Origin of the sequence: Streptomyces sp. NPDC007905 (genome assembly GCF_042959345.1) — a bacterium.
In the GTDB taxonomy this organism is placed as follows: Bacteria; Actinomycetota; Actinomycetes; order Streptomycetales; family Streptomycetaceae; genus Streptomyces.
The window spans coordinates 1-57,671 of the sequence record NZ_JBIBKS010000037.1 but is presented as its reverse complement, the minus strand read 5'-3'; the positions used below and the strand labels follow the sequence as shown (position 1 = coordinate 57,671).

Here is a 57,671-nt window from a genome sequence, read left to right as displayed (position 1 = left end):
CCAGGCCCGTGTCGATGTCTTCGCCACGGCGTTCGATGAGGCCGTCTGTGTAGAGCACGAGCGTGTCGCCAGGGGTGTAGAGCAGGCCGGCCGGTGGGCGGGGGACGTGCTGGGGGCGGGTGGCCAGCGGCGGGTCGGTGGCCTGGTCCACGTCCACCGGCAAGGACGCGGTCGACACCCGCAGCCGCCTGATCATCTACAGCAACGCAGGCCCCCCCCACCTGCTGGTGCGGTGGACAGCCTCGGACGGATTCGCTTCGCTGGCGAAGGACCAGCCCGGAGCCTCTGGCGCCAGCATGCAGGCGATAATGCAGGCTGCGGTTCCGGGCCTGCTTCTCCAGCTGGGACATACCGCCAGGGAACCGACGGACGGCGGTGACCTGCTGGTTTTGGCCAATCTTCTCCTGGATGGACTACCGCGACCTGATTCAGACCGCGCACCAGCGGCTCGGCGGCCCGATCGTGCTCTTGTCCAACCCCCCTTCCAGGACCGCGAACAGGCCTGGCACGCTTCCTGAGCCGCGAGAACATCCGAGTGGGCGAGGTCAGCCAGCCCGACCGTGCCCTGCGCCGCAAGCGGGGCAAGACCGACGCCGTCGACGCGGGGGCCGCCGTCCGCGCGGTGCTGTCCGGGCGGGCGGACGTCACTCCCAAGACCGGTAAGGGCCCGGCGGCCGACATGCGCGTGCTACGGCTGGCAAAGGAGTCGGCCGTCAGGGGCCGCACGCACGCGAAGAACCAGCTCAAGGCCGTACTCCTCGGTATCGATCCCGAGCTGCGCGAGGCACTGTCCAGCCTCGGCAACACAGTCCTGGTCGCCACGTGCGCCGACCTTCTCGCCGCCGATGACGCAGCCTTCTTCACGTTCCGGCTGCTGGCCCGGCGCATCCAGCAGCTGACCGCGGAGGTGAAGGAGCTCGCCCGAAGAGCCTCGAACTGCTCGAGCCCTCAGCAGACGGCCCGGGAGCCGGCTGCCCGAGTCCGACCCGGCGGCCGCGCTCGCCTTCAACGCGCTGCTCGCCCGCGCGTACGAGGTCGGCACCGGGGCTCGCGCGGGGACCGCATCATCATGGACCGCCCGGAGGACCTGGTGGTCGCCACGTGGGTGGAGCCGACCGCCTACGGCACGCGCTACGAAACGCTTACCGCTGACGGCCAGGTCCACATCGACAACGCGCCGCCGCTCGGCGAGCCGTACTTCGAGGGCGAGGACGACCCAGTCAGAGATGCCTGCCACGGGCAGGGTGCTAGTGGCCGGGATCGCCGAGTAGCCGCGGGTGCCTCACTCACACGGTGAGCCGGCTGCGGCGGTGCGCGCGTTCGCTGTTCGCCGGTACGGGGTCGGCGTCATGCTGGTCCACCGCCGTACCGCTCGGGTGAGCGCTGCCGGGGTGGCGAAGCGCGTACTGCATGCTGAAGGAGGCGAAGCTCGGGCAGCCTAAGCTGGTCGGGTCGGGCAAGGATGCCGACCCGCTGATCGAGCTCACCGAGTCCGCGTTGGAGCGCTACGGCCTGCCGATACGCCTCACGGCCGAGGAACCGGCGGCCGTCGGAGGGCCACAAGGTCGTCAAGCATCTGGTGTGCGCGGAGTGAAAGCTGACCAAGCGCGGGGTCGGGCCGTGGGCGCGAATCTACCGCCCCGCGCAGGGCTCGGACGGCAAGTGCGTGCAGCTGTGCATTCCCGTCGTGGGACGTGCTCGATGCCCGGCACTCGACTGGCCAGACAGCTTCCTCCGGCCGAACTCGCGGCGCCGCCGGGCACGTTCGCGTCCCAGGTGGTGACGCCGCGCGGGTCGACCGCCGTGACGGGTCCGGAGCTGATGACCGCCTTGCATCCGCCGACCCGCGCCTCGGAGCCGTGATGAGACGGCAGGCGGCACAGCGAGCACAACCACGGCAGCCTGGACAAGGATCCGGTCGATCCGGCGCCCTGGGAGGCCCCGGACGGGCCCCGCTCCTCGCCAATCTGCCTCGCTTCCATGTCCGGGGGCCGGCCGAGAAGCTGTTTGAGGAGGTGTACGACTGGGCGCGTCCTGACCGACGAGACGGCGTCGGTGCCGGCCGGTCCGAACCCACACCCCCGTGGTGTGTCCGCACCGGGGTCACCCGGAACTCTTCTCGGCACGGTGCCGGGGCTTCGGTGGTCTGGTTGTGCAGGTGGTGTCTGCTGGTTGCCTGCCACCGGGGGTCTGCAGCCCCCCGGCAGTGTGAGCCGTCGGTCAGCTCAGCCGTGCGTCGGCGTAGACGGCCCATCGCGTCGCGCTGGTAGACGGCCAGTCCGACGGCGATCCGGGCGAAGTTCGTACGCAACTGGGGGTCGTCGACGTAGGTCTGGCCCAGTCCCTTGTACGCAGCCGCGCACGGGGTCCAGAACCGGCACACACCCTGGTAGTGGGCGTCCACCTCGGCCTTCACCGCAGGCTCGGCAACCGGTGGGCCGGCAACCATGAACTCCGCCATGCGGATCATCTGCGCCGTCACCTCACGCTGCCACTGCTCCATACCCTCGGCGGTCATCCCCGCTATGGCTCGCTGGGACTGCTCCCACTGCTCCGGCCACCGTTCGCGCGCCTCCGCCTTGTGGCGGCCCCTGAGCCGACTCCTTCGTCCTGGACGAGGTCGGCGTCATCAGCATCGGACCTTTTGAAGGCCAGACGGCCCGAGGTCGTTCGGAGTAAGCAGGTCGCCGGCCTCCCGGCGGCTGGGGCGGTCCGGTTAGGTGCGACGACTGCGGTGCACGGCCTCGGGCGCACCCGCGGACTGGGCGCCCTCCTCTCCGAGGGTGATGGTCTCGGCGTCGGTGAGCTGGACAATGTACAGGTGGCCGGTCTCGCACTGCAGTGAGGTGTCCGAGCGGTCGGTGGGGTGACTGGTGACCGCTTCGAAGGTGGCTGTCGTGCCGCGCACGGCCCGTAGTACGAGGGCCTCCGTGCAGCCGACCTCCCGGCCGGTGCCGACCTCGGTGATGTTGCTGACCTGCTTACCGGCCAGTTCGCCTACGGCGGCGGTGTGCAGGGTGAGGGTCACCTTGAAGGAGTTGGTGCGCGGATGCAGTTGGCCGTCGGCGTGGGGGGTGCCCGGGCCCGTGCCGGTCCACACGCCGGCCCACTTGGCGGAGAGGGAAGGAGCGGAGGCGCTGGGGAGAGGCCGGGAGGACGGGGTGCCGTCGCCGCGGGCGGCCGTGTCGAACGGGTGCAGCAGCAGGATGCCGGTCGCGACGGCGGCGACGGTGAGGGCACAAGCGGCGGCCATCCAGCGAACGCGGCGGCGCGCGCGGATGTACGCGGGGTGGTGGGCGCCGTACGACGGCGAGGGGGACGGTCCGGTGGAGGAGTCCGGGGGCCCGGGCGGGTACGACCCCGCGATGGCGGCGGGGGGATACGGCGCGGCCGTGTAAGGGGCCGGACCGCCGACGGAGGGCGGGACCACCGCCTCGGCGGTCGCTGGCACGCCCGGTGTCCCGGGCCCGGGCGCCGTCCGGGCCGTCGAGGCCGGGTGGTCCGGCGGCACTGCGCACCGGTGGGCGACCTCCGCCTCCCGTGCCAAGAGGTCGGCGCCGAGTCCGGGCGGAAGAGCCCGCTCCCAGGCACCGGCCCCCGGCGCAGTCCCGGCTCCGTACGCCCCCGCCCGGGGATCGCCGACGTCCCCCTCTCCCCGCAGCGATGCTGCCAGCTCTGCGCTTCGTGGCCGGTCCTGCGGATTCTTCGCCAGACAGCGGGCGACGAGTTGTGCCAGGCCGGCCGGTACGCCGTCGAGGCGGGCGTCCTCGTGGACGATGCGGTAGAGGAGCAAGGGCGCCGAGGGTTGCTCGCCCGGTAGTTCGAACGGGCCGGTGCCGGTCGCGGCGAAGACGAGGACCGCTCCCAGGGAGAAGACGTCACCCGCTTCGGTGACGGTCCCCTGCACGGCCTGTTCGGGGGCCAGATAACCGGGAGAGCCGATGACTCCCCCGGTACCCGTGTGGCGGGAGTCGTCGGCGGCACGGGCGATACCGAAGTCGATGAGCATGGGCCGGGCACGGCCGAGGAGGACGTTGGACGGTTTGACGTCCCGATGGGTGAGGCCGCAGGCGTGCACAGCGGCCAGCGCGGCAGCAAGTTCGCCGGCCAGGACACGCAGGGTGGCAGGCGGCAGCGGACCGTGGGCGGTGACCCACTGGACGAGGTCGGGTGCGCCGACGTACTCGGTGGCCATCCACTGCGGGCGGTGGCCGGGCGGGCTGAAGTCCACCACCGAGACGGTCCACGGAGACCGGACCCGGTCGCTGGTGCGGATCTCCCTGGAGAAGCGCGTCTCGAAGTCCGGGGTGGCGGTAAGGTCAGGGCGAACCGTCTTGAGCGCCAGCGGGCGGCCCGCCGGTGTGCGCGACAGGTAGACCTGGCCCATGCCGCCCGCGCCGAGCCGCGCCAGCAGCGGGTAGCCGCCGATCGCGGCCGGATCCGTGGACTCCAACGGCTGCACGTACGCCTCCCCCTGGTCACCGCACCCCGTAACCGCAGCAGAATACGGGCTTCTTGACCGTCGGTACTCGGCGGGAGATGCCGCACGGGGTGACCGCGACTCGATGCCGGTCAGCGGCAGCGTCCGTGTCCACGTACGAAGGGGCGGGAGCGGGGGCCGTCTCAGGACCGGGCTTCAGCACCTCCAGCTCGCCGGTCCGGGTGTCATAGCTGCGCAGGGTGGTGAGCCAGACCGACAGGGGCGGCGCCGGCAGCAGCTCGAGGACCCGCCGGTCGGCGAAGGCACCAGCCCGCCGGGTACGGCCCAGGGTGACGTGCGGGCTCCAACACCCAGGCGTGTGGAAGGGGCTGAGGGTCCCGGGCGGGCTGTCCGAGACCACCGCCTCCCATACCCTGCGGTGCAAGCCGGCCAGCGCGGAGTCGAGGTCCAGCCCCCAAGCCAGCACCGAGGTGGGCCGCTCGAAGCGGACCACGCCGGTGAACCGCACCCGCACGGGCAGGGCGGCGGCCACCTCGGCGAGCTCCCAGCGGATCGAGGCGGTCAGCTCCCCGGAGGTGGCCAGGGTGGGGTGCGGGCTGTTGGTCGGTGAGCTGGCTTCGGTGCCAAGCCGTAACTCCCTGGCCGCTCCCCCCACACAGCCGCCGTTCGGCACCCGGTGCCCCGCCACCCGCTGACCACCCATGGCCGACGGGGAACCGGGCGTGACACCCGGCTGGTCCGTGCCGGTCAGCACCAGGGACCTACCTGGAGGCAACGGTGCCTGCCGGGGCGCGGCGTGCGGAATCCGCGTGCTGTCGCGCGGGGCATAGCGGAATTCGGTGGTGGCGCCGACGTAAGGATCCTCCGCGCGTTGTCGAGGCGATCGTTCTTCTCGCCGTATCTGCTCCCGATCCCCCGCCACATCACGGTCGGCGTGCGGCGGCGCGCCGTCAATCCGGAGGACCTCGCGCAAGCGTTCTCCTTCGAGGACGCACCGATCAAGCTCAGTCTCCATGAGCAGCCGAAGCTGGGCGCGATCGTCGAGTCGCTCTTCTTCCGTTCCCCGTCCGACGTCACGCGGGATTCCGGGCTCACGTTCGCGCTCGCGTTGTTTCTCGGCGACGACCTGACCGCCCAGAACGCGCTGACGATTGGCCTGGGTGAGAACTACACGCTGCGCGCGGGATACCGGCGCGATTACAGTCCGGTGACCGGTCTGCCGAAGCCGCCGCTTCCCGGCACGATCGATGCGTGGCTGCACCACGAGATCGCGGTGGTCGAGATCGACATCATGGCCGTCACCGCCGGTTACGCGATCGGCAAGGCAGTGCGCGGCGCGACGTTCGGCGACTGCTTCGAGTTAACCGCCGACATCTTCATCTACGTTCCCCCGTTCGGCGACGAGACGGCGTTTTTCAAGTTTCGGTCACTCAACGGCGAGCGCGTCGCGTTCGGGCTCGAGGGCATCGGCTACAAGCAGGGCGCGCTGTCGCTCACCGGGTTCAGCGCGCCGGACGGCGTGGTCATATTCTTCGGGCCTGTCGGGGTGATCATCGAGGAGTTCGGCGTGGTCGCGGAAAGTGGCACTTCTTACGTCAGTTTCTCCGGCGGTGTCAAGGTCGAGCCCCCCGCAGGCTTCAAAGGCGGCGTGACCTTCCGCCGCCTACGCTTCCGGCTGCGTGGCGGTGACGCCAGTGCCCCGCCGTTCAAGCTCGACGGCTTCTTCATCTTCTTCAAAAACGCGGCCGTCGAGATCGAGGCCGGCGGTTACTACCGCGAGGAGCAGGAGGGCCAGACCCGCATTCGTGAGTTCGGCCTCACCGGAACGGTCGGCTTCGACCTGGAGGCCACCAGCTACCTTTTCGGCCTCGATCTTGTCGTCGGCGAGGTCGCCTCGCCGACGGAGACGTTCGGCTACCTGATGGCGCAGGTCTTCTTCAAAGGCTCGGTGCCGTGTTCACTGTTCGAGCTGCACGGTGCGCGGGTCCTGTTCGGCCGCAACATGCAGCCCAAGCTCGAGGCCGCCGACCGCGATGCGCAGCAGCTGCGCTATTTCAATTGGTACAACGCATCGAACCCGCTGACAGTCCCTGGCGACCGTCGGCTTGCGGCATGGCGCTCACAGCGTGGCACGGTCGCCGTCGGGGTCGGGGTCAACGCCACGATCTCGGGGCTTTCGAAAGCCCTCGAGCTCGGCCTGTTCGTCCTCGTGCTGGTGGGCGAGGACGAGCGAGGATTCCTTATCGGCGACGAGGTGTTCGCGCTCGGCAGCACAGAGCCCCTCGGCTATCTGGCGCTCGAATGGGATGGCAAGAGCGAGCATTTCAGCGTGATCATCGGCATCGACCTTACCGCCGAGAACTTCGTCAAGAACCCGCCCGAGTTCCTCAAGACGCTCGTCAAGCTCACCGGAACGCTGTTCATCTGCAACGACCCGGGGACAGTGGCGATCGGCAGGCTCGCGGACCAGCGGACATGGCTCGGACTGCGCTTCGACGTCGGGATCGCGGGCTCGCGGATGTTCCTGCTAGTGGCCGCGTGCTTCGAGTACGTCGACCGGCCGGAGGGCCCCAAGGGGTTCGGTCTCGTCCTCCGCGCCGAGGGCGCCGCCAACTACCCGGGTGCGCGTCTTGAGTTCCACGCCGCGTTCGGCGTGCTCTACGCAACCTTCACCACCGGCTCGTCCGACTATGCCGCACTGATCTTCATCGAACTCGGGCTACGGATTGTGCTGTTCGGTTTGCGCCTTGGAATCGAAGTGCGCGCCGAATGGCGTGCCGTGGGCTCCAGCCCCCGGCGTAGCGAGATCAAGCTTGAGATTCGCTTGGAGACACCCTGGTTCTTCCCCGACTTCACCTTCACGTTCGAGCATGTCTTCGGGCGGTTGGCGCCGGCCGAGCTCAGCTCCTCGGCGTCACCGCTGCGCAGCGCAGGCGCCCTGGCCGGTGGGGCACAGAAGACACACGAGGTGCACGTCGCCCGAGCAGACGCCGCATGGGACGGGCTCAAGCCGACGCGACCGCTTTCGATCGTGGAGTTGCGCGCCGCGAGCCCGGCGGAAGCCGCCCGGCTACAAGCCTTCGCCGCTGACGCCACCGCCCAGCCCATCGCGACCGACGCCACGATCAACGTCGACTGGGCGGTGCCGATCACCGATAAGCTCGCGTTGAACACCCTGGTTGCCTCCGCTGCCGACCAGCAGGCTGGCGATCTGCAATTGCGCTACGAGCTCGTCGGCATGTCAGTGCGGCGACGACCGCGCTTCGGGGCATCGCGGCCCTGGGCACTGCTAGAACAGCGAACGGAACTCACGGCCGACTTCACCGACTCGGCCGGCGTCGCACTCACCGGCGCGTTCGGTCCGCAGGTACTGGCGAAGTTCTGGGACGTCGACATACGCGTGGACGGAGCGGTCGCGGCGAAGCGGCTGCTGATCAACGCGTCGACGCCGTTCGACTTCCGCACCCGTGATCCCGCCGGCGACGAGACGCTCGTCTCCCAGCACCCGACGTGGCCTTGCTGCCCGGCGGGACCGATGACCCACCAGCCGCCGCCCCCGTACCGGCCTCACCTACTCACGTTCAACCAGCATCGCGCAGGTACCGTCGTGCGGCGCGTGACCTTCAGCGAGAGCACCAGCACGGCGATCTTCCCAGCCGCCGCGCGTGTCCGCCGACAGCGGCTGGACGCATACCAGCCGACGGACTTGAGGGTCGCGGTGATCACGGCTGAGGAGCCCGGCGTGCTCGTGCGTGCGGTCCTGAACGAGGACGCCGCCTCGGCCGAGGTCACACTCGCGGTCCCGCTGGTCGGCTACACCATCCGTGTGCAGGCCCAGGATGCGGCCGGACACGAGGTCGCCACGGCGCCGGTGACGACCCAGGGCATGATGGACAGCGTCATGCTGCACGGGACCGGCCCGATCCGCTGCATCGAGGTGATCGCGGTCGGGGTGGTGCACACGACGGGCGACTCGACCGACATCCCGGCGCCGCAGAACATCGCCATCGAGTTGTGGTCGATGGCCTACGTTGCGCTCGACGACTACCTCTCCGCGCAGCTCGCCGCCCAGGCCTGTGCACCCGGACCCATGGCACAGGCCCTTTACGAGGGTCGCGGCAAGCTCTCGTTCTTGCCCAACCACGAGTACGAGCTCGCCTTCAAGACGCGCGTGACCATCACGCATCCAACCGCCGGGGCGGAGTCGGCCGACGTCGACGAGTACGTCCTGTTCCGCAGCAAGGGCCTGCCCGGCCTCAACGCCGTCGGGCGCGTCGGCGAGGAGCTCGAACCCTACGTCCGTGCTACCTACACCGGCGGACACGGGCGGCTCTACCGGGAGGAGCCCATCGCGATCGCGTTCCGCGAGGACTTCCACGTGGCCGTCCCGATCACCCTGCGGCCGCCCGGAACATCGGCCGAGCACACGCAGCTGCTGCGCATGCAGCTCCTCGCGCGCCCCGACAACGCGCCGACGACGGGCACGCTGGCGACGAGTTCCGGCGAGGACTGGATCGTCACGCACCGGCCACAGCAACCCGCCTCGCCGCAAGCCGAGCCGTGGGACGTCCGGGTCACGAGCAGCAGCACGCTGACCACGCTAGCGAAGACCGACGACGCTGCACGTGTCCGTCTGGGCACGATCGTCGCCCGCGAGAAGTCAAGGTGCCCGCTCAACGACCCGCGCACCGTGATCGGCCCGGTCCTCCTCGCGCCTCCGCAAGGCGACAACGATCTCTGGCCGGAGGTCGGAGCCCTCACCGCGACCGTCGTCCGTCGCGACGCCGGTTTCGTCGAACGACAAGGCTTCATCTCCGCTGACCTCGGCGCCTTCCAGTTCACCCTCGACGAGGGCACAGGCGGCGCGGACGACTGGTCACTCGACGGACCATGCCTCCACGCGAGCTCGAACGGACGCCGCTACGCCCTTTTCGGTGAGGCCGACTGGGATCATCTGAACGTGAGGATCGGCGTCGAACTGTCCGGCGCGATGGCTGGCGTGGGCTTCGGCCTTCCGTCCGGGGCTTCGCCCAGCCGCGGCCTCTTCGCGGTCGTGGAGGCGACGCCGGGCGGGCGCCGGCTGGTCATCTACCGGCGCCGTTCGGGCACCCAGCTTGAGCTGCTCCAGGCGGCCGACCTCCCCCCACATGAAGCGGACACTTCACTCACGCTCACGGTGGTCAGCTTCGACGACCGGCTCCGCGCGACCGCGGGCGGCGTCACAGTCGAGGCCGACCGCGAGGAGCTGCGCGAGGGGCAGCTGTGCCTGTTCGCAGGCGGTGAAGCGCGCTTCTCCAGCCTGGCCGTAACGGGGCTGGAGCTGTACCGCTTCTCGGTCCCTGTGAGTGCGTTCGCCTCGTTCACCGACCACATCCACAGCTTCGGCGGGCGCGTCGCTACGGTCGTTCCCGACGCGCTCGGGCCCGGCACGTCGACGAGCACCGTCACCGCGTTGTGGGCTTCCACCGGCGCACGGGTCCAGGCCGTCATGCACCCCTCCGCTGCCGCCGCAGACCGCCAGGTCCTGTTCGAGCGATGGGCGCGCGAGCTCGGCCTGCCCTTCCAAGACGAGCTAACGGAACTCGCCGTCAGCGAGCTCGCCGACGCTGGACGGGGGCACGCCCTGGTCCTTGAGTCGCCTGAGCCGCTCGACCTCGTCGAAGAGGTCTCCGTCACGCTGGCGAAACGCGTCGTGGCCTCGATCGCTCCCGAAACAGCCAGCGAGATCGTACGCCAGCCGGCCGGGTTCAGCCCCTTGGCCACCCGGCACCCACGCGTGATCGGCCTGGTCACCGAGGTTGTCCATGAGGACGACGCGCTGCGTGCGGAGTTCGATCCGCAGCGGGTATCCAGGCTCCCTGCCAGCATCGACGCCATTACGTTCGTCGAGGCAACTGCCGATGCGCACGGCCGCCATTTCAGGATCTACGCCGCGCCGATCGACGAGTCGGCCCGCGCGAGCGCATCCTTGGTCGCACCGCTCGTCGACGTACTCGACTCCGAGCACGGGGGCGAAGCACTGCTTCCCGAAGGTGCCAAGCCGCTCGAACCAGGCGACGTGGTGGCCATCACTGCCGGCCACGCATCCCTCATAGCGAAGTTCCCACTCATGTACACGTTCGAGGATATCCCACTCGCAGCACTCCAGAACGCCACCGGCCGACGAGCGATCCTCGTTCCCCTGGACGCCCAGTCCGCCACCGACTTGCCACCGGGAACCTACCGTTTGACATTCACCATGCATCGGCGTCGGTGGCCAACCGTTCAGGCACCAGACACACTCAACTGCTACTCGCGAACGGTGTCGCTCACGCTCTCGCTTTAAGGGGGGCCTCATAACACAACTTTCGTATGCGCATCCTCACCAGTAGGTGCGTCCGCACACTGCCAGCGCGACGCCGTGCGGACAAGCGCTGACGGCAGTTGGTGCCAGCATCGAGACGCCCTGCAGCCACCAAGGCTGCGGCAGCCGACGAGCACACCTTTCGGTCACACCATTGCCTCACAGGTAGAGAGCCCAGTGGCCTCCGGGAAGCGCGTCCAACGGTGCGTAGAATACCCCCTACACGGAGTCGCTGGTGTGCTCGCGCTTCGTCCTGCTCTATGAATGCCCCGGCAACTCGGACTCCGAGCAATGATGCACCCGGCGCATCACGGGACGCCGAAGTACAGCCTGACAAGCGGGCGTTCGGGGAGTCCGTCCAAGAGAAGATGTACCACGACTGGCCCAACCGGGCCCTGTACCAGCAGATAGACCCCACGAAGCTGCTGCTGGCATCGCAATGATGATGCGTACAGCGCTCCGGGGACCCCGCGGCCTGGACATCGACCACCTCGTCCCGCTCGCCGAGGCTTGGGCTCCGAGGCCGACCTCGGTGACAACCGCGCGCTCATCGCCGTGTCGGCGCCAGGTCGCGGAACGCTACGGCCTGCCCACCGCGAGTCGTTCGAGGTGGTGACCGCATCTACATTGGTGGAACGTTGCGGCGCCGCGGAGTCTTCCGCGGGCTTGGACCTCGCCAGCCACAGGCCGGTGAACACGGCGGTGGCCAAAGTGGCGGTGTCAGCAGCGAGGAAGGCACTGCCAGCGCGCAGGCGTAGCCGGCGTAGGGGCGCGACATGCTCTGTCGGCGGTCTCCCGCCGCTCGAGGCGTCTTGGGTCGGGCTGGTAGGCGAGCAGGTGACGGCCGTCCGCGTGGAAGAGGTCGCGAGCGAAGTCCATGGTGCTAGTGCCGCCGAAGGAGGGGGACTCGGGCTCGCCACGGGACGTTCCAGTCGGCTGCTGCTCTCAGCCCGCCGCGAGGAACCCAGGGCCGGGGCGCCGCCTGGGAGGAGGCCGAGCGGGCGGTCGTGGACATCTTCACGCGCGCCGTCGGTGGCGTGTCTGGTTGGGGGGCGGTGTCGTTGACTGGTTTGGGACACCTGAGGAGTTGGATGTAGTCCGGTGTCGTCTGGAGGACTTTGAGGGGATGTGTTCGAGCCGTTCGCGCGTGCGGATCAGCGTCGGTGGGGCTGGGTGCATCTGCGGGGTCTGTTGCTGGACGGGCAGCGCAAGTCGGTGGAGCCGATGGCCGCCCGGCTGGGTGAGGACGGCAACCGGCAGGCTCTGGCCCACTTCATCACCACCAGCCCGTGGGATGCGGCGCATGTGCGGGCCCGCCTCGCGTGGAAGATGGCCCCGCTGATCAAACCGACCGCGCTGATCATTGATGACACGGGCTTCCTCAAGGACGGCGATGCGTCAGCCTGTGTGTCGCGGCAGTACACCGGAACCGCAGGCAAGGTCACCAACTGCCAGGCGGGCGTGTCCTTGCATCTGGCCTCCGGCGCCGCCTCGACGGCGGTCGACTGGCGCCTGTTCCTGCCCAAGAGCTGGGACCCGGCCTCGCCGCAGGCCGACCCGCGCAAGGTGGCCCGCCGCGAGCGGTGCGGCATCCCGCCGGACGTGGGCAAGGCACCGCAGGGCGCCGTCCATGGTCCGCACGGACCGCTGCCGGCTGCCACGTCGCGACCGCCCGCGGGAAGATCGTTCTCTTTGGTGCCACAGGCATGATCGGGCGCCGTATCGCAGCCGAGGCCGTCCAGCGCGGCCACCAGGTGGTGGCAGCCTCCCGCTCCGGGCAGGCGCCGCTTGAGCGTCCGCTGCTGACAGCCGTGGCGGTCGGCGGCGCCGACGCGGTGGCCTCCGCGCTGGCGCCGCTGCGAGACCTCCTGGAGGGGCCAGGTCGCATCGACGACCTGGTGTGGACGTCCGTCTCGCCCGCCGCGATGATCGCGCAGGGCGAGTGCACGGGCGTCTGCGCACGACTCGCCGACGCCCGGGTCATACAGGGCGCGGCCGCCGGGCCACCGCGGCAGCGCGGTTGCCGGGGCGACGCCACTGCGGCCTGTGCTTCGTGGGAGGCCTGGCGGGCAAGCGTCAGCACCGACGCGGAGACGTCGTGCTCGGGCTGCGCGTGACCGCCGTGCGCCCGCGCGGTTCAGTGGTCCCGCATCCACCAGGTGAAAACGGCGATCAGAGCAGAGCCCGTCGCGGCGGCCATCCCGCGCACCAGTCCGAACACGGCCACCCGGCTCAGGCGCCGGACGGTGTCGGGCTCGGTTCGGCGGGTGACGGCCCCGCCGCCGGCTTCGTTCCTGGCCGGGTCGATCGTCTCGTCGTTCATCGTGGTCCCTTCGTCGCTGCGGTTGTTCGGAGTTGTGACAAGTTCGCCGGATCGGGAATGCGCGGTGCCGGTTCGGTCCGAACGGGCACCTCCTGTCCGATGAGAGGCTTAGGCTCCACGTGCTACGGGGTGAGGGGGCAGCGCGTGGGAGTGAGGACGTCGGCCGGTCGGTACGTGGTGAGCGGCGGGGTGGGACCGGCTTCGGCCAGGCTGCCCGACAGCAGGGGCCGAAGTCTCGGACGGCGGCCGAACCCGGAATTCTCGAGTGAACGCGCAGGTCAAGGGGTGTATCAGGGTGGCGCATTCGGAGTGCGCCGGGACTCCGGTCACCGGGGGCATCGATGACTTCGGCCGCCACGGGGCACGAGGAAGCGCAGGAGCAGCGGTTCCGGCTGGGGCGGCGGCTGCGTGAGCTGCGTGGTGAAGCGGGTCTGACGCAGGAGTCGTTGTCCTTGCGGATCGGGTCCGCCTCGCAGACGCTTTCCGATCTCGAACTCGGCCGGGGTAGGAGGCTTCCCGCCCGCGCGTTGTTCGACATGTACGTCAAGGCCTGTCTGAGTGAACTGAAGACCGACCGAAAGACGAAGCAGGATTGGTGGGAAGGCCTGCTTGGCGACTACCTGCTCCTGCGTAGCCTGCTGGCCCGACCGGCCGATCAGGCCAGCGTCATTCCGCTGGAAGCGCCGGACGACAAGTGCCCATATCCGGGGTTGAAGGCGTTCACCGAGGACACGGCGAGGTGGTTCTTCGGCCGTACGACGCAAGTCGACGAGTTGGTCCGGCTGGTGAGAACGCGCCTCGACGGGGGCCCGCCCCTTTTCGTCACCGGCGCCTCGGGAGCGGGTAAGTCCTCACTGCTGAGCGCCGGTCTGTCGCCCGCGCTGCGTCGAGGGCAGTCGGCGGAGGACGCTTCGGGTGCCCCGACGGTCGTGCGCATCACGCCCGGGCCCCGCCCCCTGATGGCGCTGGAGCAGTCGTCGGCGATAGCGGAAGAAAACGGTCCCGGGCCAGCGGTGCTGCTCGTCGACCAGTTTGAGGAGGTCTTCACGCAGTGCGCCGACCAGGAGGAACGCCATGCCTTCGCGGCCCGGCTCGTCACTTTGGCCGCCGGCGACAAGGGGAATCAACGGCCGACCCCGGTGGTGCTGGCGGTGCGCGCGGACTTCCTGCACCGCTGCATCGCCGTACCCGGACTGTCCGGGGCGATGAGCAAGGGCGGTCTCGTGCTCGGACCGATGACCGAACCGGAACTGCGGCAGGCCATCGTCGGACCGGCTCGCACCGCGGGTCTGGAACTCGAACCCGGCCTCGTCGAGACGCTCCTGCGCGACCTCGGCGTCCAGGGTGGCCGTCATGACGCGGGAGCACTCCCCCTGCTGGCGCACACCTTGCAGGCCACCTGGGCGCAGGGCGACGGACGCCGTATGACACTGGCGGGCTATCAGGCGTCCGGGGGGATCCGGGACGCGGTGGCCAACACCGCCCAGGGCGTGTACGACGCCCTCGACCCCGAGGAGCGGCAAGCCGCACGCCGGCTGCTGCTGAGACTGGTCACCGTGGACGAGGGCGGTGAGGCCGTACGCCGCAGGGTGGGTGAGGACGAACTCGCTCATGAGGGCGGTCCCGCACAAGTGGCGCTCCGGCGCCTGGTGGACCAACGGCTTGTCACTGCCGACGACGGGGTCGTCCAGATCACCCACGAAGCGCTCGTGCGCGCCTGGGACCTGTTACGCGCATGGCTGGTCGAGGACCGCGACTGGCTGGGCCTGCGCCGCGACCTCACATCCGCCACAAAGACCTGGCAGGCACTCGGGCGCGATCCGGGCAGCCTGTACCGGGGACACCGGCTGGCCGCGGCCGTGGACATGGCGCAGGCGCGGCGCAGCGACCTCACCCCGCTGGAGTCGACGTTCCTGGACCAAAGCGCGGCTGCGGCGGAGTCCGAGATCGAAGCCGCGGCGGCCGAAGCCCAGGCAGCGCGCCGGAGCAACCGTCGGCTGAGGCATCTTTCGGCGGCTCTCGTCCTGCTGGTCGTCGTGTCCCTGGGCGCCACGCTGCTCGCGGGCCGGCAGTGGCAGACCGCGGAATCAGAACGCAAGGCGGCCGACGACAAGAGCCGTATCGCCATCGCCGACGGCCTCGCCGCTCAGTCGCGTGCACTGCTCGCCGCCCGGCCCGGGCTGGCCGGTCTTCTCGCCCTGGCCGGACTGCGGTACGAGACGAACGGAGCCACCACCGCCAGCGCCCTGGGCGCGCTGGCGGTGCCCACTTATCCGGTACGGCCGTTGGCCGGCAACGCAGGGCCGCTCACGGCGGTGGCGTTCAGTCCCGACGGCCGGACGCTGGCTACCGGCGGGACGGACACGAAAGTCCGGCTCCGGCGTGCCGACGGCGGCGGCACACCTGTCGTGCTGTCGGGGCACACCGGCGCGGTCGCCGCCGTGGCGTTCGGCCCCGACGGCCGGACCCTCGCCTCGGGCTCTGCCGACGGTTCCGTCCGCATCTGGGACGTACGCACCGGGATGACGGCCGTCCGGCTCTCCGCTCAGGCGGGCGCGGTCACCGCGGTGGCGTTCAGCCCCGACGGCACGAAACTGGCCACCGGATCCGAGGACGGCACCGCCCGGCTGTGGAACGCGCGGACGGGCCGCGCGCTCGCCACCTTCACCGGCCACACCGGGAGGGTGAGCGGGGTGACGTTCAGCCCCGACGGCCGCACATTGCTGACCGGCAGCTGGGACGACACCGCCCGGCTGTGGAACCTGCACACCCACCGTTCGGCCGGCGTCCTACGCGGTCACAGGGGTGAGGTCTACGCGGTGGCGTTCGGCCCCGACGGCACGACAGCCGCCACGGGTTCCGCCGACGGGACGGCACGTCTGTGGGACGTGCGCACCGGGCGTGGCACGACAACTTTGCGGGGTCATACGCGCGTCGTGACCTCGGTAGCGTTCAGTCCCGACGGCCGCACACTGCTGACCGGCAGCTGGGACGACACCGCCCGGCTGTGGAACCTGCACACCCACCGTTCCACGGGAGTCCTGGACGGGCACTTAGGCCACGTCAACTCGGTAGCGTTCCGTCCGGACGGGAGGGCCGCGGCCACGGCCTCCTCGGATGGCACGGTACGGCTGTGGGGCACCAATACTCAGAGCGCTACCGAAGTACTGAGCGGTCATCACGACTACGTCGACACCGTGGCCTTCGGATCCGACCACCGCACACTCGCCACTGGCAGCCGGGACGGCACCACCCGGCTGTGGGATCCCAGCACCGGCCGTACGACCGCCATCCTCGACAACCGGGCGGTAGCGGTGCTGGCCGTGGCCCTCGACTCCGGCACGCACCTGCTCGCGGCAGGTGACCAGAAGGGGCAGACCCGACTTTGGGACACCCGAACCCACCGGGCCCTCGTCACGCTGCGCGGACACGGCGGCGCGGTGGACGCGGTGGCGTTCAGCCCTGATGGCAGCAGGCTGGCCACCGCCTCCACCGACGGCACGGCCCGCCTCTGGGACATCCGCACCCACCGCTGCGTCGGCACGCTCCGGGGGCACAGCGGCTGGGTGGACGCGGTCGCGTTCAGCCCCGACGGCAGAGCACTGGTGACCGCCTCCACCGACGGCACCGCACGCCTGTGGGACACCCGGACCCTCCGCGGCACCGCACGCTTCGACAACGCAGACCTGCTGAACGCGGCGGCGTTCAGTCCCGACGGGAAGACGCTGGCGCTCGGCTCCAGCGACGGCACCGCACGCCTGTGGGACATCAAGGCCAGGACCGTCGTGCGCACCATCACCGGCCACACCAAGGAGGTGACCGCCGTCGCCTTCAGCCCCGACGGAAGGATCCTCGCGACGGCCAGCCGAGACCGTACGACAGTCCTCTTCGACCTCCGCGCAGGCCGCACCCTCGCGACGCTGGACGACGCGACAGGCTGGGTCACGTCAGTGGCGTTCAGCCCGGACGGCAAGACCCTGGTTACCGGCTCCTGGGACCGTTCCGCCCGGATCACCCCCGTACCCCGGCAGTGGCCGCACGCCCTGTGCCAACGAGCTGGCCGCAACCTGACCCACGAGGAATGGACCACCTACGTTGGAGACACCCCGTACCACCGCCTGTGCCCCGAGTTCCCGACGGCCCAGCCCCGCCAGGGATGAGGCTGGGTTGCGTCGACCGACGTCCGTGAGGCACGACCGACCGGTGCGCCCGGCCGTCCTTCTGCGGCCCGGCGTGACACCGGGTCGGTGCGTCCGCCGTCGATCGAAGTCCCCCTTGGAGGCCCGCCATGAGATCACGGATCATCGGCGACCACAGGCGCGCTCAACCGGCGCATTCGGTAGCTAATCTCATCAACGAAGCAGCAACACACCAGACCAGCCACCGCCGCGTACACCAACAAGCCCCCCTCCGCCTGGCCTGATGCCGTTCATTCCACAACGGTCCCGGCTCGGTCACGAGTTCAGCGATCACGTCGGCCGACAGGCCCATGATCGTCCGGTCGCTGATGATCGCTGCACGAGACGCGTTCTCCACCACACGACCATGATCGACGATCAAGAGTTCGACGCCTCACCGCCTACCGTGCACGAGCTCGTTAGCTCGAGGCTCGACGAGGCCACGAGATGGACGAAGGGCGCGGCGTGATCACCGCGGTAGCTGGCGCTGCCATCGGCCGCCGACGAGGGGAACGCAAAGTCGACCCGGAAAACAGTTGAAACCGCTATAAAGTTCCGTGCACTTGCACAGCTCCATGAGGGGGACTTTCTTGCACGCTCGTCTCGCTGCGTCAGCCGTGGCGGTTGCCGTCGCCAGCGAATTTCCCTCAGGAGGATCGGTAGCGCCATCAAGTTACTTCTGACAGCTCCCGAACTCCACCACATAGGTACCTGCACCGTTCCTAGCGTCCTCGGCTTTATTTGCCGACCCCCCTTTGGCCATGACGCCGAAATCGGTTAGCGACGGATCCCGGATTATCTTGGCATGATTTCCTTGGCTTATGTGTAGCCACCAGTTGAGGGCGGCGTTTGGGGTCCCGCCACCACCCGACCCGGTATAGGCGATCTCGTAGCCGCTCCATCTTCCGTTCGCGCAGTACCCGGCGCTCCTGATACGTTCGATGATCTGAGCATCGGCCCCCCCGGGGAGTTGAGGGTTGACGTGCGGATCGCCTGAGCCCCACCACTTCTGAGCCAAGGAGGCGTCCACGTGCTTGCGCGCGGCATCTAGTAGCGCGTCGGAGCCGTCGAGTTCCCGCGCCCCAACCCTTTGACGCTCTTGGTTGATGAGGCACATCACGGTCGCGGAGGGCACCAGCCATCCGAACCCGAAACGACCTGGATCGCGGGAGGGTGGTATGTCACCGTTAGATCCAACGTTTGGTTCCGAGCAATATTTCGTGGCAGCGGCAGGCGTCGCGGTCACCGGAACGAGGGCGACCGGCAATGCGCCCGCGATAAAGAGAGACGCTGCGACTCGGACACGCATGCGGGTTCTCACGAAATTCTCCCTATGTGTGCTCCGCCTCGCTACCGGTTGAGGGCACCGTTCGTGGACTCTCGTCTATTAAATCCCTCACATACCACACTCGCATCTCGACCCTGCACTCGTATAGCTACGGCGAACAGGCATGTAGGACTGCGTGGCTGCTATGAACTCGTAACACGATCTTGTGGATGTATGCCGGCCGACCGTGACCAGTACAACGATTCCGCCGTTCGCGAGGTGTGGCGAACCGTGTCCTTGCCGGAAACCTCATCCGGCCCGGTCAAGCGGCATGCTGGTACTCGTGGAGTATGCCGCCGAGTCGGTCGCGTCTTCGTACGTCAAGGCGAAGGATCCGGGCCGGGTCGTTGATCGGCTCGGGCAACGGGCGGAGCGGGCGGTCGTTGCCGATGCCCTGGTGGGGCCGATGCGAGTTGGAGAAGTGTTCGAACTCGCGCAGAGCATGGAGCAGATGGCGCTGGTTCCATATCAAGGTGCGGTCCAGGAGCTCACGCCGACAGGTCTGCACCCACCGCTCCATGACGGCGTTCATCCTCGGCATCCGGACACCGCTTGGCACAACCTGGATGCCCGCGTCCTTGAGGACGTCATCGAACAGGGCGGGGAACTTCCCGTCCCGGTCCCGAATCAGGAACCGGGCCCGGCAGCCCGCGTCCTCCGGAAGGCCGGGTCCGAGCGACCGCGGTCGAAGTGATGGGCGGGAGTGTAGGGAGTCGCGTGCAGCGGGTAATACACGCGGCCGTCGGTCCGCACCGTGGTCACCGTGACGATGCCGTTGTCCGTCTTACCCAACCGGCCCAGCCACTGCCGGCCCACATGCGCGGTCGCCGTGCCGTCCTTGCGGTCCCCGGAATCGTCGATCACGATGACCCCGCCGTCGTGAGGAGCCGTCGTCGGCTCCTCACGCAGCAGCTCAAGCCGCCGGTCGTTGACCAGCTCAGCCTCCCAGGGAGACTCGGACAGGAAGAACTGCAACCGCTGCACCCCCGGCATCCCCGCACCCACCACCGGCTCCGCCCCCGCCAGACAGGTGATCGTCTTGTTCCGCTCCCGCGGCGCCAGCAGTCCGGTCAGGTACTCGCGAAATCCTCGCCGCTGCGCCAAGCTGAAGAAGAGGTCGTCGAACCGGGCCGCGTAGCCCTCCAACGGCCCCGGCGCAGGCAGACACGGACGGCGAGCGGTCATCTTCAGCCCCCAGCAAGGCAGTTGACTCCTCCCACCGGCCTACGGCCAACCCGACCTGCCGTCAACCCACACCGCCCACCGGATTTAAGAACTACCGCTACTGACCTTTGCGGCGTCTTGTCGTTGGGGGCTGACGATGTGTGATCGTCGCGGTATGCCTGTTGTGTGAGATATCCGCAGGGTGGTGGGCTGACGCCGGAACGGCAGGCGTTTCGCGAGCGGATCCGGCTGGAGGCCGCGGAGCGATTCGCTGCCGGTGCCTGCAACGCCGAGGTCGCCAAGGACTTACGGGTGAGTGTGCGCTCGGTGCAGCGCTGGCGCCGGGCCTGGCAGGACGCCGGCACCGAGGGGCTGCGCTCTGCCGGGAGCGTCTCACGGCCCAAGCTGAGTGAGGCCCTGTTCACCGTGCTCGAGCAGGAGCTCGCCAAGGGGCCGGTCGCGCATGGCTGGCCGGACCAGACGTGGACGCTGGTGCGGATCAAGACGCTGATCGGGCGCCGGTTCCACAAGAGCATGACGCTGTCGGCGATCGCGCGGATGCTGCACCGGCACGGCTTCAGCCACCAGGTCCCGGCCCGCCGAGCCATCGAGCGCGACGAGGAGGCCGTGGCGGGCTGGGTGAAGGAGACCTGGCCGCAGGTGGAAGGTCCGTGGCGGCGCTCGACGCCTGGCTGTGCTTCGAAGACGAAGCCGGCTTCTCGATGACGCCGCCCACCACACGGACCTGGGCCCGGCGCGGACACACCCGTCATCCAGGTGAGGGGACGCTCCCAGCGCCGCTTCTCCATCGCCGCCCTGGCCTGCTACAAGCACGGTGAACGCTCACAGCTGATCTACCGGCCCAAGCGGCATCTCGATCACAAGCGCGGCGGCAGACGCAGTTTCACCTGGACCGACTACCGCGACCTGCTCACAGCCGCACACCAGCAGCTCGGCGCACCCATCGTGCTCGTGTGGGACAACCTCAACGTCCACAAGGACCGCCGACTGCGGGAGTTCATCAACACCCACGACTGGATCACCTGCTACTTCCTGCCGGCCTACGCACCGGACCTCAACCCCGTCGAGGGCATCTGGTCACTGCTGCGGCGCAGCAGCCAGGCCAACACCGCCTTCACCGACCCCGACCACCTCATCAGCACGCTCCGACATGGTCTCCGCCAGATCCAGTACCGCAGCAACCTCATCAACGGATGCCTCACCGAAACCGGCCTCACCATGACGACACCACGGCGACAACGTCAGTAACTCTTTCACCACGGCCTTGACCTGCCTGGTCAGACGGACCGTGCGGCGCTGGTAACGCTCCAGCACCCCGGGCATCTGCTCACGGAAGGTCTGCCGGCAGCCGCGTGTGGGACACACCAGGCGCCGCACTCGCACACGAACCACCACCCGGCGGTCGTCCACCGGCACGTCGGCGACTGTCCGCCAGTGGTAGCCGTGCACCCGTCCCGTCGGCGCCCCGCACACCGGACAGATCGCGGTGCCTTGCGGAGTCCGCGCCCGCACCACGATCCGCTCACCCTCGTCGGCCACATCCTCGATGACCAGCGGCAACAGTCCCGAAAAGACCACCTGCACAAGCTCGTTGACGTCCTTCACACGAAGGTCAACGACCCTCGCGACTCTCCCTCACCACCGAATGGGAGACAGGGCCGTTGGCTGGACAGACCCAAGGGCTGTCCCGTAACTGCTGGCCACAGATGAGATGATCTTGCTGTGGCTGGTGTGATCACGGCGTCGGAGCCGTCCTGGATAGCCCTTAGCAGCCGAGTCAGCGCGGTTCGCCTCGGAGCTCCGCGATGTGCTGCAATCCGGGACTGGCTTGCTGAGACTGCTACCGCTTACGGGGCTCACGAATGACCAGCAGCGCCGATTCACCTCACTGCGTTTAGCCGTTGCAAGACACACCGACACCGCCGGTGCATGTCGATCACCACATGCTGAAGGAGGAAGGGACGGGCCTGCGGCCTGAGAGCAGAGTGCCGACCGGCACCGGTTACCCGGCGCCGGGATCCTGCGTCGGCGTACCTGCACGGTGCCCTGGCCGGGCAACGCCCGCCAGGGCACCGGATGCGCAGAGGACGCACCGTCATTCGATGAGGGCCGCCTCGAAGGAACCCCCGAGGTACCGGTCCCGGCTGTCGCGCCGTTGCAGCTTGCCGGTCGTCGTGAGCGGCAGCGTCCCCGGCTTGAGGAGGACGACATCGTGTACCTGGATGCGGTGTCCGGCATGGACCGCGCGCCTGATCTCCTGCTTGATCTCCTGGGCGGTCACTTGACCACCGGTCTCGCCTCCGGCTGCCATCGTCGTCTCGGCGAGCACGATGAGCCGTTCGTGTGCGCCGTCGTCGACCGACACCGCGCAGGTACCGAACTCGCGGACTGCCGGGTGGCTGGCCTCAACGGTGGCCTCGATGTCCTGCGGGTAGTGGTTGGCACCGGCGATGATGATGACATCCTTTGCCCGGCCGGTGATGAACAGCTCCCCGTTCTGCACGAATCCGAGGTCACCAGTACGGAGAAACCGCTCCCCCGGCTGGTCGGGAATGGACCCCATGAAGGTCTCGGCTGTCTCCTTGGGAGCGTTCAGATACCCCGTTGCGACGCTCGGGCCGGATACGAAGATCTCACCCACCTCGTCCTCCCCGCAGGGCTTGCCTGTCTCCAGGTCTACGCTTATAGCCGTGCTCAACGGATGGATCGGGCCGCAGCCGACCAACTCCCGGCTGTCCTGCGCCGACGCGGCTGGGCGCACCTTTCCGGCGGCGAGCGACTCGGAGTCCAGCCGCAGGACTTCCGGGGCCTGGCCGACCGGTACGGCCGTGACCATCACTGTCGCCTCGGCGAGGCCGTACGCGGGGGACAGCGCCTCGCGCCGGAAGCCGGCCTCCACGAATGCCGCGCTGAAGCGGTCGAGCGTATCGGAGCGGACGGGCTCGCCTCCGACCAGCGCCATCTCCCAGCGGCTGAGGTCGAGTTCCCGGCGCTGAGCGTCCGTCACCCGGCGGACGCACAGGTCGTAGGCGAAGTTCGGCGCGCAGCTGTCCGCGCGTCCGAGCCGGGAGATGGCCCGCAGCCACGTGAGCGGACGCTGCACGAAGGTCATCGTCGGCAGCAGGGTGGCATCCCGGCCGGAGAAGAGGGGGTCGAGGACATTGCAGATGAGGCCCATGTTGTGGTGCGGCGGCAGCCACGACACCGCCGACGGTCGGGGCAGCCCGGCGTCGTCGGCAGACCGACGCGTATTGTCGTATATCAACGACAGATTGTTCAGCACATTGCCGTGAGTGATCGCGACGCCTTTCGGCACGCCGGTCGATCCCGAGGAGTACTGCAGATAGGCGACCATCTCAGCGGCGGCCACCGGTGGGGTCCACTCCTGGGCCAGGTCCAGGCGTACCTCGTCGGTCGCCACCCGGTTGAGTTGGGCGAGCCCGTCGGTGTCGCTGAGGACGTGCTCCGCGGTGGCAAGCATTGGGCCGGTCGACAGGAACAGCGAGGGCTCGGAACTCGCTGCAATCGACTCCACCCGAGTCCATTTGGCATTGCTCCGCGTCCCGTCGAGCGGAGCCACCGGCACCGGGATCAGACCGGCATAGATGCAGCCCAGGAAGGCGACGTGGAAGTCCAGTCCCGGCGGGTAACTCAGCAGCGCGCGGGCGCGCGCGGCAGGAACCTGCTGTCGCAGCGTCACGGCGACCGCCCGCGCCCGGCGGTCGAGTTCGGCCAGGGTCAGTGATTCTGATTCCTCGACACCGTCGCCCAGGAACACAAAGTTCTTCCGGTCGGGCTCGGCTGCCGCACGAGTGCGGCACAGGTCGATCAGCGTCGGCAGTGCGCCGTGCTCGCCGGCCACCGCCTCGGGCAGTCGGACACCGTGCTCGGGATTGGTTCGCATATGACCACTCCAAACGGAGGAAGAGGAAGAAGGCGGCGGACAGTTCGCGCGCCCCCTGCATGGAGCGAGGTTCAGACTGTCGCGAATGCCCGCGCCCGGTACCTGGACCGGCACTGTGCGCGCTGCAACTTGCCGCTGGTGGTGAACGGCAGCGCACCGGCCTTGACCAGGAGGACGTCGTCGGCCCGGAGGCCGTGCCCGGCGAAGACGGCCTCCCGGACGGCTTCTTCGACCTCATCCGCCGCGTGGGTCGCGCGGGCACCTGGCGGAGTGTCCGGGACGGGGCCGGTCGTGACGCGGTACCGGCTGTTGATCTCAGCCAGGACGACGAGGCGTGTGCGTCCGCCGTCCTCGGCGGTGAAGGCGCAGCAGCAGCCCTCCCGTATGGCGGGATGGCTTGCTGCCGCGGTCGCCTCGATGTCGTACGGGTAGTGCTGCATGCCCTCCACGACGATGAGGTCGTCCACACGGCAGGTGACGAAGAGCTGACCGCCGTCCAGGAAGCCCAGGCTGCCGGTGCGCAGGAACCGGCGGCCCTCGTGGCCGCGCACGGTGGCGTTGAACGTACGCGCTGTCTCCTTCGGGGCGTTCCAGTACGCGGCACCGATACTCGGTCCGGACGCCAGGATCTCCCCTGTCTCGTCCGGGGCGCACGGATCGCCGGTGGCCGGATCCACCACCGCGATGGTCATGGAGGGGTGCACCTGGCCCAGGCCGACCAGCCGGCGCACCTCGTCCTCGCGACCGGCTCGCTGCACCTTGCCTTTCGCCAGCGCCACCGCGTCGAACCGGCGGATCACCGGTTCGGGCTCCACCGGCCCGCCGCTGAGCATGACAGTGGACTCGGCGATGCCGTAACTCGGGAAGAACGCCTCGCGGCGGAAGCCGAACGGGGCGAGCATGGCACTGAACTGGTCAATCATCTCTGCACGCACCGGCTCGTCGCCGACCACCGCGATCCGCCAGGCGCTGAGATCGAGGGAACACAACTGCTCCTCGGAGACGCGCCGCAGGCACAACTCGTACCCGAAACCGGGTGCTGAACTGATGCCCGCCCCGCGGTCCGACATCGCGCGGAGCCAGTTGACCGGATGCTGGGTGAACGCCGAGGGCGGCATCAGTACGGCGTCGTACCCGACGTAGATCGGCTGCAGGACCCCGGTGATCAGTCCCATGTCGTGGAACACGGGCAGCCAGGACACAACAGGCGGCAGCCGGTCGAAGTCGTCCGTGGCGCGGGTACCGTTGGCCAAGATCAACGAGAGGTTGTGCAGAACGTTGCCATGGGTGAGCTCCACACCCCGGGGCGGACCGGTCGTGCCGGAGGTGTACTGCAGGTACGCGATCGTGTCCTCGCCGATGTCGGGGGCATTCCAGCCGTACGCGTCCGTCTCACTGATCTCGTCGGTCGCCACAGAGGTCGGCCGGCGTGGTGTGGAGATGTCCTTCAACAACGCGTCGACACGGTTCAGCCTTGACCCGTTCGACAGCAGCACATCCGGCTGGCAGCTGTTGACGATTGCCCGGAAGCGCGTATACCGGTCGTCGACACCGACGCGCAGCACCGGAGGAGCCGGCACCGCGATCAGGCCGGCATACAGGCAGCCGAAGAAGGCGGACACGAAGTCCAGGCCGGGCGGGTAACTCAGCACGGCGCGGGCGCCCTGCGGGGCTTGCCTGCTCAGACGCGCCGCGATTGCCCTTGCCCGGGTGTCCAGTTGGGCGAGGGTGAGCGAGTCGGACTCTTCGAGGCCGTTCTCCAGGAAGGCGAACATCCGTCGATCCGGCTCCCTGGACGCGCGATACCTGCAGAGCTCGACCAAGGTCGTCGGCTCCGGTCGGGATTCTGTGACGGCATCCTCTGACATCGTGGTCCTCCTGTTCGACTCGGCCATTGGCATTGCCCCTGCCATTTCCCCACTGACCCGTCGGGACTTGATTACGTATCCAGCCATTGCTGTACGTGTGCGCCTTGGTGGTTCCACTCGAAGAGATGCTAAGTCGGCAGAGAAATATCGGGTATCCGCCGCGGGATGGGTCCATCCCCCTACCGGAGGCGAGCTTCGAGTAGGCCGGAAGACGGATGAAAGCCATCCTCCGGTCGCCGTCACAGTTCGGTCCGTCGGCCGTTACGGAAAGTGCCTCGTACTGGATACCGTCATGAGGACGGCCAGTGGACGACGAATGGGCCGTATCCAAGGGAGAACATTTCCCCAGAAGGCTTCAGAAAGGGAACCTCGATGTCCTACGACGCATCCGACGACTACTTCTTGGGTTATCCGAAGCTCCCCGAACTCCCCGATCTCCCCGGTCGCCCGGACGGGGAGGTCCTGGGTACGACCGGCGTGGTGGTCACCGGTTTGGGAATGACCACGCCGCTGGGCGGCAACGTCCACTCCACCTGGAAGGCGCTGCTCGCCGGCGAATCCCCGATCACCGTGCTCGACGAACCGTGGTCTCGCGATCTGCCCGTACGACTGGCAGGCCGGCTGAGTCAGGAACCGACCGAGGTACTGGACCGGGTCGAGGCCCGACGGATGGACCGCTGCCAGCAGATCGCGATGGTGGCCGCCCGGCAGGCATGGGCCGACGCCGGCGCGCCCGAGGTGCCGCCGGAGCGGCTGGCCGTGGTGATCGGCACCGGTCTCGGCGGCGGAGGGACACTGGTCGACCAGCACGACCTGTCGTTGGCCAAGGGGCCGGGCCGCGTGTCGCCGTTCGCGGTGACGATGCTGATGCCCAACGGTTCGGCCGCCGCAATCAGTCTGGCTCTCGGCGCCCGGGCCGGCGCCCACGCGCCGACCAGCGCCTGCGCCTCCGGAGCGGAGGCAATAGCCATGGGGCTCGCCTTACTGCGTGACGGGCGGGCCGATGTCGTTGTCGCCGGCGGCACCGAGGCATGCATCGGCCGGCTGTCCATGGCGGCTTTCGCCCGCATGGGAGCCCTGTCTGGCCGTCATGAGGACCCTCAGAACGCATCGCGGCCGTTCGACAGTGCCCGTGACGGCTTCGTCATGTCCGAGGGCGGCGGCGCCGTCGTGCTGGAGCGGACCCAGTTCGCGAAAGCTCGTGGCGCGCGGATGTATGCCACGCTCGCCGGTACAGGGATGAGCTCCGACGCGCACACCATGACATCTCCGTCGGCGGACGGTCAGATCAGTGCGATCCGCCAGGCCTTGCGCTCCGGTGGTCTCAGCCCGCAGGACATTGTTCACGTCAACGCCCACGCTCCCGGTACGCCCGTCGGTGACCGTATCGAGGCGGCGGCATTGCTGGAATCGCTCGGTCCGCATGCTCTTGTGACGGCGACCAAGTCGATCACCGGCCATCTCATAGGCGGGGCCGGCGCGATCGAGGCCATCTTCACGGTCCTGAGCGTCTTCACCGACGTGATTCCCGCGACCAGGAACCTCGACGACAAGGATCCCGAGGTGAAGGTGGAAATCGTCACGGGAACCCAGCAGTGCATCAGGGTCACCGCGGCCATCTCGAACTCCTTCGGTTTCGGCGGTCACAACGTGGTCCTCGCGTTCACGAAGCCCTCCTGACCACGGGCTTGGGACGGGCGGCAGGAGGACAGGGGGCCTACCGCGGCCTGTTTGGCCCGCGGTGGCGGGGGCGGGTGCACGAGACCGCTCCGCTGGGCCATCAGCGCCGCGTGCATCCGGTTCGGCAACTCGAGCTTGGCGAGGATGCGCGAGACGTGGGACTTCACGGTGGCGAGCGTGACATGCAGCTCGTGGGCGATCTCCTGGTTCGACCTGCCCATGGCTATACCGCAGAGAACTTGGGTCTCGCGGCCGCTCAGGCTCGCCAGGGCGACCGCGTGAGACCGCTCATGTGGCGGCGGCAGAATCTCGAACCGATCGATCAGCCGTCGGGTCATCGTGGGGCACAAGAAGGCCGCGCCGTCAGCAACCGCACGGACAGCTGAGATCAGCTCGTCCTGGCTGGCACTTTTGAGCAGAAAACCACGTGCGCCCGCCTTCAGCGACCCGAGCAGATGGCTGTCAAGGGCGTTGCTGGTCAGGACAATTATCCCCGGCGCGTCTCCGGGTCCTGCCGTCCCCAAGGGCCGGGCGAGTTTCCGGACGAATTCGCATTCGGCATCCACGAGGACGACCTGCGGTCGCCGCAGCTCGGCCATGCGTAATGCTTCCTCACCGACCCTCGTATCGGCGACCACCGTGATATCCGGCTCCTCCCCGAGGGCCTGCCGGAATCCGCGGCGCACGAGATCCTCATTGTCGACCAGCATTACTTCCAACTTCTTGAAGTCGTCCATCATTCGCTCCTCCCGTGCAATTTGGAAGTGCCCCCGTTGCCTTCGGTAACCAGCAACCGGAACGGTGCGTTTCACTGGCTGTGCTCGAGAATGTTTTCCGGTGCAGCGGTCGCGCACGTGAGGACCGTGGGCCGCGCTGAGCGCTACAGACAGCGGTGGCTGATAACGCGTGTGCCCCCTGGCCCGCACGCACATCCCGACTAGGCTGAATGGGAGCCTACGGCGGGATCCGCCGCATCGATCCCTTCCGATGCTAGGGGGATTGGCAGTGCTGGTTCCAGGCAATGGCGGCCATGCTGTTGGCCGTTCCGGACACAGGGCGGCGGCCGCCGAAGTCTCCACAGCTCCACGGCTGTTCAACCGAGGCATCGCAGGCGTGCGCGCGATGGTGGACGTGGGCGTCGAGCGTGGAGTGCCCGTACCGGCATGCCTCGACGGCAGTGGTGTGGACGAGAACGCTCTTGCCGACGATGCCGCACATGTCCGGGCCTGGCAGGAGCTCACTGTGGCGCAGAACCTGGTCCGCGCCACGGGCGACGCTCCCGGCCTGGGGCTCGAGGTCGGCAGCCGGATTCCGCTGCGTACGTACAGCGTGTTGGGCTTCGCACTGCTCGCCAGCCCGACGCTGCGCGAGGCCGCGGCTGTGGGACTGCGCTACCTGGAACTCACCTTCGCCATGGTCGGGATCCACCTTCAGGAGGACGGAAACGAGGTCCGTCTCGTCCTGGACGACGGGCTGGTGCCCCCACCCGTCCGGCACTTCTTCATCGAGCGGGAAATAGCCAATATCCGGGCCATCCTCGACACCATTGTGGGCCGGCCCTTCACCCCCCTCCGGCTGGATCTGCGCTTTCCACGGCCTGAAACGTCCGCGCCGTACGACACGTTTGACGACGTGCCCATCGCCTTCGGGGCGCCGCGCAACGCGATCGTCACCCTCGCGGCGGTACTGGAGCAGTCGCTGCCGCAGGCGGACCAGCACACCATGCAGGTGTGCGAACGCGAGTGCAGGCTCCTGCTGGCCCGGCGCACCGACACCGGATTCGCAGGGCGGCTACGGGAACTGCTCATGCAGTGGCCGGACGGCATCCCCGACATGGGCGTTGCCGCAGCCGCGCTGCACGTCTCCACCCGCACTCTGCGCCGGCGTCTGGCAGTGGAGGGCACGTCCTACCGGCGTCTGGTCGACGCAGCGCGGCACGCTCGTGCTGTCGAGATGCTGTCCACCCTCGGACTCGGGGTCGACCAGATCGCCGTACGTCTCGGGTACGCCGACGCGGCGGCATTCATCCGCGCGTTCCGCCGGTGGACCGGTGCGACCCCCGGTGCCTACCGAACGCGATCAGTACGCAACCTGTCCAGGGCCCACGAGTGAAGGACGGCCTGCTGCCTCTGTGGGGTGGCGCGTCATGCCGGCCATGTACGCCGTGGTGATCGCCACCGCTGCGAGCCTCACTGCACTGCGACGTGATGTCACCTAATACTCCAGCAGCACTTTGACGTTTTCCCTGTTCAGGGGCGGTTTCGGTGAGTGTAGTGGGCTGGTTTCCGGCCCGTGTTCTCTTTCCCGGGCCGCCCCTCGATCGTGTGCAGCCGCCGCTGATAGTGACAGCGGTCCGGGCAGCCTCCCGGCGTGATCGACGAGCGTGCAGTTGAGATCTGGAACGACGAGCTCGAGGAACTGTTCCTGCGCACCGGCCACCGCTTCAAGCGTGTCGAGCCGCGTCGCAGGATGCGTGACTACATCCGTGGCCTGCTGGGCCCGGTCGGCCGCAAGAACGGCTGGCAGCTGGCCGAATACGCCGGGCACCGCACACCCGACCGCCTCCAGCGGCTCCTCAACGGCGCCCGCTGGGACGCCGACGAGATCCGCGACGACCTCCAGCACTACGTAGCCGAACGGCTCGGCGAGCCCGACGGGGTCCTCATCCTCGACGACACCGGCTTCCTCAAGAAGGGCACCACCTCGGCGGGCGTGCAGCGGCAGTACTCCGGCACCGCCGGCCGCACCGAGAACTGCCAGATCGGCGTGTTCGCCGCCTACGCCACCACACGTGGACGCGCCCTGGTGGACCGGGAGTTGTATCTGCCCAAGTCCTGGACCGACGACCGCGACCGCTGCCGCGCCGCTCACATCCCCGACGAGCGGGCCTTTGCCACCAAGCCCGACCTGGCCAAGGCCATGGTGCTGCGGGCGATCGCCTCGCCGCTGCCGATCGCCTGGGTGACCGCGGATGCGGCCTACGGTCAGGAGTGGCGGCTGCGCCGCATGCTGGAGGAGACCGGCCTGGGATATGTGCTCGCGGTCCCCAAGTCCCAGCAGGTGCCGCACTTCGGACGCATCGATCACCTCTTCTCCCAGGCACCCAACGAAGCGTGGGAGCGACGTTCGTGCGGTGACGGCGCGAAGGGCCCGCGCGTCTACCACTGGGCCGCCCTGCAGATCACGTCCATCGAGGACTTCGAGGGCGAGATGCCCACCCATCAGCGGTGGGCACTGGCACGCCGCAGCATCAGCAAGCCCGAGGAGATCGCCTACTACCTCGGCTACGCGCCGCTCGGCACCACGGTCGAGCACCTGGTCCGTGTCGCGGGGATGCGGTGGGCCATCGAGGAGGCCTTCCAGGCCGCGAAGAACGAGTGCGGCCTCGACCAGTACGAAGTCCGCCGCTATACCGGCTGGATGCGGCACATCACCCTGGCGATGCTGGCGCACGCGTTCCTGGCCGTCATGGCCGCCGATGCTGCAGCAAAAGGGGCAGCAGAAACGGTTCCTGCCTCGCGCCCCTCACCGTGGCAGAAGTTCGGCGGCTCCTGGCAACTGGCCACTCACTCGCACGTGCCCACCAGCCTCTCATCAGCGCATGCGCGCTGAGATGGTCGCACTGGCGCAGACGACGCCAAGCCGTCGCCCGCCGCTGCCACTATCAGCGGCGGCTGCACACGATCGAGGGGCGGCCCGGGAAAGAGGACACGGGCCGGAAACACCGAAACCGCCCCTGAACAGGGAAAACGTCAAAGTGCTGCTGGAGTACTAATACTCCAGTCAGATTTCGTGTCCTGAGCTGGTTCTTTTTCGGTAGTGGCAGCGACGGGCTGTGGCTTGGTGGCGGCTGCGCCAGGGGGACCAGTTCAGGGCGTGGAGTCGTCGGTCCTGGTGGGGTCGGGGATGCGGCAGGAGAGTGTCCAACAGGCGCCTGATCTCTGCCACGGTGAGCGGAACGAGGGCTGATCCGTTTCTTGCTGCCCCCCTTGCACCGCCGTCCGCCTGCGCGGCGAGGGCGGAGGTCCGCCGCTACCCCGGCTGGTATCGGCACTTAGGCGAGGTAGTAGGCGATCTCGCCGGGGTCGCAGAGGCTGCGGCGGGCCATCACCCAGCGGTGGTGGGTCGGCGGATCGGGATCGAAGATCAGGTTGGCGGGCAGTTTGGCCGCGGCCCAGTCGTAGATCCGCGGGCCCTTCGCCCCGTCGCCGCAGGACAGCCGCTGCCAGGCGTCAACGGGTGCTTCGCCGATGAGCTCATCGATGCGCCGATCCCGGCCAGGGACTTGATCTGCTGTGACTTGGGCACCGCGACCACTTAGCCGACGTCGAGTTGCTCGAGCAGGCGGCGGAAGTGCCAGTCCTGGCCGTAGGCCTCGTCCGCGGTGACCCAGGCGGCGGGCAGGCCGGAGTCCAGGCAGCGGCGCACGATGTCCCGGGCCGGTTCGCCCTTGGTGACAAAACCCTTCTCGTCTGGGATTTTCGCCGCCCGGCAGCGCTCGCGATCGGAGGTCCAGGACTTGGGCAGGTAGAGCTCCCGGTCGACCAAAGCCCGGCCCGAGCCGGTGGCGTAGGCGGCGAACACACCGATCTGACAATTGTCGATCTTTCCCGAGGTGCCGGTGTACTGCCCTCCCACCCCGGCCGACGTGCTGCCCTTCTTGATGAAGCCGGTGTCGTCGATGATCAGCACTCCGCCCGGGCCGAGCCGTTCGGCGACGTAGTCGCGGACATCGTCCCGGACCGCGTCGGCGTCCCACCGGGCGCCGTTCAGCAGGTGCTGCAGACCTGCCGGGTCGCGGTGGCCGGCCCACTCGGCCAACTGCCAGCCGTTCTTGCGTCCCACCGGCGTCAGCAGACCGCGGACATAGTCCCGCATCCGCCGGCGCAGATCCACCCGGACGAACCGGCCCGCCACCCGAGCGAACACCGACTCCAACTCACCGTGCCACTGGTCGACTTCAGCTATCGCCTCCATACCCGGACTGCGGGTACGGACATCGGCAAGACCCATCACCATTGCGTGGTTCTGAACGCGGAGGGCGAACGACTGCTGTCGCGGCGCGTCCTGAACGACGAGCCGGAGCTGCTGGCCCTGCTCGCCGACGTACTTGCCCTCGATGTGGATGTGGTCTGGGCGGTCAACGTCGCCGATGGCATGGCCGCCCTGTGGATCAGCGTGCTGCTCAACCACGGCCAGCGCCTCGTCTACATACCCGGCCTGGCCGTCAACCGGGCCTCGGCCGGCTACCGGGGCATGGGCAAGACCGACGCCAAGGACGCCACCGTCATCGCCGATCAGGCCCGGATGCGTCGCGACCTGACGGTCCTGCGGTCGGACGACGAACAAGCCATCGAGCTGCGGGTCCTTACCAGCCGCCGGGCCGACCTGAACGCGGACCGCACCCGCAGGATCAACCGTCTGCGCGGCCAACTCACCAGTATCTTCCCTGCCTTCGAGCGAGTTCTTGACCTGACCAACGTCGGACCACTGATCCTTCTGACCGGCTACCAGGCCCCCTCCGCCCTTCGCCGGACCGGCGGAAAGCGGCTGGTGACCTGGCTGCGCAATCGCAGCGTGCGCAGCCCCGAGGCCCTCGCCGAGGCCGCCCTGGAAGCAGCCGAACGCCAGCACACCGCCGTCCCCGGGGAGAAGATCACCGCGCAGGTGATCCACACCCTGGCCAAGGAGGTGATGAGCCTCAACGAGCAGATCAGCGAGATCGACAAGCTCATTGCGGCCCGGTTTCGCGACCACGAACTCGCCGAAGTGATCTCCAGCATGCCTGGCATCGGTCCGCTGCTGGGCGCCGAGTTCCTCGCGGCCACCGCTGGCGACATGAGCCGCTACGGCACCGCCGACCGCCTGGCCAGCCTCGCCGGAGTCGCTCCGGTCCCCCGGGACTCGGGCACCATCAGCGGTAACCTGCATCGGCCCAGGCGCTACCACCGCGGCCTGCAACGTGTCTTTTATACCTCCGCGCTCATCAGCATCCGCAGCTGCGGCGACTCGCGCCGTTTCTATGAACGCAAGCGCGCTGAAGGCGAGCGGCATACCCAGGCAGTCCTTGCCCTGGCCCGTCGGCGCGTGAATGTCCTGTGGGCTCTCATCCGTGACGGACAGTGCTACCAAGCCCACCTCCCCGTCACCGCTACGGCTTGACAACATCATTAGGAGGTGAGTTCGGTGGGCAGGCTGGTGTCGTCGTTTTCTGACTCGATCGGGTGGAGGCGGCCCTTGGCGAGGAGGTCGAGTCCCATGTAGCGGCGGGCCTCGGTCCACTCGTCGTTCTGTTCGGCCAGCACGGCGCCGACCAGGCGGATGACGGCGGTGCGGTCGGGGAAGATGCCGACGACGTCGGTGCGGCGGCGGATCTCCTTGTTCAGCCGTTCCTGCGGGTTGTTCGACCAGATCTGCCGCCAGATCTCGCGCGGGAAGGCGGTGAAGGCCAGCAGGTCGTGCTGGGCGGCGTCCAAGTGGGCTGCGGCCTTGGGGAACTTTGCCTCCAGAGCGTCCAGGACGTGCTGCATCTGAGCCTTCACGGCGTCGGTGTCGGGTTGCTCGAAGACGGTCCGCAGCAGCGTGGCCACCCAGGGCTGGGCCGATTTCGGGACCTGGCTGAGCAGGTTGCGGGCGTAATGAACCTGCACGTAATCAAGTTGTTGGTTGTGTTGGCGTGTTGGATTTCGTGGCAGTGCTGGCGAGGAGGGCTTTGACAGTACGGTGCGTCACCGATGCCGGCGGGAAGGTGATTCCGTCCTCTTCCAGCAGAGGGCGGACGTCGCGGAAGGCGTTCGTGAGAGTGCCTCTGGTGATCTGAAAGAGCTCGGTGAGGACTCCTCCGGTGCAGACCTTTCGGTCCATGAGCACGGTGGCCAGGACGCGCTCAGCGTCGGTGATCTTTTGTCGGAACACCCCGGCGCGGGTTCCGGGCTGGCGGTGCCCGCCGCGCTGCGTGAAGCGCCGTCGTTCGACCAGCGCGGCCTGCCGTTTCGAGAGTTGGTCGATCAGGGCGTGGAGGTCAGCGCGGCTCATGCCGGTCAGTGCCGGGTCGCAGAGCTGTTCCGGGAGCGCGGGCCGGACTTCGGTGGGTGACATTCCGGTGTGCAGGAACGCCACCAGGTGATCCGGCTTGGTGAACCGGACTGCGGAGAGACCGACAGCGGTGCCGGCGTCGTCCAGCAGCCGTCGTGTGTCGCCGATGGCCTTGCTGATGGTGCGGTCGCTGAGGGCGAGCATGTCGTACAAGACCTTCTGGGAACAGACCTGCCGCAGGTAGAGCACGGTGATCAGCACCTTGTCGGGGCCGGTCAGCAGGGCGCGGCCATGGTCGCCGGGTGCCTTGCGCCGTCGTCCGCCGCGGTGCTGGTAGCAGCGTTCTTCCCGCTGTGCGGCCTGCGCGGGAGCCAGCCGGCCGCTCAGCGCGGCCAGCTCTTCCCGCGTCATCCCGGTCAGCAGCGGGTCGGCCAGCATCTCCAGGAACTGGGTGCGGGCCGTTTCCCCGGGCCTGCGAACCGCTTCGTGCTCGCTGGGGGCCGGGCCGTCGGGGTGGATGGTGTAGTTCCAGGTTCCGCGCTCGGGGTGCTGCTCGATCGGGAGCGAGTCCAGGTACGCCTTGCTGACCGTAGTGCCTGTGGGATAAGAGCCCGGGTCAAGTTCCGCTTCGACCTGTAGCCCGGTGCGGGTCCGCGTCGCGGCGATGGTCTTGACGACCACTTCGTGGCTGGTCAGCGGGCGGCCACGCCAGTTCATTGCGATATGGGAGAACAAGCGGTGCTCGACCTTGTTCCATTTCGATGTGCCGGGAGGAAAGTGACACACCGTGATGGCCAGGCCCGTCTCGGCCGCGAAGGCGGCCAGTTCGGACTTCCAGACCCGGTAGCGGTAACTGTTGGAGCCACCCGCGTCCGCGGTGATCAGCAGACGGGTGGCGTGCGGGTAGTCATGGTGCCCGCGGGCCTGCCACCAGCGACGGATGGAGGCGACCGCGAAGGTGGAGGTGTCGTGGTCGACGCCGACGTTGACCCAGCCGGTATCGGCGGTCAGGTCGAAGATGCCGTATGGGATGGCCGCATCGCCCTTCGGGCCGGTGAAGAAGCTGTGGTCCTCCGCCTGGACCGGGTCGCCCTTCGGCCGCCACTGGCGGCCCACGTTCGGCAGCTGGCCGAGCATCTCCTTCTTCTTCGTGTCCACGCTGATCACCGGCTCGCCGTCAGCTTGATAATGCTTGACCTGATCGTTGATGTATCGGAACTGGCCGTCTCGGTCCGGGTGTTGCTTGCCCTCCAGCATCTTGGCCTGGGCCTGCAGGCTGAACCCGTTCTCCTTCAGCAGCCGGCCCACCGTCATCGCCGAGACGGGGTGACCCTGGCGAGTCAGTTCCTGGGCCAGGCTCCGCAGCGATTTCGTCGTCCAGCGCAGCGGCGACATCGGATCGCCTCGCTCGTCCGGCTCGACCAGCGCCATCAGCGCGGGAAGCACCCCGGAGTCGACCTCCTCGGCGCGCTTGCGTCCCCCGCCTGGCCTACGTACCCGCCCTTCGGAAAGCTCGAGCTCGTCGGACTCCAGCTCGAGGACGCCTCGGCGGACCGTCGTCTCGCTCACCTTGGCGGCACGGGCGACGGCCCGGATCCCGCCATGCCCGAGCAGCCGGGCCTCCGTCGCACACATCAACCGGCGCTGCCGCTCGTTCAGATGCGGCAGCAACACCTCGAATCGCACGGCGAGTTGGCCGTGCACCCCCTCCGGGAACGCCATACCAGATCAACGACGCCAGCAGACGGAAGCGACACCTTGTTTCTCTACGGCTCCAGTGAACCCTGCAGCGCTGGTAGGCGGCCCCGAGCATGACCTTGCGAATGGCCTTGACCAGCCCTAAGTGGTGGTCGATGACGAGCCGGACTCCGGTCAGACCGCGTTCGCGCAGGTGACGCAGGAACTCGGTCCAGAACACCTCGGTCTCGCTGTCGCCGACCATGACTCCCAGCACCTCGCGGCCGCCGTCCTCGGTGATCCCGGTGGCGATCACCACGGCACGGGAGACGATCTGGTGCTCGACCCTCGCCTTGCAGTAGGTCGCGTCGAGGTAGACGTACGGGAAGCGGACATGGTCCAGGGGCCGAGCACGGAACGCCGTCAGTTGGCCGTCCAGGTCCTGGCAGATCCGCGAGACCTCGCTCTTGGATATCCCGGTGTCCGCGCCGAGGGCCTTGACCAGGTCGTCGACCGACCGCGTGGACACGCCGTGGACGTAAGCCTCCATGATGACCGCATACAGGGCCTGGTCGATGCGGCGGCGCCGCTCCAGCAGCGCGGGGAAGAAACTCCCCGACCGCAGCTTGGGGATCGCCAGGTCCAGGTCGCCGGCCTGCGTGCTGAGCGTCTTGTCCCGATGGCCGTTGCGAAGCGCGGTGCGCGTCTCGGTGTGCTCGTTCCACTCCGCGCCGATCCGGGCCGTGGCCTCGGCCTCGATCAGCTCCTGGAGCATCCGCTCGGCCACACCACGGACGAGTTCGAGCCCGTCCGCCGAACGTAGTGACTCAAGCAGCCGGAGTAGGTCATGCTGAGACAGGGCCACCCTGCACCTCCCGCGTTGAACTGCCCGTTCACTACGGAGAGTTGCACGGTGGCCCACCCTGCGGGCAGGGAGCGAAAGCCTCATCGGCACACGCCCCGGCGCACTCCCTCACCTTGATCGGCTACACCACGACAAGGGACGCCATCACAGTGTGGCCAACTGGGATGTCAGAGTGGCCAAGCAGCGGGTTGTGACCGCGCTTCCGTGACGGCTACGGCTGGAGGAGGATGCGGCTCTGAGCAGGGTGAAGGAGGCTCGGCCGTACATCTGGCGCTTGATCGTCTTGATTCTGTTCACGTGACCCTCAACGGTGCCGGAGCTGTAGGACAGGGTGAGACCAGCGGTGACGGCCGGGAGGTCCTGACGGACGGAGCTGGCAAAGACGCCGATGGCCTCGGGGCCGCGCACCTCAGCTTTCTGGATCCAGTCTCGGAGAAGGTGGCCTTGGCGGTGACGGACCATGGTCGTGAACTCCCGTGCGAGGTCGCAGGCGGCGGTGATCTCCGGACAGGCGTTCCGCACGGTTTCCAGTTGTGCGGTATCCGAGGGTCGGAGGGTTTCCTGCGGGCGCATGATCCATGAGGTGATGGTGCGAGGGCTGGGCATCGTCGCTTGGGTGGGGATGGCTACGCCCTTCCTGATGGTGCTCACGTAGCGGTTCACGACGTGGTAGCCGCCGGTGTAGCCGAGCGCGAGCAACTCGCGGTAGAGCTGCATGGAACTCGTACAACCGGCCCTGAAGCGGTGCTGTACATAGTCAGCGAACGGGTCGAGTACACCTGCGCCCCGGTCGCGTGCCGAGGCGAGGAGGTCTTCAAGGCCACTGTGTCGGTAGCGCCGTACCGTCTTGCGGTCCAGTTGCAGGCGGCGACCGATGGCGCTGAGGGACAGCCCCGTGGCGGCCAATTCGTTGACGTCTGCGTGGCGTTGGCGCACGCGATCCAGGAGGGGAGTCGCTGGGGCGGCCGACAGCGGTCCTGCTTCCGTGGTGGCGTGTCGGCGCAGGCATGCGCGGTGTCGGCGGCACGTCTTCTCCACGGCCGTCGATAGGTTTTGGAGGAGGTGCCAGCGATCGGCGACTTCCAGAGCGTCGGGGGCCGCCTGTCTGATGGCCTTGGTGAAGGCCATCAGGCGGTCACGGCACACGATCTCGGCGCCGGGGTGCTCCTGGAGCCAAGCGGCAACAGAGCCGGTCTCGCGGTCAGGCAGGACATCTACGGGCCTGGAGGTCTCGACGTCGACGAGGACCGTGCCGTAGGTCCGCCCTTTACGGAACGCGAACTCATCGATGCCCAATATCCGCGGTGCCTGGGCCGGCACGGGCGGAGCGACCAGCTGACTCAGCAGAGCAGTCCGTCGGCCCGGGAGTCGCAGCTTCGCGCACAGACGCTGGCCCGGGCGCCCACCGAGTTCCATCGCCACCGCCTTCATCGCCGACCGTGCCGCCGGTGAAGAACGACGACGTGATTCGGTCAGGCCCGCCACCTGTTCCACGAACGTCCGGCGTGGGCACTGGATCTGATCACAGAAGAACCGGCGCACGTGCAGACGGACGATCAGCCCCCGCCCGCCGACGGGTAAGTCGGATATTTGACGCCAATACCGGCTGTGAACCCGCGTGGCAGGATGCCTGCACCGTGGACACCTGCCCGGCGGCCCGCATCCCGCCGCGTCGACCACCAAGTTGCCATCGACGGTCATGAGCTGCCGCACCGTGAGGTTCAGGCCCGGCACAAGGAGGTCTTTAAGCGTCTCCACTCGCATGACGGAGGGATCCCCTGGTGGAACGATCCTGCAGTCCGGGCGCTACCGGCCCAGGCTCTGGCCGGCCGTCCCTCGGCACTGTCTGGCCCGTCGGCGTGGGCGGTTGTCAGTCGACGGAGACCATGAAGTCCAGCATCCTGCGGTTCATCTCCTCCGCGTGGTCAATCTGCGGCCCGTGGCCCGTGCTGGAGATGATCTCGGCTCGGGCACCGGGGATCAGACGCGGCACACGCTCCGCCTGCCGCTGCGGGTGCACGAGGAGGCTTCGCTTGCCGAGCGCCAGATAGAGCGGAGTCCGGATGGTGGACAACTCCTCCTCGGACAGGGGAAGCGGCGCCGGACGGCGTATGCGGTAGGCGCGAACCGCCGCTCGGATCATCGCGCGCAGTTCCGGCACGACGAGGACCGGCTGTTCGAGCCAGGCCGCCAGTCGCGGGCGGAACACCTTGGGCGCGAAGGTCGCGAAGAGGCTGGCGAAGATCCAGACGAAGAAGCGCAACCCCACCTTCTCCAGGCCGCCGGGGTCGAGCAAGGTGACCGAGGCGAGGCGACCGGGCCTGCGGTGCGCCTGGTTCAGGGCAAGCCAGCCACCGTAGGAGGAGCCGACGAGGTGGACGCGGTCGAGTCCGAGCCCGGCGAGCGTCTCATCCAGCCACTGCGCCGCATGTTCGGGCTGGTGGATGGGTTCGCGCTGCACGCTGCGACCGGGATCGCCCAGGGTATCGATCGCGTAGACCGGGCGGTCTGCGCTGAGAGCGGGGGTGTTCGGGTACCACATGGCGGAGCAGGAGCCCGCCCCGTGCACCAGGACGACGGGGGTGCGGTCTCGGACAGCCTCGTTCGCGGAGCCATAGCGGTAGACGTGCGTCGTACCGAAGGACGTCTCCACGTCCTCTTCCGCGAGCGCGGGCGCCCCCAGTGCGTAGACCGCATCGCAGGCCGTGAAGTAGCGATCCCGCCAGGCATCGCTCACATAACGGCCGACATCAGCCTGGGGTCGGGCAGCGGTCTCGGGCATGGCCACCTCCAGCGTTCCGGTTTTGTGATACGAACGTACCACGGAGTTGGTACAGATGTATCATCAAAGGGTTCCATGGGAGCCGCAGCGGGAACGACGAGCGGAGAACGGCCGATGCCCAAGCGCGTGGACCACGCAGAACGGCGCACCGAGATCGCTGAGGCCCTAATCCGGGTCGCCGGCCGACGCGGGCTGCATGCCGTCGGCATGCGCGATGTGGCAGCGGAGGCGGGCGTATCGCTGCGGCTGGTGCAGTACTACTTCCAGACCAAGGAGAAGTTGCTGCTTTTCGGGCTCGAGCTTCTGGCGGAGAGATTCGGGGAACGGGTCTCCGCCCGGATACGGGCCGCCGGGAACAGTCCAGGTCCGCGCGCGATCGTCGAGGCGCTGCTGATGGCGGCGCTGCCGACAGACGACGAGAGCCGCACCTTCCACCACCTCTACACCTCATACGCGGTTCTGGCCGTGAACGACCCGGCGCTCGCGGCCCAGCCCTTCATCAAGAACCCTGATGCCGCCGAAGACGCCCTGAGCGAACTCCTCCGGCAGGCGCAGGAAGCGGCACTGCTTGAGCCCGGGGTGGACCCGCAGTTGGAGGCAGCCGGCCTGCTTGCCATGTCTGCGGGACTCGGCACGAGCATCCTCGTCGGCCAGCGCGGCCCGGAGTCCGCGACCGCGGTCCTGGACCACCACCTGAGCCGAATCTTCCGCACCGGTAAGGCGGTCTTGACATGAGTGACCGGAGCCCAGCAGCCGTCGAGCTGCGGACCGCCCGGCTGTTGCTGAGACGTCCAACCGCAGCCGATGTCGACGCGATCTTCGCCGTCCACCGCGATCCCGGGACGTGTACCCACAACCCGTCCGATGCGCTCGCCCGGTTCGAGGAAGCAGAGGCGCTCTACCAGCGTTGGGACAACCAGTGGCAGCAGTACGGATACGGGTACTGGGTCGTCCGGCACCACGGCTCCGCCCAACAGCTCGGATTCTGCGGAATCAAGCCCATGGAGCTGCACGGGGCCCCGGTCCTGAATCTTTTCTACCGCTTCGCCACCTCAGCCTGGGGCCAAGGCTTCGCCGGTGAAGCCGCAGCCGCGGTTGCCACCTGGGCATCCCATCACCTGCCCGACCTCCCGCTGATCGCCCGCGTTCGACCGGCCAACGTTGCTTCTCAGCGCGTGGCGGTACGCGCGGGGCTCAGCCGAGCACAGCATCTCGACACCGAGGGATACGACGGATTCGACTGGATCTACATCGCCCAAGACGCGAACAGGGCCACAGACGGGCGCGGTCACACACCAGGACTCCGAGAGCCAAACGAAGCTCCCTAATTGATGGCCGCCACATACCCCTGTCGAACCGATCTCACTGCCAGGGCGTAGCCATCACGGAAGCGCGGTCACAACCAAGCAGCGTGCTCAGTCACAACGGCCTACACGTCTTCACCGGCATCGCCGACTCCCCCGCCGCGGCCCTCCGCCGCGCGCACGAGGTGTACGACGCCGCGCTCGCCTCGCACACCGCCGGACTCGAGATCCCCGGCAGCAACCGGACAGCTGGGGAGCGCGCGGGCTTCGGCCCGGGTGGCAGCTGGAATGGGCCGCCGCGAAAGCCGGCCTCTGGCACAACCCCGTTAGCTGGACCAGCCGTAGCGACTTCGAGCTGTAGCTCCGCCCCGGGACAACCGCTGTGCTTGGCGGCCTGACGGCTGCCCCGGGCCCATCCATCCCGTACCAGACGAGACGGAGAACCCAAGTATGTCCCCCCTCCTGCGCCTTCAGGGCTGGATCGGCCGGCGCACCCCCTTACTGACCGCCGCCGTGCCGTTGACCGGCTGGGCGGTCCACGCGGTCGCGCTTCACAAGCAACTCGCCGCCACCCGCCGCGACCCGCTGACCGGCCTGCTGCGCCGCGACTCCTACACCGCCCGCGCCCGTCGGCTCCTGTCCCGCCACGGCGACCACGTGGCCGTGGTCCTCATCGACCAGGACCACTTCAAGGCCGTGAACGACACGATGGGCCACGCGGCCGGCGACGCCGTCCTGACCGCGACCGCCGCCCGGCTCACCGCATGGGCGGGTCCGCGCGCATCCGTCGGCCGACTCGGAGGCGATGAGTTTGCCGTCGTCCTCCAGATGCCCGCCGAGCGCCTGGAGCAGCGCCTCGGGCAGCTAATCCGCATGCTGCACACCCCCGTCGTCCTGGACGACGGCCGCACCGTCGACGTCGCCGCCTCGGTCGGCGCCGCGACCCCGCACGCGGTCCGATCCTACGACCTGACCGTGCTGCAGCGGACCGCCGACGCCGCCCTGTACGACGGCAAGCACTGCGGCCGCGCGGCCGTCGCGGTCGCCTCGCATGCCGCGGGGCCGTCCATCAACGGCCGCCGTGCCGGCCGTCCGGGCACCAGCATGTGGGGGCGAGCCGCATGAGCATCGCGACCCTGTCCGAGGGCGACTAGATCTGGCGGCAGGTCGTGCGCGAACCGGTCTCTGGTCGCCTCGCCGATCCCGTGATGCGGATCGAGGTGCGTGGTTGCCGCCTCAGGGTGTGGGAGCCGGCCGCGTGATGGGGCCCGTGAGGGTACGGGCCCAGCCGATATTGGTGGCGCCGCGTATCCCGAGGGGCCCTGTGGGACGGGAGTTTAGGTGTTTCGTGCCGCCGGTGCCTCGTGTGGTGGCCGCCCCTTCTTCCTCCCCCAGGCAGGCACTTCGACATGACCATCAGTGCTCCGCAGGTCGCGCTCCCCCGTCCGGTGCGTTCTGCGCCGTCGTCCCGCACCGTCATTGCTACGCTTTTGGGCGCCACACTCGTCCTGAAGGCGTTCGGGTTCGCCTTCGATTTCCTCGGCTACTCGTCGGCGCGGAGCATGGCACCACCGCAGCGGGCGTGGTGCTGACCCTGTTCGGGATCGGCTAATGCATCGGGCAAGGCGTCTGCGGGGCGATGACTGACCGGGTGGGGCAGCGCACCACCTTGAGCTTGTGGCTGGTGGCATCGGCTACCGCGTGCATCGCTCTGGCCGTGGTTCGCACACTGCCTGCCGTGATGGTCCTGGCGTTCTGTCTGGGCTGCACCATGGAGGTCCAGCGCCCGGCGGTGTCCGCGGAGATCAACGAGCGGGTCACCAGTGAGGCCGGCCGCACCCGTGCCCAGAGCTGGATGTACTGGGTGACGAACGTCGGCGTGTCCGTGAGCGGCGGTGTGGGCGGCTATCTCGCGCATAGCCACGGCTATCGGATCCTGTTCGTCCTCAACGGCCTGGCGTGCGTGGCCGCCGCGGTCATCGCCCGCCGGGTGCTGTCGTCGCGGCCCGCCCAGGCGCCTTGCGCTGCGGCGCCGCTCACCTACCGGCAGGTCCTTTCCGACCCTGCGCTGCGGTGGATCGCAGTCGCCGCCGGCGGTGCCATGATCAGCGCCTACGGGTTGGTCAGTGTGCTGCCGCTGGTCATGAGCGCAGACGGCCTGCCCCCCACCGCCTACGGCACGGCGATGATCGCCAACACGGTGGCCGTCCTGATTCTCAGCCCGCCGCTGACACGCCTCCTGGTCGGCCGGGACGAACGCCTGCGCTGTGACATGGTCCGCCGCCTCAAGGCCGCCGAAGACCAGGGCCGGCTGATCAGCAAGCTCACCAGTTATCTCCGCCCCATCGTCCTCGTGGTCGACGAGGTGGGCTACCAGCCGCTGGAGCGGGCCGAAGCGAACCTGGTCTTCCAGGTCATCTCCAAGCGCTACGAGAAAGGCTCCATCATCCTGACCTCGAACAAGACCTTCGGCGAATGGGGCCAGGTCTTCGGCGACGAGGTCCTGGCCACGGCGATCCTCGACCGCCTCCTGCATCACTGCGAGGTCGTTTCGATCAATGGCAACAGCTACCGGCTCAAGAACCGCCTCCAGGCCATCGAGCGGGACACCGACGTGGCCTGAGCGGTGGTGCACATAACTTCGTACTCGGTGGTGCACTCACACGAGTACGCGGACAGACCTGTTGCTCGTCGAGTCCCGCCAGCCCCTTCTCGGCCTGGAAAGTCTCTTCCACCCGCCACCTGGAGCCGGCGACGCGGACCAGGAGAGCCGGGGGCGTGGGCTCGATGGAATAGCAGCGGTAGTAGGCGAGTTCGCCGGTAGTGCGGTTGCGGCGGATCAGGAGCTGGCGGTGGCACGGAGCCGGGTCGGCGACGATGACGGCCCAGTCGTAGAGGCGGTGCCCCTTCGCACCAGGTCCGGCCGAGAGGTTTTGCCAGGCCCGCTTCGGCACCTTCTTCGCCAGGGCATCGGCGCGAAGCTTGCCCGCACTCGTGGTCATTTCGGCCGAGCAGGCCACGTTGAGGACATAGCCAATGCCGCGTTCCTCCAGCGCCGTCCGCAGTCTCGGGTTGCCGCCGTAGACCTCATCCCCCGTGACCCAGCCGACACGGTGCCCGGCGGCCCAGAACCGCTCGATCATCGTGCGGGCCAGTTCCGGTTTGGTCGCGAAGACAATGTCCTCGCCGAGCCCCGCCGCCCGGCAGCGGTTCGGGTCGCATGTCCAGGAGCGCGGGATGTACAGCTCCCGGTCAACCGCAGCGTGTCCCCGCGCGCCGGCATAGACGAGGTAGACAGCGACCTGGGAGTTTTCGATCCTCCCGGCCGTGCCGGTGTACTGGCGCTGGACGGCGACGGTATGGGTGACCTTCTTCACATCACCGGTCTCGTCGACGACCAGCACCGCGGCCTCGTCGTGGAGGTGCTCGACGACGTATTCGCGCACGTCGTCGCGGACAGCATCGGCGTCCCAGGAGGCCCGGCACAGCAGGTGCTGCATGTCCTACGGGCTGGCCTCCCCAGCCCACTTGTCCGCGATCTGAAGGCCTACGCCGGAAGCGCACCGGTTACCCGGCAGTCCAGCAAGAGCCGACACGTCACCCACCGCCGGATCAAGAGCAGCCGCCTGGCCGCGACCGGCCGGCACTGGGCATTCGCTGCGCTGACCGCCTCTCCCGGAGCCCACGCCCACTACAACCGCCGACGCAGCAGCGGCGACCGCTATCACGCGGCCCTCCGCAACCTGTTCAACCGCCTGCTTGGCCAGCTTCACCACTGCCTGACCAACCATCAGAAATACGACGAAGCCATCGCCTTCAACCAGCCGGCGTGTTCCCCACTCACGGCGGCCGCTTGACCCGATAGCTGCATGGGGTCTCTTGTCGGCACGAACCGTGTGGGGGCGGGTGCGCGGGTGGCCCGGTCCGAGCCTGGGCACCCGGATACGCCCCAGGACCACTTGGAATTGCGGGGAGTCACCGCGTTGCCCGGCCGTGATCACCAGTGACATCGGCTTCTGGGCCTGCTCGACTGCCAGATGGAGCTTGGTCGTCAGGCCGCCTCGGGAGCGTCCGAGTCCGTGGTCGTGCCCCGCTGTCCGGCCGGGATCAGCACCGTCAGAGGCTTCTGCCCCTGCTCGACGGCGAGGTGGATCTCGGTGTGGTCAGCCCGCCCCCGGGAACGTCCGAGACCATGGTCGGCCGTCTCGACCGCGATGCCGCCGGGCGGCTCCTTTTGCAGATCCCCTTTTCGACGCACCGGCGGCATGCTAGTGAGCCCGGCATACAATGGGGTCGGCGTTCGCTGGCGCTGGCCGGTGGCCGCGCTGGTGCTTACCACGCGTGGCTGCCCGCCCCGCCCGGCCGAGCCGGCCCGCTCCCCGCACCCGACGACCGGCACGCTGCCTCCCCCGTACCGAGCCCCGCCGGCCCGTCCACGGCCGAGCCCTGTCCGAGCGCACGGCACCCGTGAGTCCGGCGTCGCCCACGAGTCCTCCCCCCGCCGCCGCGGAGCCGCACGACCGAAGATCGACAACCGCAGACGGGAACGTCCGGGGGCAAGCTCCATCGGAGTCAGGACACGCGCACGCTCCCCTGCCCGACGGGGTCGGACCGCATCCTTCGCCTTCCACCGGAAAGACAGGGACACTCCGAATGTGCTCCGTAGTGCGCCTCTCCATTCAGGTGACGATGCCATCAGAATGTTGCGGCATATGCCGGGACCATGGGTTACTCAAGTATCCAACCGGTGGGCAGCCCATCCCTCCCGGGGGGCGTGGCGCTGATACGGCTCGTGGCTGCCTGAAGTTTAGGAGTCACGGACCTATGGGAGCCGCGATGGGCACCCCTGAGGCGGGGGTTGGATCGCCAGTCGGTGCCACCATGTGGCACCGACTGGCTGGTTATTCGGCCCCGACCCACGGCTTGAGCCCTTCGCTGTCGTGGACCGCCGCTACTGACGTTGTCGCCGTGATGTCGTCAAGGTGAGGCCTGCCGATTTCGGCGAGGCACCCGTTGATGAGGTTGCTGCGGTACTGGACTTGGCGGAGACCATGTCGGAGCGTGCTGATGAGGTGGTCGGGGTCGGTGAAGGCGGTGTTGACCTGGCTGCTGCGCCGCAGCAGTGACCAGATGCCCTCGATGGGGTTGAGGTCGGGTGCGTAGGCCGGCAGGAAGGAGCAGGTGATCCAGTCGTGGGTGTTGATGAACTCCCGCAGTCGGCGGCCCTTGTGGACGTTGAGGTTGTCCCACACGAGCACGATGGGTGCGCCGAGCTGCTGGTGTGCGGCTGTGAGTAGGTCGCGGTAGTCGGTCCAGGTGAAACTGCGTCTGCCGCCGCGCTTGTGATCGAGATGCCGCTTGGGCCGGTAGATCAGCTGTGAGCGTTCACCGTGCTTGTAGCAGGCCAGGGCGGCGATGGAGAAGCGGCGCTGGGAGCGTCCCCTCACCTGGATGACGGGTGTGTCCGCGCCGGGCCCAGGTCCGTGTGGTGGGCGGCGTCATCGAGAAGCCGGCTTCGTCTTCGAAACACAGCCAGCCGTCGAGCGCCGCCACGGACCTTCCACCTGCGGCCAGGTCTCCTTCACCCAGCCCGCCACGGCCTCCTCGTCGCGCTCGACCGCTCGGCGGGCCGGGACCTGGTGGCTGAAGCCGTGCCGGTGCAGCATCCGCGCGATCGCCGACGTCATGCTGAACGGAAAATCGAACCATAGCCAGGCAGGCGGCAGGGTCCGTTCTGCGAAGCAGAACGGACGTCGGAGGCGGATACGGAAGGTTCAGGCTGCGGGTGCGAGAGTGACTTGGTGCCCGAGGGCCTGGAGCTGACGGACAAGATCTCGAGTCTTGCGGGCGGTATTGAGATGACGGTGGTGCCATTCAGCACCGAGTTCTTGGTGGGAAGCGTCAGGCTCGCTGAGCAGGTGCCAGGTAATGACAAGCAGCGAGCGAGCGACGGCGACCAGAGCCTTGCTGTGGCCCCGGCGTTTCACGATGCGTCGGTAACGGGCACCGAGGAAGGTATCGGTGCGGGCGGCGGCGCTGGCGGCTTCACCCAGTGCGCCCTTGAGCCAGGGATTCCCCCTGCCGGCCGGACCGGTGGTGTTCGTGGCTCCGGACTGGATGGTTCGCGGACATAGTTTTGCCCACGAGACCAGGTGCTCAGGGGTGGGAAAGCGGCTCATGTCCAGGCCGATCTCGGCGAGGATGATCTGGGCGGTAGCCGGCCCGACGCCGGGGACGGCATCCAAGCGTTCGGCCATGTCCTGAGCGGTCACGTCTGTGTGGTCGGTCAGGCTGCTTCCGCGGTCGTCGTGCGGGGCCGTGGTCTGGCCCATGAGATCGACAATCAGCCGGTCGAGTTCCTGCATCTGCGCGGTGAGATGGTCGACGGTTCCCAACAGCACGCGGAGCAGGCGGGCGTGGTGGTCGTCGAACTGTCCGGTGAGCGCCTCGACGAGGGCTGCCTTCTTCTTCACCAGGTTCCCTTTGGCGAGATCCGCCAGCGTTCTGGGAGTACGCTCCCCGGCGACCAGGGCATCCAGCATCGCCCGTCCTGACATCCCGAAGAGGTCCGAGACGACATCGGACAACTTGATCTGCGCGTCCTGGAGGACTTTGTCCACCCGGTGCTTGTGCCGAGTACGTTCTTGGACGAAGACGGTTCGGGTGCGGGTGAGGTCCCACAGCTGCCGCACCGGCTTGGGCGGAACGAACGAGGCCCGGACCATGCCCCGTTCGGCGAGCTTGGCCAGCCAGACCGCGTCCAGCTTGTCGGTCTTGGGCCGACCAGGGACGTTCTTCACGTCGCGCGCGTTGACCAGCCAGCACTCCAGGCCACGGGATTCCAGAAGATAGAAGAAGGGCCGCCAGTAACAACCTGTCGCTTCCATCACCACCCGCTGGATGCCTTGGCAGATCAGCCGGTCGCCGAGCTCGAGAATCGCGTTCGTGGTGGACGCCACTGTCCAGACCTGCTGAATTCGCCGACCCTCGATGGTGTCGTGCGGGACACGCAGACACACCATCCCGGACGCCTTGGCGATGTCGATCGCCGCGACCCGCGCAACACTTCCGTCGTCGTGGTCCTCGCTCAACTCCTTCACGGGCTTACTCCCCTCGTGCGCCGTGCAGGTAGGGACTGCCCGGAGAGCCTGAGGGAGACGGAGAAGCTGAACGGCGTGTTCGAGACGACAGTGTGCGGCCCCTCAGGCGGCTCTCTCACCAGACTCTTGTGCGGGCTCACGGCCCAAACATGAAGCGGCGTCGGCGGACAGCCCCGTGCCAATTTTCACGCCCGCGAGGCGTCAACCGCAGGTGAATGGCGGACTCTTGTGGAACCGGCGCCCGATCAGCGTCTTGATCCGCGCCAGCGTCCACGTCTGGTCCGGCCAGCCGTGTGCGACCGGCCCCTTGGCGAGCTCCTGCTCGAGCACGGTGAACAGGGCCTCACTCAGCTTGGGCCGTGAGGCGGGCCCGGCAGAGCGCAGCCCCTCGGTGCCGACGTCCTGCCAGGCCCGGCGCCAGCGCTGCACCGAGCGCACACTCACCCGTAAGTCCTTGGCGACCTCGGCGTTGGCGACACCCGCAGCGAATCGCTCCACGGCCTCCCAGCCGGATCCGCTCGCGAAACGCCTGCTGTTCAAGCGTCAGCCCACCACCCTGCGGATATCTCACACAACAGGCATACCGCGACGATCACACATCGTCAGCCCCCAACGACAAGACGTCGCAAAGATCATAAGTGAGACTAGCAAGTGCAACAGGTGTGGCGGTATCGCCGATTTAGGTGAAGCCTGGCGGTGACTGCACCTGGGACTGGCCAAGAACTCGGCGCAGCCCTCCTCCGGCCGTCGTGACCACCTGCCCCACCGGTGTGGGCGCGGGGCCGCGTAGGACCGATCTGGGGACGCACTGGCCAACGGGCTGGGTCCTGCGGAAGCTGGGCGGGGGCCGCGGGCCCGGCCGGGCTATCGCCACGCCGCGGATTGTGAGGAAGCTCCTGGCCGCGCGCAGGTACTGATCTTGGATAAGGCACTGGCCGTCGCAGAGCATCCGGGCACCCGGCTGTGCTCCTGTGCGGTGCGGCCGCCGAATTGGACCCCAGGCTCAAAGGATTCGACCATGGTGTCGACAGTTGATCCGGAAGGTGACGAGATCAGCCGGTTGGTCAGCTCTACCGTGGCGCGGTACCACCAGAAGATCAAGGCGAGGAACGCTTGGTCATGCTCGCCTCGCTGACCGGCGTTGCGGTCTCGCAGGAAGCCCTTGGTGGTGTGGGACCCGCCATGCGGCCCAAAATTTAACGCGCTGCAGCGGTTGGTCCCGTTCTTGACAGCGGTGAAGCGTCGGTGAGGTCGGCGCCGGTGGCGGCGTCACGCTTGGAGTGGCCGGCGCCGTGCCAGTCCAGGCACATGACGGTCGCATCGTCCTCCAGATGACCGTGGTCGGCGTCGACGATCGCCCCGATGAGGGTGCGAGCGGCCTCGCGGGGATGCAGCCCGCGGGTGCGGACGATCAGGTCCGCCAGGTCCAGGCTCCGGGCGTTGCGTTCCAGCATGCCGTCAGCCGCACGACCGAGCTGCCGTTGAAGTCGGTGATCAGGAAGGACACCGACGCCGCCCCCAGGCGCTCCTTGAGCATGCGCGCGACCACATCGAGCGACTCCACGGGCGCCGCGGCCTCCGCTGCCTCCAACGTCCCCGCCAGCGTCAACGCCCCGCCCGCGCGATTCCCGCTTGACCCCCATGCGGTCACGGCGCCTCCTCACTCCTCGACTTGATGCCGCTCAGGACTCGCGTCCCGGACACGCGGGTGCCGGTGCCCAGTCCAGCACCGAACGGGTCATATGGCACCACGTGTCCCAGCCTGCGCCCGGGTATCCAGCCGCCCGGGGCTCACGCTCTCGGACCGTGTGCGGTCAGGTCCAGCCTCCGTGCGCCCTGCGCTACCGCATGTACTTCATGTGGCAGCCAGAAGGATGGCACTGAAGTGCACAGTGACGGCGGCGAAGCTCGCTGGTGCTGCGACGGCGACTCACACCTGTCCGTGGGTCAGACTGCCGCGGGGGCCCCGAGCATCGCGGAAGCCGTTTGCAACGGGCTGGGAACGCGCTCGGGTGCGGCCACTTGGGAGAGGTCGCGGCAGGTGAAGCCGAGCTGGGTCATGGCCCGCAGGACTTCTCCGGCGCTGAAGTCGCGGCGGTCCTGGCGGGTGACGACCTGCCCGACCTGCTTGACGGGGTAGGTGCGACGACCGATGGTCACGGATGCCCCGACGACTTCCTCGGGCTTGACGCCTTTCATCGATTCCAGGACGCCGCTCTTGGTGAGGTCGAAGGGGAAGCGGGCGATGACACAGCGCATGATGCCTCACAGGGAGAAGAACGAGGGGATGGTACTGCCGCGGTCGAGGCGGTCAGCGGCCAGGGCGAGGACACCCAGGGCGTTGCCGTGTTCGTCGACCACGGGCAGGGCATCGAGGCGGCGGCAGCGCATCGCGTGCTCGGCTTCGGCCATGGTGGTCACGGGGGAGGCGAAGGGCCCCGGGTCGACGAGGATGTCCCGCAGCTGGACCCGGTCCGTGTACGCGGAGCTGTCGCGGATCGCGGTGAGCTGGGCGTGGGTGAGAAGTCCGGTGCACACGCCGTCGTTGTCGCAGACGAGCAGGTGTGCGGTGCGGGCGCTTGCCATGACGGACAGGGCCACCTCGACGGTCATGTCGTCACAGACCTGTGGCCCGGCGGTCTCCATGGCGTCGGCCACCGTCCTGGGTACGGGGGCGGCGCGCGTCGAGCGGGGCTGCATCTGAACCATCGTCACAACGTGCCTCCTGCAGAGGTGGGCCAGTTTCGTGGACCTGACACGAAGTCCTTACGCCGCCGCCTTGAACGACGACTGCCGTCCGGTCCTGCGCCGGGCGGCCGAGGCGGGGCTGCGTCGGCCGCGTGAGGACGACGTGCTGCGCTGAAGTCGCTCGGTGACCGGCGCGGTGATCGTCACGGGGATGCCGGAGGGTGTCCGGGCGCCGGTGATCTGGCCGAGGGCCTCTTCGCCGGTGCGGATCTGGGTGGTCTGGGGCGTGATGTCGGCGGCGGTCATGAGGCGGCTCATGTCGCGGCGCTGGTGGGGGGTGACCAGGGTGACGACCTTGCCGGACTCGCCGGCGCGGGCGGTGCGTCCGCCGCGGTGCAGGTAGTCCTTGTGGTCGGTGGGCGGGTCGACGTTGACGACGAGGTCGAGGTTGTCGACGTGGATGCCGCGGGCGGCGACGTTCGTGGCCACGAGCACGGTGACGTGCCCGGTCTTGAACTGGGTCAGGGTGCGGGTGCGCTGCGGCTGTGACTTGCCGCCGTGCAGGGCGGCGGCCCGCACCCCGCTGCTGAGCAGGTCCTGCGTCAAGCGGTCGACGGCGTGCTTGGTGTCCAGGAACATGATCACCCGGCGTTCGCGCGCCGCGATCTGCGTCGTCGTCCAGTGCTTGTCGGCGCCGTGGACGTGCAGCACGTGGTGCTCCATCGTGCTGACCGCACCCGCGGACGGGTCGAGGGAGTGGACGACCGGGTCGGTGAGGTAGCGGCGGACCAGGCGGTCGACGTTGCGGTCGAGGGTGGCGGAGAACAGCATCCGCTGTCCCTCGGGGCGGACCTGGTCCAGGAGCGCGGTGACCTGGGGCATGAAGCCCATGTCGGCCATCTGGTCCGCCTCGTCCAGGACGGTGATCGCGACCTGGTTCAGCCGGCAGTCCCCGCGGTCGATGAGGTCCTTGAGACGGCCCGGTGTCGCGACGACGACCTCGGCACCGCTGCGCAGCGCGTTGGCCTGCCTGCCGATCGACATTCCTCCGACGACCGTGGCGAGACGCAGCTGCACCGAGCGGGCGTAGGGGGTGAGCGCGTCGGTCACCTGCTGGGCCAGCTCACGCGTCGGCACGAGAACCAGGGCCAGCGGCTGGCGGGGCTCGGCGCGCTGTCCGGCGGTGCGGGCCAGCAAGGCCAAACCGAAAGCGAGGGTCTTGCCGGAGCCGGTGCGCCCGCGTCCCAGGGCATCGCGGCCCGCGAGAGTGTTGGGCAGGGTCGCGCCCTGGATCGGGAACGGGACGCTCACACCCTGCGCGGTCAGCGCCGCCAGCAACTGCCCCGGCATGTCGAGGTCGGCGAAGGTTTCGACCGCGGGAAGCGCGGGAGTGATCGTCTCCGGCAGGGCGAACTCGCCCTGGACCACTGCGGGCCGCCGGCCGTAGCCGCCCGAACGGCTCGGGCCCCCGGAACGGCTCGGGGCGGACGATCCGAAACGCCTGCCCCGCCTCGAACCGGCGCCAGTGCCAAAAGCAGGGCCGTCGCCACGGCCGCCGCGGGAAGAACGGTCATTGGTACGTGCGGAGTTCATGGAGAACCTTCCTTGATACGGCACGCATCAAGGAATTCCCGCAGCAAAAGCAGCGCGGGGAACCACAAGAAACGGACCGAATGGAATGCCAAAAAGAATGAGGGGTGCAGTAGATCTGGTGCGGATTGCATCGACGGAATTTCTGACGCCGTATGGACGTGAAATCCCGGACGCCTACCGGTTGCGCCTTGACGAGGCGCGCGTCCCTGGTCGAGGGACCACGGACGCTTCTCGTCCCGCAGGTCGTACCGCTGCGGGAAAAAGTCCGTAGCTGGGGCCCGCTGCGGGCCCCAGCTACGAAGTGCGCGTCAGCGTCAGGCGAGGACGATGTTCTCGGCCGTCGGGCCCTTCTGGCCCGCCGCGATGTCGAAAGTGACCTTCTGGCCTTCGAGCAGCTCACGGAAGCCCTGGGCGGCGATGTTCGAGAAGTGGGCGAACACGTCAGCACCCCCACCGTCCTGCTCGATGAAGCCGAAACCCTTGGCCGCGTTGAACCACTTCACAGTGCCTGACGCCATGTCATATCTCCTCTTGGGCAGTACGCCGAAACCCGCGATGCACGGATACCGGGTCGCCGCGATGATGCCCCGTCCGGAAAACGACCGGCCATACGAAAACGCCGCCAGCAGCTGAGAATACCGGCGAAGACGCTTGAAGTTTGGGAACCACAACTGCAACTGAGATCGACAGTAGCACGAGATGGCGGGCCGAGTTCGGCAAATGTCCCCGTCCTGCCGATTACGGCAACAACACTTTCCGTGCGACGTGTCAAACCCTCACCTCGCGGCCACAGATATTGACCGACCCGAAGCACAGCGTTTCGAGAAAAAGCTGTCGCCGTTAAGCGCTCAAAGGAGCGCGTATTTTGGTGGAGATTTCCTGCCCGGCGAGCACCCCGGTGGCCCCTGCGCCGGTCCCGCCGCGCATCCGGGCCGCTGGTGAGGCGAGCGGGCAGGCCGGCAGGCGTGCAGTGATGTGGCGGTCAGTAGGTGGCCAGGGAAATGGCGATGTAGTGCGCGGCGAAGGCTGCCACGGTCAGCGCGTGGAACACCTCGTGGAAGCCGAACCAGCGGGGTGCGGGGTCGGGCCGTTGGAGGGCGTAGACGACCGCGCCCGCGCTGTAGAGAAGGCCGCCGGCCACGATCAGGGTGAGGACGGCCACCCCGCCGGTGTGCAGGAAGTCGGGCAGGTAGCGCACCGGTGCCCAGCCCAGGGCCAGGTAGCACGGGGTGTACAGCCAGCGCGGGGCTCCGATCCACAGGACCCGGAATGCGATGCCGGCCAATGCCCCCGTCCACACGATCCACAGCAGCACGGATCGCTGGTCCGGCGGGAGGAGCACCACGGCAAGGGGGGTGCAGGTGCCAGCGATGATCAGGAAGATGTTGGCGGGTGCGCGTTCTCTCCCGCGCCGTCCATGTGTGGTCTGCGGGGCAGACCGGCTTCGCGCTGCTCTCCACGATCTGAAACGACGTACACCCGCTCGACCTCAGCGGTGTCACGCGACATGGACTCCCGTCCTCCCCCGGACTCCCGGGCACCCCTGGCAAACATGTGTCCATGCTAGGAGATCTCACAGGACCGCCTTTCGAGAGGAGGGTCCGAAAACCAGGCGCCGCCTCGGCCGGGCGCGGGCTCTCTCACGGCGGATGGACCGATGCGGCTCCCAGGTGCCGCCAATTGGGCCGCCCTGAGCCGAGTAGAGCCGCTGGCCCTGGGGAACGATCAGAGCTTCCGAACGGGCACCTCCGCTCGCCTACCCGCAAGGATCGCCGATGCTTCCTGAAGTCCGCCCCCACGTGTCCGCCCCGCTCGCCAACCAGTTGGAACACCAATTGGGCCTCGTTTCCGACCTCGAAGCGCGGCATCTCGATGTGGAGCGTGTCGCCGGCATCGCGGTCGTCGCGGCTGCCCACTCCGGCGGCTACGCGTCCATCGGCCATCTCCTCGGGCTGCTGGCCGCGCTCCCTGCTCCCACCGAGGCAGGCGAACGCTTCTGGTCCAACCTGTGGAGGTCCTCGGGCACCGCCTACCTGCTACCCGCCAACATCAAGGCCGAGGTGCTGCAAGCCCTGACAGGCGAAGGAACCGCCCTGGCCCGTCAGATCCTCTCGGCTGTCGACGAGATGACCCCGCCCCAACGCGCCGCGGCCGGGGATGTGATCGGCCAAGCCCTCGCCGAGTCCGACCATCTCCCCGACCTCAAAACACAGGTCATCGGAGAACTGTGGCTCCGCGATCTCGAACTCACCGCTTGGCACGTCCTGCACGCAGACCGCAGGTCGGACGACCCTGCTGGACGGAAAGCCTTCCTCGAAGCCTGGACGAGCGTCTGAACGTCTGCTCCTCCAAACCGCACGGCAGCCGCACCAGGCATGCGGCGCCCCAGCCGCCACGCCGCGCGCAGCCACGACCTCGCATCCCCTACTCCTCCGGCTTGAACGCTCTCAGCCCACGCCGACATCCCATAACTCTCGGCCGAGGTAGCGCCTCCCCGGGCTGCACCTCAGGTCGCGCAGCTCATGGCCGCGCGACCCCGATCCTGTCTGTGACAGGCCCTCCCACTCGGGAGAGGGGGCCCGCTGTCCGGCCGACAGCACTGCCCGCATGGGCGACGGCAGCTACCGGACGCGGCCATGTCTCAAGCCGTCCAGCCGATGTACGCCTCCCGCAACATGCGCAAAAGCGGAGGTGACCGCCTGGTCCAGCAGCACAGCAGAACGCCCACGCCGAAGACGTGGGCGATGGAGAACTTCCCAACCATGACAGCTGACGCAGGCGCTGCACACCCGTACATCCTGTCAATCTAAGGCAATGATCACGCACTGCGTCAGGCCGCGGGTGCTTTGGGCGCTTCGGCGGCGCGGCGGTGTTCGACGTTGATGCGCTGGGCTTCTTGGAGTTGGTCTTCGAGGATGATGATGCGGCAGGCTGCCTCGATGGGGGTGCCCTGGTCGACGAGTTCGCGGGCGCGGGCGGCGATGCGCAGCTGGTAGCGGGAGTAGCGGCGGTGTCCGCCTGCGGAGCGCAGCGGGGTGATGAGGCGGGCTTCGCCGACGGCACGGAGGAAGCTCTGGGTGGTGCCGAGCATCTCGGCGGCCCGGCCGATGGTGTAGGCGGGGTAGTCGTCGTCATCGAGACGGCCGAGGGAATCGTCTGCTGTCATTGCACCTCTCTGCGGAACGCATGGAGGGGCCCTGGTGCCATGTCGCACCAGGGCCCCGAAGGAACTGCTACACCATCTGCCGGCCCCAGTAATGCGCCGGCCTTCTGTTTCCGCGCGCCCGGCCTGAACGCTGCCGGGGGTGCGGGGATCGCGGATGCGTGACCGGAGACCACCTCACTATCGATGTCCTGCGGTACCCGGACCCACTACTCGTCCGGGCGATCCTGATGGCGCTCGGCTCCTCCGTTCTTCCCTCTGATCTTTCACTTGCCAAACCGGTACTGCGGTACTGCTAGTGGCCTACAACAGCGCCACTCTCCGGCAGCCAGCCCCGTCGCCCGTCCTGCATCTGCTCTGACTTAGAACCCCACTGCCGAACTTCCCGGTACGCGCGCCCGCAGTCAGGCGCCTTTACCGGGGTACCACTCGAAAACTGCACTGCGGTCCTGCTCATGGCGGCCCCTGATCACTGCGGGCCACCCGGTCCGGCCGTCAGTCCCGTCGCCGTCCTGCAACAACCCTGGCTTCGGAACTCCACCGCCACACCGTCCTGCGCACTGCAACTGCGTACTGCTGCCCCGGCAGTTCATCTCTGCCGGGCCCCTCTTGATCTCGGCTACGAGAGAAACCATAACCGGCCTGTCGCCCAATGTCTACTCCAGCCAATACAGATTTTCGTGGGCCTGACTGCGAGGTAGTCGCCCACGAACGGAGCAGCGGACAAGCAGGCGCCTGGCCCCCGGCGGCTGGGCAGCCGCTCCGGTCGGCGCACTTGCGCCTCGTCGCGGATCGCAACACCTCATCCGGCTTCACTCGCGATAGGCCCCGCACCCTGAAGACCGGCCCGGCGCGGTTAGCGGGTCCGAGGCCGGGCAGGGGTGGCGTGTAGGACCGGGCATTGACGATCTAAGACCGGGGTGACCTGATGGACACGGTGAGCGTCAACGCCGCAGCAGAATGTTCCGCGAACGCCGTTGCCGGCGCACGCGATGCCACCCGGGACTTCCTGGAAGCCCTCGGGCAGCAGGAAATCGCACCCGAAGACGCCGACTCCGTCATCCTGGTCGTCTCCGAGCTCGTGACCAACGCCCTGCGTCACGGCGGCGGAGCCTGCACACTCCGCCTGACCGCTCATCCCGACGCCATCGAGGTGGCCGTCGACGACGCCAGCCCGCGGGCGCCGCGCATGCGCACCCCCGACTTGTACGGCGGCACGGGAGGATTCGGCTGGCCCATGGTCAACCACCTCGCCCGCGCCACCGCGGTGACCCCGCGGACAGGCGGGAAGACCGTGAGCGCGCTTCTGGCCCGGTAGCACCAAGGCGACGGCGCAGCCGGCTTCCCGGAGGAGAGGGACGACGTGTTGCACCTGCTGGAGTGCCAGACCGCGGCCGCGGACGCTGGTCGCTGCCACCGGAAGCCGTACACGCACGAGCAGGAGCATGAAACAAACTGCGCACTGAGGCGGCTCTTGGTATTCGCCGTACGACGGCATCTGCTTTACCCGGGCCCGCGCGGCGATTTAGGGCAAATTTCCGGCATGATGCCCGTTATGCAGCAGTTGCCGATCCCCTGCCCTGGCCATCTGATCCCGGACGCCACCGACCGGTTCGATGCTGCCTACCGGGCGGCCAAGGGGCAGGGTGCCGTGTTCGTGGGCATTGAACGCGAAGGTGAGCGGTGGACCGTCAAGGCGGACGCGCTGACTGCCGGCCCGGGCCACGTCGTCGACGACGCCGTGAACGTCGCCATGCGGGCGGCCATCGTCGGCCTGGTCCACAAGCGAGAAGCCGGCTCGGACGCCTTTGCGGGCCCGGTGCACTTCATGCTGCACGGTGTGCCGAGCGAGGGGCGGGCCCGCGAGCTCGCCGCAGCATTCCATGCCGCCCTGTATGGGGATCTGGGGCCGCTGCGCCGTGCGGTGCCCGACGCTGGCGTCGATCAAGACGCTGACGCCGCCGGTTGACGCCTCGGTGACCTGTTCCGTCCAAGGCCACCGAGCGGGTACACACAGGCGTCACGGACAACGGCGATGTGCCGGATGCCGGTGCGGACGGGCCGATCAGATCCGTTTGTGGCCGACCAACGCCGGATGACTGCCCGCCCGGGCACCTGTCTGAAGCTTCCCCTTGATCGTGGACACCTGGAGACTGGGATCTTGAGGTTCCAGAGGAAGTAGCACCAGGTGGGAAGCAAGTACACGAAGCGGTAC

The 57,671-nt window shown here is 68.3% G+C and carries 39 protein-coding genes and 14 pseudogenes (1 of these 53 running past the window's edge); 20 read left to right on the top strand and 33 right to left on the bottom strand.

The genetic code is table 11. From position 1 onward, the window contains the following. Nucleotides 1-151: pseudogene (locus ACFZDC_RS38700) on the bottom strand (SpoIIE family protein phosphatase); its annotated part reaches 132 nt to the left of the window's first position; the annotation flags it as partial. A 384-nt stretch (nucleotides 152-535) separates the two neighbouring features. Between ACFZDC_RS38700 and ACFZDC_RS38695 the strand changes: the two are divergent. After that, a complete protein-coding gene (locus ACFZDC_RS38695) occupies nucleotides 536-1,297 on the top strand; it encodes a hypothetical protein (RefSeq protein WP_391331368.1) in 762 nt (253 codons plus the stop codon). Here the strand turns inward: ACFZDC_RS38695 and ACFZDC_RS38690 are convergent. Further along, nucleotides 1,287-1,412 (bottom strand): hypothetical protein, encoded by a 126-nt coding sequence (locus ACFZDC_RS38690; RefSeq protein ID WP_391331366.1) that lies wholly within the window; start codon nucleotides 1,410-1,412, stop codon nucleotides 1,287-1,289. The two genes, ACFZDC_RS38695 and ACFZDC_RS38690, sit on opposite strands and share 11 nt — an antisense overlap. A 1-nt stretch (nucleotide 1,413) precedes the next feature. Between ACFZDC_RS38690 and ACFZDC_RS38685 the strand changes: the two are divergent. Continuing rightward, nucleotides 1,414-2,036, top strand: a pseudogene (locus tag ACFZDC_RS38685) (transcriptional regulator); the annotation flags it as partial. A gap of 275 nt (nucleotides 2,037-2,311) precedes the next feature. Here ACFZDC_RS38685 and ACFZDC_RS38680 read toward each other — a convergent pair. The 3 genes and pseudogenes from ACFZDC_RS38680 to ACFZDC_RS38670 form a co-directional block, all read right to left on the bottom strand. Then, nucleotides 2,312-2,527 (bottom strand): annotated as a pseudogene (locus tag ACFZDC_RS38680) (TipAS antibiotic-recognition domain-containing protein); the annotation flags it as partial. A gap of 189 nt (nucleotides 2,528-2,716) precedes the next feature. Continuing rightward, complete coding sequence (locus ACFZDC_RS38675; protein WP_391331364.1) at nucleotides 2,717-4,462, bottom strand: protein kinase; 1,746 nt, start codon at nucleotides 4,460-4,462, stop codon at nucleotides 2,717-2,719. A gap of 16 nt (nucleotides 4,463-4,478) precedes the next feature. Then, entirely contained in the window at nucleotides 4,479-5,195 is a 717-nt protein-coding gene (locus ACFZDC_RS38670) for a 2'-5' RNA ligase family protein (RefSeq protein ID WP_391331362.1), read from the bottom strand. A gap of 42 nt (nucleotides 5,196-5,237) precedes the next feature. On the opposite strand from ACFZDC_RS38670, the gene ACFZDC_RS38665 reads away from it, so the two are divergent. The 3 genes and pseudogenes from ACFZDC_RS38665 (at nucleotide 5,238) to ACFZDC_RS38655 (ending at nucleotide 12,901) form a co-directional block, all read left to right on the top strand. Beyond that, nucleotides 5,238-10,766, top strand: coding sequence for a hypothetical protein (locus ACFZDC_RS38665; protein ID WP_391331361.1), 5,529 nt, complete (start codon nucleotides 5,238-5,240; stop codon nucleotides 10,764-10,766). A 1,105-nt stretch (nucleotides 10,767-11,871) separates the two neighbouring features. After that, nucleotides 11,872-12,392, top strand: a pseudogene (locus tag ACFZDC_RS38660) (transposase); the annotation flags it as partial. 98 nt (nucleotides 12,393-12,490) lie between these two features. Further along, nucleotides 12,491-12,901 (top strand): hypothetical protein, encoded by a 411-nt coding sequence (locus tag ACFZDC_RS38655; protein WP_391331359.1) that lies wholly within the window; start codon nucleotides 12,491-12,493, stop codon nucleotides 12,899-12,901. 20 nt (nucleotides 12,902-12,921) lie between these two features. Here ACFZDC_RS38655 and ACFZDC_RS38650 read toward each other — a convergent pair whose 3' ends face one another. Further along, nucleotides 12,922-13,107: a hypothetical protein gene (locus tag ACFZDC_RS38650; protein ID WP_391331357.1), complete on the bottom strand. Its 186-nt coding sequence runs from the start codon at nucleotides 13,105-13,107 to the stop codon at nucleotides 12,922-12,924. Between the two features lie 341 nt (nucleotides 13,108-13,448). Between ACFZDC_RS38650 and ACFZDC_RS38645 the strand changes: the two genes are divergently transcribed. Continuing rightward, nucleotides 13,449-17,267 carry an NACHT and WD repeat domain-containing protein gene (locus tag ACFZDC_RS38645; RefSeq protein ID WP_391331355.1) on the top strand — a complete coding sequence of 1,273 codons (3,819 nt, stop codon included), beginning with the start codon at nucleotides 13,449-13,451 and terminating at the stop codon, nucleotides 17,265-17,267. A 691-nt stretch (nucleotides 17,268-17,958) separates the two neighbouring features. Here the strand turns inward: ACFZDC_RS38645 and ACFZDC_RS38640 are convergent. The 3 genes from ACFZDC_RS38640 to ACFZDC_RS38630 all read right to left on the bottom strand — a co-directional run bounded on the left by ACFZDC_RS38640 (nucleotide 17,959) and on the right by ACFZDC_RS38630 (nucleotide 19,797). After that, complete coding sequence (locus ACFZDC_RS38640) at nucleotides 17,959-18,402, bottom strand: CAP domain-containing protein (protein ID WP_391331376.1); 444 nt, start codon at nucleotides 18,400-18,402, stop codon at nucleotides 17,959-17,961. A 472-nt stretch (nucleotides 18,403-18,874) separates the two neighbouring features. Then, on the bottom strand, nucleotides 18,875-19,171 hold the full coding sequence (locus tag ACFZDC_RS38635; protein WP_391331353.1) for an integrase core domain-containing protein: 297 nt from the start codon (nucleotides 19,169-19,171) through the stop codon (nucleotides 18,875-18,877). A 68-nt stretch (nucleotides 19,172-19,239) separates the two neighbouring features. Then, nucleotides 19,240-19,797: a transposase gene (locus ACFZDC_RS38630; RefSeq protein WP_391331351.1), complete on the bottom strand. Its 558-nt coding sequence runs from the start codon at nucleotides 19,795-19,797 to the stop codon at nucleotides 19,240-19,242. Between the two features lie 165 nt (nucleotides 19,798-19,962). Here ACFZDC_RS38630 and ACFZDC_RS38625 point away from each other — a divergent pair, with 165 nt between their 5' ends. Continuing rightward, nucleotides 19,963-20,502, top strand: coding sequence for a winged helix-turn-helix domain-containing protein (locus ACFZDC_RS38625; protein WP_391331349.1), 540 nt, complete (start codon nucleotides 19,963-19,965; stop codon nucleotides 20,500-20,502). Continuing rightward, nucleotides 20,499-21,045: pseudogene (locus tag ACFZDC_RS38620) on the top strand (transposase). Before ACFZDC_RS38625 ends, ACFZDC_RS38620 begins: the two are co-directional and overlap by 4 nt. Here the strand turns inward: ACFZDC_RS38620 and ACFZDC_RS38615 are convergent. From ACFZDC_RS38615 to ACFZDC_RS38605, 3 genes and pseudogenes are all read right to left on the bottom strand, one after another. After that, nucleotides 21,043-21,402 (bottom strand): annotated as a pseudogene (locus ACFZDC_RS38615) (transposase family protein); the annotation flags it as partial. The pseudogenes ACFZDC_RS38620 and ACFZDC_RS38615 sit on opposite strands and share 3 nt — an antisense overlap. A 490-nt stretch (nucleotides 21,403-21,892) precedes the next feature. Then, complete coding sequence (locus ACFZDC_RS38610) at nucleotides 21,893-23,701, bottom strand: AMP-binding protein (protein WP_391331347.1); 1,809 nt, start codon at nucleotides 23,699-23,701, stop codon at nucleotides 21,893-21,895. Nucleotides 23,702-23,772: 71 nt separating this feature from the next. Continuing rightward, nucleotides 23,773-25,569 (bottom strand): AMP-binding protein, encoded by a 1,797-nt coding sequence (locus ACFZDC_RS38605; RefSeq protein ID WP_391331345.1) that lies wholly within the window; start codon nucleotides 25,567-25,569, stop codon nucleotides 23,773-23,775. 372 nt (nucleotides 25,570-25,941) lie between these two features. Here ACFZDC_RS38605 and ACFZDC_RS38600 point away from each other — a divergent pair, with 372 nt between their 5' ends. Beyond that, nucleotides 25,942-27,249, top strand: coding sequence for a beta-ketoacyl-ACP synthase II (locus ACFZDC_RS38600; RefSeq protein ID WP_391331343.1), 1,308 nt, complete (start codon nucleotides 25,942-25,944; stop codon nucleotides 27,247-27,249). Here the strand turns inward: ACFZDC_RS38600 and ACFZDC_RS38595 are convergent. After that, nucleotides 27,213-27,986 carry a LuxR C-terminal-related transcriptional regulator gene (locus ACFZDC_RS38595; protein WP_391331342.1) on the bottom strand — a complete coding sequence of 258 codons (774 nt, stop codon included), beginning with the start codon at nucleotides 27,984-27,986 and terminating at the stop codon, nucleotides 27,213-27,215. The genes ACFZDC_RS38600 and ACFZDC_RS38595 overlap by 37 nt on opposite strands. Before the next feature lie 385 nt (nucleotides 27,987-28,371). On the opposite strand from ACFZDC_RS38595, the gene ACFZDC_RS38590 reads away from it, so the two are divergent. Together ACFZDC_RS38590 and ACFZDC_RS38585 are read left to right on the top strand one after the other, a co-directional pair. Then, complete coding sequence (locus tag ACFZDC_RS38590) at nucleotides 28,372-29,361, top strand: AraC family transcriptional regulator ligand-binding domain-containing protein (protein ID WP_391331373.1); 990 nt, start codon at nucleotides 28,372-28,374, stop codon at nucleotides 29,359-29,361. A 261-nt stretch (nucleotides 29,362-29,622) separates the two neighbouring features. Further along, nucleotides 29,623-30,861 (top strand): IS701 family transposase, encoded by a 1,239-nt coding sequence (locus tag ACFZDC_RS38585; protein WP_391331371.1) that lies wholly within the window; start codon nucleotides 29,623-29,625, stop codon nucleotides 30,859-30,861. Nucleotides 30,862-31,566: 705 nt separating this feature from the next. Here the strand turns inward: ACFZDC_RS38585 and ACFZDC_RS38580 are convergent. Beyond that, complete coding sequence (locus ACFZDC_RS38580; RefSeq protein ID WP_391331341.1) at nucleotides 31,567-32,226, bottom strand: IS701 family transposase; 660 nt, start codon at nucleotides 32,224-32,226, stop codon at nucleotides 31,567-31,569. Between ACFZDC_RS38580 and ACFZDC_RS38575 the strand changes: the two genes are divergently transcribed. Further along, nucleotides 32,200-33,411: an IS110 family transposase gene (locus tag ACFZDC_RS38575; protein WP_391331369.1), complete on the top strand. Its 1,212-nt coding sequence runs from the start codon at nucleotides 32,200-32,202 to the stop codon at nucleotides 33,409-33,411. The two genes, ACFZDC_RS38580 and ACFZDC_RS38575, sit on opposite strands and share 27 nt — an antisense overlap. 8 nt (nucleotides 33,412-33,419) lie before the next feature. Here the strand turns inward: ACFZDC_RS38575 and ACFZDC_RS38570 are convergent. The 5 genes and pseudogenes from ACFZDC_RS38570 to ACFZDC_RS38550 all read right to left on the bottom strand — a co-directional run. Then, a pseudogene (locus ACFZDC_RS38570) lies at nucleotides 33,420-33,896 on the bottom strand (transposase); the annotation flags it as partial. Nucleotides 33,897-33,903: 7 nt separating this feature from the next. Beyond that, on the bottom strand, nucleotides 33,904-36,006 hold the full coding sequence (locus ACFZDC_RS38565) for an ISAzo13 family transposase (RefSeq protein WP_391331339.1): 2,103 nt from the start codon (nucleotides 36,004-36,006) through the stop codon (nucleotides 33,904-33,906). Then, a pseudogene (locus tag ACFZDC_RS38560) lies at nucleotides 35,948-36,826 on the bottom strand (IS256 family transposase); the annotation flags it as partial. The gene ACFZDC_RS38565 and the pseudogene ACFZDC_RS38560, both read right to left, overlap by 59 nt. 144 nt (nucleotides 36,827-36,970) lie before the next feature. Then, nucleotides 36,971-38,590 carry an ISL3 family transposase gene (locus ACFZDC_RS38555; RefSeq protein ID WP_391331338.1) on the bottom strand — a complete coding sequence of 540 codons (1,620 nt, stop codon included), beginning with the start codon at nucleotides 38,588-38,590 and terminating at the stop codon, nucleotides 36,971-36,973. 106 nt (nucleotides 38,591-38,696) lie between these two features. After that, nucleotides 38,697-39,608: an alpha/beta fold hydrolase gene (locus ACFZDC_RS38550; RefSeq protein ID WP_391331336.1), complete on the bottom strand. Its 912-nt coding sequence runs from the start codon at nucleotides 39,606-39,608 to the stop codon at nucleotides 38,697-38,699. Between the two features lie 114 nt (nucleotides 39,609-39,722). Between ACFZDC_RS38550 and ACFZDC_RS38545 the strand changes: the two genes are divergently transcribed. The 4 genes from ACFZDC_RS38545 to ACFZDC_RS38530 all read left to right on the top strand — a co-directional run bounded on the left by ACFZDC_RS38545 (nucleotide 39,723) and on the right by ACFZDC_RS38530 (nucleotide 43,535). Next, the gene (locus ACFZDC_RS38545) at nucleotides 39,723-40,343 is read left to right on the top strand and encodes a TetR family transcriptional regulator C-terminal domain-containing protein (RefSeq protein WP_391331334.1); all 621 of its coding nucleotides are present in this window, start codon (nucleotides 39,723-39,725) and stop codon (nucleotides 40,341-40,343) included. Then, nucleotides 40,340-40,936: a GNAT family N-acetyltransferase gene (locus ACFZDC_RS38540; RefSeq protein ID WP_391331332.1), complete on the top strand. Its 597-nt coding sequence runs from the start codon at nucleotides 40,340-40,342 to the stop codon at nucleotides 40,934-40,936. Before ACFZDC_RS38545 ends, ACFZDC_RS38540 begins: the two co-directional genes overlap by 4 nt. 426 nt (nucleotides 40,937-41,362) lie before the next feature. Then, entirely contained in the window at nucleotides 41,363-42,037 is a 675-nt protein-coding gene (locus ACFZDC_RS38535) for a diguanylate cyclase domain-containing protein (protein ID WP_391331331.1), read from the top strand. A gap of 514 nt (nucleotides 42,038-42,551) precedes the next feature. Then, a complete protein-coding gene (locus ACFZDC_RS38530) occupies nucleotides 42,552-43,535 on the top strand; it encodes an MFS transporter (protein ID WP_391331329.1) in 984 nt (327 codons plus the stop codon). 55 nt (nucleotides 43,536-43,590) lie between these two features. On the opposite strand, the pseudogene ACFZDC_RS38525 reads toward ACFZDC_RS38530, so the two are convergent. Beyond that, nucleotides 43,591-44,508: pseudogene (locus ACFZDC_RS38525) on the bottom strand (IS701 family transposase); the annotation flags it as partial. On the opposite strand from ACFZDC_RS38525, the gene ACFZDC_RS38520 reads away from it, so the two are divergent. Next, entirely contained in the window at nucleotides 44,404-44,769 is a 366-nt protein-coding gene (locus ACFZDC_RS38520; protein ID WP_391331380.1) for a hypothetical protein, read from the top strand. The pseudogene ACFZDC_RS38525 and the gene ACFZDC_RS38520 overlap by 105 nt on opposite strands. 194 nt (nucleotides 44,770-44,963) lie before the next feature. Here ACFZDC_RS38520 and ACFZDC_RS38515 read toward each other — a convergent pair whose 3' ends face one another. The 12 genes and pseudogenes from ACFZDC_RS38515 to ACFZDC_RS38460 all read right to left on the bottom strand — a co-directional run. Continuing rightward, entirely contained in the window at nucleotides 44,964-45,170 is a 207-nt protein-coding gene (locus ACFZDC_RS38515; protein WP_391331328.1) for a hypothetical protein, read from the bottom strand. Nucleotides 45,171-45,813: 643 nt separating this feature from the next. Continuing rightward, a pseudogene (locus tag ACFZDC_RS38510) lies at nucleotides 45,814-46,414 on the bottom strand (transposase). Continuing rightward, a pseudogene (locus ACFZDC_RS38505) lies at nucleotides 46,411-46,587 on the bottom strand (winged helix-turn-helix domain-containing protein); the annotation flags it as partial. The pseudogenes ACFZDC_RS38505 and ACFZDC_RS38510, both read right to left, overlap by 4 nt. Before the next feature lie 99 nt (nucleotides 46,588-46,686). Beyond that, nucleotides 46,687-48,012: an IS110 family transposase gene (locus ACFZDC_RS38500; RefSeq protein WP_391331326.1), complete on the bottom strand. Its 1,326-nt coding sequence runs from the start codon at nucleotides 48,010-48,012 to the stop codon at nucleotides 46,687-46,689. 222 nt (nucleotides 48,013-48,234) lie between these two features. Then, nucleotides 48,235-48,583, bottom strand: a pseudogene (locus ACFZDC_RS38495) (helix-turn-helix domain-containing protein); the annotation flags it as partial. A 625-nt stretch (nucleotides 48,584-49,208) separates the two neighbouring features. Further along, nucleotides 49,209-49,478, bottom strand: a pseudogene (locus tag ACFZDC_RS38490) (serine/threonine-protein phosphatase); the annotation flags it as partial. Next, the gene (locus ACFZDC_RS38485; protein WP_391331378.1) at nucleotides 49,424-49,663 is read right to left on the bottom strand and encodes a hypothetical protein; all 240 of its coding nucleotides are present in this window, start codon (nucleotides 49,661-49,663) and stop codon (nucleotides 49,424-49,426) included. The pseudogene ACFZDC_RS38490 and the gene ACFZDC_RS38485, both read right to left, overlap by 55 nt. Before the next feature lie 296 nt (nucleotides 49,664-49,959). Then, on the bottom strand, nucleotides 49,960-50,271 hold the full coding sequence (locus ACFZDC_RS38480) for an SCO5918 family protein (protein ID WP_391331325.1): 312 nt from the start codon (nucleotides 50,269-50,271) through the stop codon (nucleotides 49,960-49,962). Nucleotides 50,272-50,277: 6 nt separating this feature from the next. Next, nucleotides 50,278-50,727 carry a CBS domain-containing protein gene (locus ACFZDC_RS38475; protein WP_391331323.1) on the bottom strand — a complete coding sequence of 150 codons (450 nt, stop codon included), beginning with the start codon at nucleotides 50,725-50,727 and terminating at the stop codon, nucleotides 50,278-50,280. A 51-nt stretch (nucleotides 50,728-50,778) separates the two neighbouring features. Further along, complete coding sequence (locus ACFZDC_RS38470; RefSeq protein WP_391331321.1) at nucleotides 50,779-52,293, bottom strand: DEAD/DEAH box helicase; 1,515 nt, start codon at nucleotides 52,291-52,293, stop codon at nucleotides 50,779-50,781. A gap of 314 nt (nucleotides 52,294-52,607) precedes the next feature. Continuing rightward, entirely contained in the window at nucleotides 52,608-52,811 is a 204-nt protein-coding gene (locus ACFZDC_RS38465; protein WP_007387007.1) for a cold-shock protein, read from the bottom strand. 464 nt (nucleotides 52,812-53,275) lie between these two features. Beyond that, nucleotides 53,276-53,683, bottom strand: a pseudogene (locus ACFZDC_RS38460) (hemolysin III family protein); the annotation flags it as partial. A 385-nt stretch (nucleotides 53,684-54,068) separates the two neighbouring features. Here ACFZDC_RS38460 and ACFZDC_RS38455 point away from each other — a divergent pair. After that, nucleotides 54,069-54,629 (top strand): hypothetical protein, encoded by a 561-nt coding sequence (locus tag ACFZDC_RS38455; protein ID WP_391331318.1) that lies wholly within the window; start codon nucleotides 54,069-54,071, stop codon nucleotides 54,627-54,629. A 494-nt stretch (nucleotides 54,630-55,123) separates the two neighbouring features. On the opposite strand, the gene ACFZDC_RS38450 is transcribed toward ACFZDC_RS38455, so the two are convergent. Then, entirely contained in the window at nucleotides 55,124-55,459 is a 336-nt protein-coding gene (locus ACFZDC_RS38450) for a MerR family transcriptional regulator (protein ID WP_391331316.1), read from the bottom strand. A gap of 925 nt (nucleotides 55,460-56,384) precedes the next feature. Between ACFZDC_RS38450 and ACFZDC_RS38445 the strand changes: the two genes are divergently transcribed. Both ACFZDC_RS38445 and ACFZDC_RS38440 read left to right on the top strand, forming a co-directional pair. Next, complete coding sequence (locus tag ACFZDC_RS38445; protein ID WP_391331314.1) at nucleotides 56,385-56,774, top strand: ATP-binding protein; 390 nt, start codon at nucleotides 56,385-56,387, stop codon at nucleotides 56,772-56,774. Between the two features lie 45 nt (nucleotides 56,775-56,819). Next, a complete protein-coding gene (locus ACFZDC_RS38440) occupies nucleotides 56,820-57,425 on the top strand; it encodes a hypothetical protein (protein ID WP_391331312.1) in 606 nt (201 codons plus the stop codon). Nucleotides 57,426-57,671 lie beyond the last annotated feature (246 nt).

Bases quoted from the DNA above. Each gene is read 5' to 3' on its own strand.
- ACFZDC_RS38445 (WP_391331314.1), top strand. From the start codon at position 56,385: ATGGACACGGTGAGCGTCAACGCCGCAGCAGAATGTTCCGCGAACGCC.
- ACFZDC_RS38595 (WP_391331342.1), bottom strand. From the start codon at position 27,986: ATGGACGACTTCAAGAAGTTGGAAGTAATGCTGGTCGACAATGAGGAT.
- ACFZDC_RS38565 (WP_391331339.1), bottom strand. From the start codon at position 36,006: ATGGCGTTCCCGGAGGGGGTGCACGGCCAACTCGCCGTGCGATTCGAG.
- ACFZDC_RS38545 (WP_391331334.1), top strand. From the start codon at position 39,723: ATGCCCAAGCGCGTGGACCACGCAGAACGGCGCACCGAGATCGCTGAG.
- ACFZDC_RS38605 (WP_391331345.1), bottom strand. From the start codon at position 25,569: ATGTCAGAGGATGCCGTCACAGAATCCCGACCGGAGCCGACGACCTTG.
- ACFZDC_RS38580 (WP_391331341.1), bottom strand. From the start codon at position 32,226: ATGGAGGCGATAGCTGAAGTCGACCAGTGGCACGGTGAGTTGGAGTCG.
- ACFZDC_RS38600 (WP_391331343.1), top strand. From the start codon at position 25,942: ATGTCCTACGACGCATCCGACGACTACTTCTTGGGTTATCCGAAGCTC.
- ACFZDC_RS38470 (WP_391331321.1), bottom strand. From the start codon at position 52,293: ATGAACTCCGCACGTACCAATGACCGTTCTTCCCGCGGCGGCCGTGGC.
- ACFZDC_RS38655 (WP_391331359.1), top strand. From the start codon at position 12,491: ATGATCGGGCGCCGTATCGCAGCCGAGGCCGTCCAGCGCGGCCACCAG.
- ACFZDC_RS38630 (WP_391331351.1), bottom strand. From the start codon at position 19,797: ATGACCGCTCGCCGTCCGTGTCTGCCTGCGCCGGGGCCGTTGGAGGGC.
- ACFZDC_RS38465 (WP_007387007.1), bottom strand. From the start codon at position 52,811: ATGGCGTCAGGCACTGTGAAGTGGTTCAACGCGGCCAAGGGTTTCGGC.
- ACFZDC_RS38540 (WP_391331332.1), top strand. From the start codon at position 40,340: ATGAGTGACCGGAGCCCAGCAGCCGTCGAGCTGCGGACCGCCCGGCTG.
- ACFZDC_RS38480 (WP_391331325.1), bottom strand. From the start codon at position 50,271: ATGCGCTGTGTCATCGCCCGCTTCCCCTTCGACCTCACCAAGAGCGGC.
- ACFZDC_RS38590 (WP_391331373.1), top strand. From the start codon at position 28,372: ATGGTGGACGTGGGCGTCGAGCGTGGAGTGCCCGTACCGGCATGCCTC.
- ACFZDC_RS38650 (WP_391331357.1), bottom strand. From the start codon at position 13,107: ATGAACGACGAGACGATCGACCCGGCCAGGAACGAAGCCGGCGGCGGG.
- ACFZDC_RS38645 (WP_391331355.1), top strand. From the start codon at position 13,449: ATGACTTCGGCCGCCACGGGGCACGAGGAAGCGCAGGAGCAGCGGTTC.
- ACFZDC_RS38550 (WP_391331336.1), bottom strand. From the start codon at position 39,608: ATGCCCGAGACCGCTGCCCGACCCCAGGCTGATGTCGGCCGTTATGTG.
- ACFZDC_RS38530 (WP_391331329.1), top strand. From the start codon at position 42,552: ATGACTGACCGGGTGGGGCAGCGCACCACCTTGAGCTTGTGGCTGGTG.
- ACFZDC_RS38535 (WP_391331331.1), top strand. From the start codon at position 41,363: ATGTCCCCCCTCCTGCGCCTTCAGGGCTGGATCGGCCGGCGCACCCCC.
- ACFZDC_RS38555 (WP_391331338.1), bottom strand. From the start codon at position 38,590: ATGCGAGTGGAGACGCTTAAAGACCTCCTTGTGCCGGGCCTGAACCTC.
- ACFZDC_RS38690 (WP_391331366.1), bottom strand. From the start codon at position 1,412: ATGCAGTACGCGCTTCGCCACCCCGGCAGCGCTCACCCGAGCGGTACG.
- ACFZDC_RS38640 (WP_391331376.1), bottom strand. From the start codon at position 18,402: ATGTGCCTCATCAACCAAGAGCGTCAAAGGGTTGGGGCGCGGGAACTC.
- ACFZDC_RS38610 (WP_391331347.1), bottom strand. From the start codon at position 23,701: ATGCGAACCAATCCCGAGCACGGTGTCCGACTGCCCGAGGCGGTGGCC.
- ACFZDC_RS38455 (WP_391331318.1), top strand. From the start codon at position 54,069: ATGCTTCCTGAAGTCCGCCCCCACGTGTCCGCCCCGCTCGCCAACCAG.
- ACFZDC_RS38450 (WP_391331316.1), bottom strand. From the start codon at position 55,459: ATGACAGCAGACGATTCCCTCGGCCGTCTCGATGACGACGACTACCCC.